The 57671-nt window shown below is 44.9% G+C and carries 52 protein-coding genes (2 of these 52 cut by a window edge); 15 read left to right on the top strand and 37 right to left on the bottom strand.

Annotated features, from left to right (window positions below):
• The 3 genes in view from ACFQ0C_RS35900 to ACFQ0C_RS35910 are tightly spaced (at most 21 nt apart) and all read left to right on the top strand, a layout consistent with a single transcriptional unit that may run on beyond the window.
• Positions 1 to 501, top strand: the 3' portion of a protein-coding gene (locus ACFQ0C_RS35900) for a transporter substrate-binding domain-containing protein (protein ID WP_379374291.1). 294 nt of this gene lie to the left of the window's left edge; 501 of the gene's 795 nt are visible here — the last part of the coding sequence; its start codon lies off the left edge, out of view; it ends in the stop codon at positions 499 to 501.
• 21 nt (positions 502 to 522) lie between these two features.
• Positions 523 to 1182: an amino acid ABC transporter permease gene (locus ACFQ0C_RS35905; RefSeq protein ID WP_379374293.1), complete on the top strand. Its 660-nt coding sequence runs from the start codon at positions 523 to 525 to the stop codon at positions 1180 to 1182.
• Positions 1175 to 1897, top strand: a complete 723-nt coding sequence (locus ACFQ0C_RS35910; protein ID WP_379374295.1) for an amino acid ABC transporter ATP-binding protein — start codon at positions 1175 to 1177, stop codon at positions 1895 to 1897. Before ACFQ0C_RS35905 ends, ACFQ0C_RS35910 begins: the two co-directional genes overlap by 8 nt.
• 67 nt (positions 1898 to 1964) lie before the next feature.
• Here the strand turns inward: ACFQ0C_RS35910 and ACFQ0C_RS35915 are convergent, their stop codons facing one another.
• The 4 genes from ACFQ0C_RS35915 to ACFQ0C_RS35930 form a co-directional block, all read right to left on the bottom strand.
• Positions 1965 to 3470: a tripartite tricarboxylate transporter permease gene (locus ACFQ0C_RS35915; protein WP_379374297.1), complete on the bottom strand. Its 1506-nt coding sequence runs from the start codon at positions 3468 to 3470 to the stop codon at positions 1965 to 1967.
• 6 nt (positions 3471 to 3476) lie between these two features.
• Positions 3477 to 3941, bottom strand: coding sequence for a tripartite tricarboxylate transporter TctB family protein (locus ACFQ0C_RS35920; RefSeq protein WP_379374299.1), 465 nt, complete (start codon positions 3939 to 3941; stop codon positions 3477 to 3479).
• A 57-nt stretch (positions 3942 to 3998) separates the two neighbouring features.
• A complete protein-coding gene (locus ACFQ0C_RS35925; RefSeq protein ID WP_379374301.1) occupies positions 3999 to 5009 on the bottom strand; it encodes a tripartite tricarboxylate transporter substrate binding protein in 1011 nt (336 codons plus the stop codon).
• Positions 5010 to 5222: 213 nt separating this feature from the next.
• Positions 5223 to 7532 carry a helix-turn-helix domain-containing protein gene (locus ACFQ0C_RS35930; protein WP_379374303.1) on the bottom strand — a complete coding sequence of 770 codons (2310 nt, stop codon included), beginning with the start codon at positions 7530 to 7532 and terminating at the stop codon, positions 5223 to 5225.
• A 323-nt stretch (positions 7533 to 7855) separates the two neighbouring features.
• On the opposite strand from ACFQ0C_RS35930, the gene ACFQ0C_RS35935 reads away from it, so the two are divergent.
• Both ACFQ0C_RS35935 and ACFQ0C_RS35940 read left to right on the top strand, forming a co-directional pair.
• Complete coding sequence (locus ACFQ0C_RS35935; protein WP_379374305.1) at positions 7856 to 8575, top strand: 3-ketoacyl-ACP reductase; 720 nt, start codon at positions 7856 to 7858, stop codon at positions 8573 to 8575.
• 26 nt (positions 8576 to 8601) lie between these two features.
• A complete protein-coding gene (locus ACFQ0C_RS35940; protein WP_379374307.1) occupies positions 8602 to 9642 on the top strand; it encodes an LLM class flavin-dependent oxidoreductase in 1041 nt (346 codons plus the stop codon).
• 675 nt (positions 9643 to 10317) lie between these two features.
• Here the strand turns inward: ACFQ0C_RS35940 and ACFQ0C_RS35945 are convergent.
• From ACFQ0C_RS35945 to ACFQ0C_RS35960, 4 genes are read right to left on the bottom strand one after another with little or no spacing between them, the layout of a single operon-like run.
• On the bottom strand, positions 10318 to 10683 hold the full coding sequence (locus tag ACFQ0C_RS35945; RefSeq protein WP_379374309.1) for a response regulator: 366 nt from the start codon (positions 10681 to 10683) through the stop codon (positions 10318 to 10320).
• A gap of 15 nt (positions 10684 to 10698) precedes the next feature.
• Positions 10699 to 12387 (bottom strand): response regulator, encoded by a 1689-nt coding sequence (locus ACFQ0C_RS35950; RefSeq protein WP_379374311.1) that lies wholly within the window; start codon positions 12385 to 12387, stop codon positions 10699 to 10701.
• 5 nt (positions 12388 to 12392) lie between these two features.
• Positions 12393 to 12938 carry a heme NO-binding domain-containing protein gene (locus ACFQ0C_RS35955; RefSeq protein ID WP_379374313.1) on the bottom strand — a complete coding sequence of 182 codons (546 nt, stop codon included), beginning with the start codon at positions 12936 to 12938 and terminating at the stop codon, positions 12393 to 12395.
• A 24-nt stretch (positions 12939 to 12962) separates the two neighbouring features.
• A complete protein-coding gene (locus ACFQ0C_RS35960; protein WP_379374315.1) occupies positions 12963 to 14003 on the bottom strand; it encodes an HD domain-containing phosphohydrolase in 1041 nt (346 codons plus the stop codon).
• 159 nt (positions 14004 to 14162) lie between these two features.
• Between ACFQ0C_RS35960 and ACFQ0C_RS35965 the strand changes: the two genes are divergently transcribed.
• Positions 14163 to 15134 carry an acetylxylan esterase gene (locus ACFQ0C_RS35965; protein ID WP_379374317.1) on the top strand — a complete coding sequence of 324 codons (972 nt, stop codon included), beginning with the start codon at positions 14163 to 14165 and terminating at the stop codon, positions 15132 to 15134.
• Between the two features lie 75 nt (positions 15135 to 15209).
• On the opposite strand, the gene ACFQ0C_RS35970 is transcribed toward ACFQ0C_RS35965, so the two are convergent.
• The gene (locus tag ACFQ0C_RS35970) at positions 15210 to 15470 is read right to left on the bottom strand and encodes a hypothetical protein (RefSeq protein ID WP_379374319.1); all 261 of its coding nucleotides are present in this window, start codon (positions 15468 to 15470) and stop codon (positions 15210 to 15212) included.
• A gap of 27 nt (positions 15471 to 15497) precedes the next feature.
• Positions 15498 to 15776: a hypothetical protein gene (locus ACFQ0C_RS35975; RefSeq protein ID WP_379374321.1), complete on the bottom strand. Its 279-nt coding sequence runs from the start codon at positions 15774 to 15776 to the stop codon at positions 15498 to 15500.
• A gap of 106 nt (positions 15777 to 15882) precedes the next feature.
• On the opposite strand from ACFQ0C_RS35975, the gene ACFQ0C_RS35980 reads away from it, so the two are divergent.
• The 6 genes from ACFQ0C_RS35980 to ACFQ0C_RS36005 all read left to right on the top strand — a co-directional run bounded on the left by ACFQ0C_RS35980 (position 15883) and on the right by ACFQ0C_RS36005 (position 21739).
• Positions 15883 to 16857, top strand: coding sequence for a TRM11 family SAM-dependent methyltransferase (locus ACFQ0C_RS35980; RefSeq protein WP_379374323.1), 975 nt, complete (start codon positions 15883 to 15885; stop codon positions 16855 to 16857).
• A gap of 34 nt (positions 16858 to 16891) precedes the next feature.
• Positions 16892 to 17695, top strand: coding sequence for an AraC family transcriptional regulator (locus ACFQ0C_RS35985; protein WP_379374325.1), 804 nt, complete (start codon positions 16892 to 16894; stop codon positions 17693 to 17695).
• A gap of 100 nt (positions 17696 to 17795) precedes the next feature.
• Positions 17796 to 18773 (top strand): ABC transporter substrate-binding protein, encoded by a 978-nt coding sequence (locus tag ACFQ0C_RS35990; protein WP_379374327.1) that lies wholly within the window; start codon positions 17796 to 17798, stop codon positions 18771 to 18773.
• A 2-nt stretch (positions 18774 to 18775) separates the two neighbouring features.
• A complete protein-coding gene (locus tag ACFQ0C_RS35995; protein ID WP_379374329.1) occupies positions 18776 to 19801 on the top strand; it encodes a FecCD family ABC transporter permease in 1026 nt (341 codons plus the stop codon).
• Positions 19798 to 20781: a FecCD family ABC transporter permease gene (locus ACFQ0C_RS36000; protein ID WP_379374331.1), complete on the top strand. Its 984-nt coding sequence runs from the start codon at positions 19798 to 19800 to the stop codon at positions 20779 to 20781. The genes ACFQ0C_RS35995 and ACFQ0C_RS36000 overlap by 4 nt, the downstream gene beginning before the upstream one ends.
• A gap of 97 nt (positions 20782 to 20878) precedes the next feature.
• The gene (locus tag ACFQ0C_RS36005) at positions 20879 to 21739 is read left to right on the top strand and encodes an AraC family transcriptional regulator (RefSeq protein WP_379374333.1); all 861 of its coding nucleotides are present in this window, start codon (positions 20879 to 20881) and stop codon (positions 21737 to 21739) included.
• A gap of 110 nt (positions 21740 to 21849) precedes the next feature.
• Here the strand turns inward: ACFQ0C_RS36005 and ACFQ0C_RS36010 are convergent, their stop codons facing one another.
• The 6 genes from ACFQ0C_RS36010 to ACFQ0C_RS36035 all read right to left on the bottom strand — a co-directional run bounded on the left by ACFQ0C_RS36010 (position 21850) and on the right by ACFQ0C_RS36035 (position 27685).
• The gene (locus ACFQ0C_RS36010; RefSeq protein ID WP_379374335.1) at positions 21850 to 22689 is read right to left on the bottom strand and encodes a carbohydrate ABC transporter permease; all 840 of its coding nucleotides are present in this window, start codon (positions 22687 to 22689) and stop codon (positions 21850 to 21852) included.
• A gap of 15 nt (positions 22690 to 22704) precedes the next feature.
• Entirely contained in the window at positions 22705 to 23601 is an 897-nt protein-coding gene (locus ACFQ0C_RS36015) for a carbohydrate ABC transporter permease (protein ID WP_379374337.1), read from the bottom strand.
• An 85-nt stretch (positions 23602 to 23686) separates the two neighbouring features.
• On the bottom strand, positions 23687 to 25003 hold the full coding sequence (locus tag ACFQ0C_RS36020) for an ABC transporter substrate-binding protein (RefSeq protein WP_379374339.1): 1317 nt from the start codon (positions 25001 to 25003) through the stop codon (positions 23687 to 23689).
• Entirely contained in the window at positions 25000 to 25947 is a 948-nt protein-coding gene (gene rbsK / locus ACFQ0C_RS36025) for a ribokinase (RefSeq protein WP_379374341.1), read from the bottom strand. Before rbsK ends, ACFQ0C_RS36020 begins: the two co-directional genes overlap by 4 nt.
• A gap of 27 nt (positions 25948 to 25974) precedes the next feature.
• Positions 25975 to 26451 carry an RpiB/LacA/LacB family sugar-phosphate isomerase gene (locus ACFQ0C_RS36030; RefSeq protein ID WP_379374343.1) on the bottom strand — a complete coding sequence of 159 codons (477 nt, stop codon included), beginning with the start codon at positions 26449 to 26451 and terminating at the stop codon, positions 25975 to 25977.
• A 172-nt stretch (positions 26452 to 26623) separates the two neighbouring features.
• A complete protein-coding gene (locus ACFQ0C_RS36035) occupies positions 26624 to 27685 on the bottom strand; it encodes a LacI family DNA-binding transcriptional regulator (protein ID WP_379374345.1) in 1062 nt (353 codons plus the stop codon).
• Positions 27686 to 27919: 234 nt separating this feature from the next.
• Here ACFQ0C_RS36035 and ACFQ0C_RS36040 point away from each other — a divergent pair, with 234 nt between their 5' ends.
• Positions 27920 to 28540, top strand: coding sequence for a TetR/AcrR family transcriptional regulator (locus tag ACFQ0C_RS36040; protein ID WP_379374347.1), 621 nt, complete (start codon positions 27920 to 27922; stop codon positions 28538 to 28540).
• 1 nt (position 28541) lies between these two features.
• The gene (locus ACFQ0C_RS36045) at positions 28542 to 29003 is read left to right on the top strand and encodes a DUF2269 family protein (protein ID WP_379374349.1); all 462 of its coding nucleotides are present in this window, start codon (positions 28542 to 28544) and stop codon (positions 29001 to 29003) included.
• A 750-nt stretch (positions 29004 to 29753) separates the two neighbouring features.
• Here the strand turns inward: ACFQ0C_RS36045 and ACFQ0C_RS36050 are convergent.
• From ACFQ0C_RS36050 to fliB, 15 genes are all read right to left on the bottom strand, one after another.
• Positions 29754 to 31202, bottom strand: a complete 1449-nt coding sequence (locus ACFQ0C_RS36050) for a DEAD/DEAH box helicase (RefSeq protein ID WP_379374351.1) — start codon at positions 31200 to 31202, stop codon at positions 29754 to 29756.
• 144 nt (positions 31203 to 31346) lie between these two features.
• Positions 31347 to 33674 (bottom strand): alpha-xylosidase, encoded by a 2328-nt coding sequence (gene yicI / locus ACFQ0C_RS36055; RefSeq protein ID WP_379374353.1) that lies wholly within the window; start codon positions 33672 to 33674, stop codon positions 31347 to 31349.
• A gap of 108 nt (positions 33675 to 33782) precedes the next feature.
• Positions 33783 to 34616: a carbohydrate ABC transporter permease gene (locus ACFQ0C_RS36060; RefSeq protein ID WP_379374355.1), complete on the bottom strand. Its 834-nt coding sequence runs from the start codon at positions 34614 to 34616 to the stop codon at positions 33783 to 33785.
• A complete protein-coding gene (locus tag ACFQ0C_RS36065) occupies positions 34616 to 35548 on the bottom strand; it encodes a carbohydrate ABC transporter permease (protein ID WP_379374357.1) in 933 nt (310 codons plus the stop codon). The genes ACFQ0C_RS36060 and ACFQ0C_RS36065 overlap by 1 nt, the downstream gene beginning before the upstream one ends.
• A gap of 67 nt (positions 35549 to 35615) precedes the next feature.
• Positions 35616 to 36869, bottom strand: coding sequence for a sugar ABC transporter substrate-binding protein (locus ACFQ0C_RS36070; RefSeq protein ID WP_379374359.1), 1254 nt, complete (start codon positions 36867 to 36869; stop codon positions 35616 to 35618).
• A 165-nt stretch (positions 36870 to 37034) separates the two neighbouring features.
• Positions 37035 to 38069 carry a LacI family DNA-binding transcriptional regulator gene (locus ACFQ0C_RS36075; protein ID WP_258216362.1) on the bottom strand — a complete coding sequence of 345 codons (1035 nt, stop codon included), beginning with the start codon at positions 38067 to 38069 and terminating at the stop codon, positions 37035 to 37037.
• Between the two features lie 268 nt (positions 38070 to 38337).
• Complete coding sequence (locus tag ACFQ0C_RS36080; protein WP_379374362.1) at positions 38338 to 39858, bottom strand: extracellular solute-binding protein; 1521 nt, start codon at positions 39856 to 39858, stop codon at positions 38338 to 38340.
• 46 nt (positions 39859 to 39904) lie between these two features.
• The gene (locus tag ACFQ0C_RS36085) at positions 39905 to 41428 is read right to left on the bottom strand and encodes an extracellular solute-binding protein (RefSeq protein ID WP_379374364.1); all 1524 of its coding nucleotides are present in this window, start codon (positions 41426 to 41428) and stop codon (positions 39905 to 39907) included.
• Positions 41429 to 41624: 196 nt separating this feature from the next.
• Entirely contained in the window at positions 41625 to 42305 is a 681-nt protein-coding gene (locus ACFQ0C_RS36090) for an RraA family protein (RefSeq protein ID WP_379374366.1), read from the bottom strand.
• 22 nt (positions 42306 to 42327) lie between these two features.
• Positions 42328 to 43854, bottom strand: a complete 1527-nt coding sequence (locus ACFQ0C_RS36095; protein WP_379374368.1) for an extracellular solute-binding protein — start codon at positions 43852 to 43854, stop codon at positions 42328 to 42330.
• Between the two features lie 20 nt (positions 43855 to 43874).
• Positions 43875 to 44747, bottom strand: a complete 873-nt coding sequence (locus ACFQ0C_RS36100; RefSeq protein ID WP_379374370.1) for a carbohydrate ABC transporter permease — start codon at positions 44745 to 44747, stop codon at positions 43875 to 43877.
• A gap of 26 nt (positions 44748 to 44773) precedes the next feature.
• The gene (locus tag ACFQ0C_RS36105) at positions 44774 to 45658 is read right to left on the bottom strand and encodes an ABC transporter permease (RefSeq protein ID WP_379374502.1); all 885 of its coding nucleotides are present in this window, start codon (positions 45656 to 45658) and stop codon (positions 44774 to 44776) included.
• Positions 45659 to 45962: 304 nt separating this feature from the next.
• On the bottom strand, positions 45963 to 48260 hold the full coding sequence (locus tag ACFQ0C_RS36110; protein ID WP_379374372.1) for a helix-turn-helix domain-containing protein: 2298 nt from the start codon (positions 48258 to 48260) through the stop codon (positions 45963 to 45965).
• A 182-nt stretch (positions 48261 to 48442) separates the two neighbouring features.
• Positions 48443 to 48634: a hypothetical protein gene (locus ACFQ0C_RS36115; RefSeq protein ID WP_379374374.1), complete on the bottom strand. Its 192-nt coding sequence runs from the start codon at positions 48632 to 48634 to the stop codon at positions 48443 to 48445.
• Positions 48635 to 48777: 143 nt separating this feature from the next.
• A complete protein-coding gene (fliB, locus tag ACFQ0C_RS36120) occupies positions 48778 to 50001 on the bottom strand; it encodes a flagellin lysine-N-methylase (RefSeq protein WP_379374376.1) in 1224 nt (407 codons plus the stop codon).
• Between the two features lie 269 nt (positions 50002 to 50270).
• On the opposite strand from fliB, the gene ACFQ0C_RS36125 reads away from it, so the two are divergent.
• On the top strand, positions 50271 to 51338 hold the full coding sequence (locus ACFQ0C_RS36125) for a copper amine oxidase N-terminal domain-containing protein (RefSeq protein WP_379374378.1): 1068 nt from the start codon (positions 50271 to 50273) through the stop codon (positions 51336 to 51338).
• A gap of 109 nt (positions 51339 to 51447) precedes the next feature.
• Here the strand turns inward: ACFQ0C_RS36125 and rlmN are convergent, their stop codons facing one another.
• From rlmN to ACFQ0C_RS36155, 6 genes are all read right to left on the bottom strand, one after another.
• Positions 51448 to 52509, bottom strand: coding sequence for a dual-specificity RNA methyltransferase RlmN (gene rlmN / locus ACFQ0C_RS36130; RefSeq protein ID WP_379374380.1), 1062 nt, complete (start codon positions 52507 to 52509; stop codon positions 51448 to 51450).
• Between the two features lie 163 nt (positions 52510 to 52672).
• Positions 52673 to 53509, bottom strand: a complete 837-nt coding sequence (locus ACFQ0C_RS36135) for a YitT family protein (RefSeq protein ID WP_258216366.1) — start codon at positions 53507 to 53509, stop codon at positions 52673 to 52675.
• A 199-nt stretch (positions 53510 to 53708) separates the two neighbouring features.
• Entirely contained in the window at positions 53709 to 53939 is a 231-nt protein-coding gene (locus tag ACFQ0C_RS36140) for a TM2 domain-containing protein (RefSeq protein ID WP_258216422.1), read from the bottom strand.
• A 327-nt stretch (positions 53940 to 54266) separates the two neighbouring features.
• Positions 54267 to 54998, bottom strand: a complete 732-nt coding sequence (locus ACFQ0C_RS36145; RefSeq protein WP_379374383.1) for a hypothetical protein — start codon at positions 54996 to 54998, stop codon at positions 54267 to 54269.
• Positions 54999 to 55000: 2 nt separating this feature from the next.
• On the bottom strand, positions 55001 to 56146 hold the full coding sequence (locus ACFQ0C_RS36150) for an SPFH domain-containing protein (protein WP_379374385.1): 1146 nt from the start codon (positions 56144 to 56146) through the stop codon (positions 55001 to 55003).
• Between the two features lie 123 nt (positions 56147 to 56269).
• Positions 56270 to 57671 carry the 3' portion of a YhgE/Pip family protein gene (locus ACFQ0C_RS36155; protein ID WP_379374387.1) on the bottom strand. 1274 nt of this gene lie beyond the right edge of the window, so only the last 1402 of its 2676 coding nucleotides appear in the window; its start codon lies off the right edge, out of view; its stop codon occupies positions 56270 to 56272.

Below are 57671 nucleotides of genomic sequence, written 5' to 3' on the forward strand. Positions count from 1 at the left end.
TTAATTGCCGCTCTTCAATCCAAGCGGGTCGATTTCGTTATGTCGGCTATGTCTATTACCGATGAACGCAAGCAAAATGTAGATTTCTCTGATGTTTATTTTGTTGCGAAGAACACCATCGTTTCAAAGAATTCGGCGCCTTATACAACGTTGGACGAAATCAAGAACAAACGGATCGGCGTTCAACTGGGATCTACGCAAGAACAGGTCGTTAGTGATTTGAAGGAAGCTCAAATTAAGAAGTTAAATCGTATCCCTGAGATCATTCAAGAGCTCAAAGCCAATCGGATCGATGCGGCCATCATTGAAGATGCGGTAGTTCAAGGCTATGTAAAAAACAATCCGGATTTGAAATTTCAAGTCATCCCTGCTGATAAAGAAGAGGGTTATGCCATAGCTTTTCCAAAAGGTTCTGCATTGGTAAGTGATTTTAACAAAGCACTGAAAGAGCTCAGCAGCAACGGTAAAAAAGAAGAGCTGATTAAAAAATGGTTCGATTAAGAAAGTAGGGACGGTTGAGAAATGAGCTTAGATTTTAGTGTTCTTAACGGATATATTCCCTATGTAATGAAAGGGACCGCTATCACTCTTTTGTTTACGTTAGTATCCGCATTATTCGGATTTGTATGGGGCACCGTGCTTTCGCTTTTCAAGCTCTCAAGTGTAGGAGCGCTCCGTTGGTTTGCTACTGTATATACATCGATTTTTCGTGGAACACCGCTGCTGCTTCAGCTTTTTATAATCTACTACGCGACTCCACAGCTGTTTCACTACGATATTTCTCCTCTGATGGCTGCTGGACTTGCTTTTGGACTTAACTCAGCTGCTTATTTGTCAGAAACGATCCGTGGCGGCATACTGTCTGTAGACAAGGGGCAGCGTGAGGCAGCCATGTCTCTCGGAGTTCCTTATAAGACGATGATGATCAGCATCATTCTGCCCCAAGCCGTTAAAAACATTTTGCCGGCACTTGTGAATGAATGTATCGCTCTACTTAAGGAATCATCGCTCGTTTCGGTTATTGGAGTGGAGGATTTAATGCGTCGAGCCAATGTCGTAGGTTCCGATACATTCAAATATTTCGAGCCGCTAGTTTTTGTAGGCGTGATTTATTATACTCTGGTGCTTCTTCTTACTCTTCTTGCCCGACTTCTTGAAAGGAGGCTGCGCCGTAGTGATTAAAGTAGAAGATTTGTCCAAGTCCTTCGGAAAGCATACGGTCCTGCATAATATTTCTACGACTATTAATCAAGGTGAAGTGGTTGCAGTCATCGGTCCATCCGGCTCGGGTAAGTCCACGTTCCTTCGCTGCTTAAATCGGTTAGAAACGCCTTCGAGCGGCCATATCACGATTAACGGTAAGGATATCACCGACCCCAAAACCAATATTGCGCAAGTCCGTCAGCAGATCGGGATGGTCTTTCAACATTTTCATTTGTTCCCGCATATGAGCGTGATAGATAATATAAGCTTTGCCCCAATGAAGGTAAAGGGCTGGACCCAGGAGCAGGCACGCCGTAAAGCTATGGAGCTATTGGAGCGGGTTGGGCTTGCCGATAAAGCGGAAGCTTTCCCAAACAAGCTTTCCGGCGGACAAAAGCAGCGTGTAGCTATTGTAAGAAGCCTTGCCATGGAGCCGGAAATCATGCTGTTCGATGAACCAACCTCAGCCCTCGATCCGGAGATGGTCAAAGAGGTGCTCGATGTCATCCGCGGCCTTGCCCAAACAGGCATAACTATGGTCATCGTTACACATGAAATGAGGTTTGCCCAGGAGGCCGCAGATACGATCTACTTCCTGGATAACGGCCGTCTCGTTGAGAAGGCTTCCCCTCAGCAATTTTTCAATAGCCCTCAGAATGAACGGGCACGACAATTTCTGGAGAAGGTACTTTAAGACAAAAAAGCTGAATGGGTTCTCCCATCCAGCTTTTTTTGTCTTCATTTCTTACCGGCTTTTTCTCTTACATCTCTACATCGGTTGCGAATCCGCTGCGCTTTTTCCTAAGTCCTGAGATCAGACCCAGCACAATAATGACTAGAGCCAGGCTGAGCAAGGTTCCGGCAATCGGACGCTGGAACAAGCCCAGAAACGATCCATCCATCAATTTGAGAGACTGCAGCAAAGAGCTTTCCATCATCTTGCCCAACACGAACGTTAACACAATTGGCGCCATAGGAATGTCCGCCTTTTTCATGACATACCCAAGCACTCCAAAAACGAACATGATTCCGACATCGAACAAATTGTTATTAGCCGTGTAAGCACCAAGCGCTGAAATGATCAGAATGACAGGATACAGCAGCTTAGGAGGTATCACGGCTATTTTGGCCCACCAGCCCGCCAAAGGCAGGTTCATAAATAAGAGCAATAAATTTCCGATAAACATGCTGGCGATAACGCCCCATACAAAAACCGGATTTTGCTGAAACAGCATGGGACCCGGGGTTAAGCCATGCATCATGAAGGCCCCGAGAATAATCGCTATTGTCGGTGAGCTTGGAATGCCTAACGTAAAGAGTGGTATTAAAGCCCCTCCACAATAAGCATTGTTAGCCGTCTCCGGTCCTGCAACACCCTCAATCGCTCCCTTGCCGAAGCGCGAAGGGTCCTTGGCCAGCTTCTTCTCCATCGAATAGGAAAGCATTGCCGGAATAACCGAATTAGTGCCGGGAATCAAACCGATAATGAACCCAAGCACAGTACCCCTTCCTATTGATTTCATGCTCGGTGCCCATTCATCTCTGCGCGGCAGCAAGCCTTTAACCTTAGGCGGCTTCTCGGATGTCCCCATATTCTCGATGCCAAGCAATATTTCGGATAATCCGAATAACCCCATCGCTACAATGACGAAATCAATACCGTTCATCATATTCATCTGACCGAATGTGAAACGAACTGCACCCGACACCGGGTCCATGCCAATCATAGCCAAATTCAAGCCCAGAAAAGCGGAGATCAGACCTTTAATAACGGATTTGCCCATCAAACCGATTACGGTTGATAAGCCCAGTACCATTAACGCAAAAAATTCAGGCGGTCCAAAACGCAGAGCCCATTCAGCCAGAGGCGGCCCTACAAAGATAAGACCGAGAATAGAAAACGTCCCTCCGATGAAAGAACCGATACCCGCAATCCCCAGTGCGACCCCAGCTCTTCCCTGCTTCGCCATTGGACTTCCATCCAGGCATGTAATTACAGAGGCAGCTTCTCCCGGCGTATTAATCAGAACAGAGGTAATGGTTCCTCCGTACATAGCGCCGTAATAAATACCGCACAGCATAATGATAGCGGAAACCGGCTCCATCCCGAACGTAATCGGAAGAAGAACCGCTACTCCGGTTGTCGGTCCCAATCCCGGCAATACACCAACGAGCATACCGATGGATACGCCGAGCAAACAATACAATAAGTTGTACCAAGTGAACGCCGTTTCAAACCCTTGTGCAATTACATCAAACGCCGGCATATGAAGTCATCCCCCCATCCAATCCCATAAATCACCCGTCGGCAGCGGAACATCCAACCCCATACTAAACGCCACATATAGAAGTGCGCTCGTTCCGACAGCTATAGCGGCCGCCCTGTACCAAGCATATGAACGCATCAGCAGCACTAGCAGCATCACAGAGCCAGCCGCTATGAACCCTGCTGAATCCAACAGCAGCATGAATAACAGTACCGAAACCAGAACCATTATCACGTTCAACAGGTCTCTGCCTTTAGGCAGCACTTCGCCCCAACGCACCTGCATGCCTCGCAATGAACCTGCTATATAGAGCACAGACAGCAGTATAAGCGCTGCGCTAAGCCACCGTGGGAACAAGCCCGGCCCTGGCCCAAGGTCGCTATAATAATCAAATGAGAACGATTGCCAGAATAAGACGCTGGAGAAAATTAAGAAAATGCCTCCCAAACCTACGCCTATCTTGTTAAACATATAAATCCTCCCCGTGTGAAAAGAAAGGCTGGGGAGCAAGCCCAGCCCTTAATGCCCTTATTTTTTACCAAGTCCAAGCTCTGGAATCAGCTTTCCGAATTGCTCATGGTTTTCCTTCAAGTGCTGTGTGAACGCTTTGGAATCCTTAACCTCAATGCCCAGACCATTCTTTTTCATATAATCCTTAAAGTCCTGCTCTCCCGCTCCTTTGGTAAAGGCATCCGTCAATACTTTTACGATATCATCCGGCGTATCTTTAGGAACTGCAAGCCCTCTCCAGGTTCCGGGTACGCTTACGGTCAATCCTGTTTCCTCTTTGAGCGTCTTGACTCCTGGCAAAGCATCGGAAGGCTTGCTGTCATTAATGGCGAGTGTCCGCAGCTTACCAGACTCCACCTGTGATTTAACCTCCGCCGCGCTAACCGGTACAGCATCCACGTGTCCCCCAAGCAATGCCGTTACAGCTGGGCCCGCTCCTTCAAAAGGAATATGGTTGAACTTTACGCCAGCGCCTTTTTCCAACGTAACGGCACCCAAATGCCAAATCGCTCCAGTACCTGAGTTGCCCAGCTTAAGCTCACCGGGATGCGCCTTGGCATAGTCCAGAAACTCCTTCATCGTTTTCCACTGGCTTTCGGCCCGTACTGTAATAGCGGCTGGATCATAATTGATAAGCGCTACCGCTTTAAAATTCTCATACGTAACCGGAGACAATCCCAGATGCGGTAAAGTAGTTAATTCTACTGTAGCCATCGTGACCGTGTATCCGTCGCTTTTGGCATTGGCTCCTTCTGTTGTTCCTACAACTCCGCCTCCGCCTGTTTTATTAACCACCGTAATCGGCTGCCCTAAATGCTTCTCAGCTGATTTAGCAAGAGCACGAGCTGTCGCATCTGTACCTCCGCCCGCTGCATAAGGAACTATCAACGTAACCGCTTTCTTTGGAAAGTCCACTTTCTTCTCTCCTGGTGATGCGGCTTTATCTGTTTTGCCCCCACAGGCTGTTAATGCTGCAACGCTAACGATCATAGAAACCGCCAATAATGTACGCCATCCCCGCTGTTTCAAAGCTTATTCCCCATTTCATATAAAGTTATATTTTGCTGTCGACTTGTTTAAGTTTGTTCGTTGTGTGCCGACTTCCCAAAGTATAGGCTGCCCTTGAGACACAGGCAATCATCCGTTCTTCTAAAAAATCCACACATCGGCCAAAATCAAGGTTTTTGGCCGATCTGCATACCTCTTGTCCGATTAGTAGATGAACAAAAAAAAGAAGTTCCCCTAATCGGAGAAACTCCCTGCTCCGTATTGCTTATTGGCCTCTCTGTATTTCCCCGGTGTCACAGATTTAAGCTTGCGGAAGCTGCGAATAAAGCTGTTTTCATTCTGATAGCCTACTTGTTGGGCAATATCAGCGATTTTCCGATCCGTTGTGGCGAGCAGCTTGCAGGCTTGATCGATTCTCATCTTGGTCAAGCTTTCGTACACCGTACTGCCTGTTTCCATTTTGAACACGCTGCTGACGGATGATGTGCTAAGATTCATAAAATCAGCCACTTCCTGCAGGCCTATCTGCTCATGCAAATGCTCTTCCATAAATCGAGTGATGCGTTGGGCCAGATGATATTCTTTCGTCGACTTGTGGAGCTGGATTCCGCTAACAACAGCTTCCGCCACATGGAGCAGCAGCTGATGCAGATCATCCAGATCCATCATTCTTAATTGATGCTCCGTATAGTTATCCAGCCTATCAGGCTTGCTTATTCCGCGAAGGGCGATTATGCGAGAGAAATCTCCAATCCGCTCATTCGCGAAGGTATAGATAGACTCCGGGGCAAACTGCTGCTCGCGAACCCACACAGCCCAGCGCTCGAGCACTTGATTGCTCATGCTAACATCCTTGCTCTCCAGGCTCTCCATAATTTCTGCTTTCCAGGCATCTGCATCTGTATCGAGAAGCCGCTCTCTCCTCGTTGCTTCAGTGAAGCGAAAGGTTCTGCCATACCCTTCATACAACCGGCTTGCCAAAGCTGCTTTCGCTTCCTCAAACGAATCATGTAGTCCTGATACCGATTCGCAGGGCTGTCCGATTCCAACTGAAAGACTCATCTTCAAATATTTCATAGCCGTTTTCGTCATTGCGCTCAGATCTTCCTGCAAAAGCTCCTCTGAAGCAGGCCACCCGCTTTCCTTGGATTGAATCACAAGCATCAGATTTTCTTTATCCAGCTGCACGCAATGCATACGCCACTTCGCTTCCAGCAGCTCCGACATAATATTGACCAAGGCGTATTTCAAGAGCAGTTGGTCTTCTTCACTATAGCCCGAAGTCGAGAACCATTCCGAATAGCGGTTAATGGAGACAGCTACTGCTATCAATTGATCCTTAGTCCATTGAGCGAAATACGTTTCCCATTTGTCACGAAGCTCCTTGGAGCCTATACGGCTCATAAGCACATCCTGAATGTACTTCGATCGAAGCTCCGGCAAGCTTCGCTCTGCAACTGAGGAGGTGGAATCGAACTCTTTGAGCAGGTTCTTCACCACAGCCTCCAGGTCATACAGATCAGAGTCAGAGCCTGATGAAACGGAATTGTTCGTGGCAAGCAGCTGCCAAATACGTTTGATCGGTTTAAATGCAGCAAAGTTATAGAAGAAAATCGCCGCACAACCGACAACAATCGAAGCCAGAGACAGCATAAATACAAGATCACGGACCAATTTCACATTTTTCAACAGCTCATCCAATGGAATTAATGAAACCCAGCGCCACCCTGTCATATCAGAGAAAGCTTGGTTCCCCAGATACGACTGTCCCCCCAGCTTTACCTCGCCGAAAGGCCTTACCCCCAGCATTTCAACAGCTTTATAAAGCTCTTCAAGGGGCAATTCAGTTCGCAGCTTGGGGTATATAACTTCACCCTCCAAACTGAAGATATACTGGGGCGCCTCAGTTTGAGGATATATTTTGGAGAAAAAGCGGTCGTAATCCACGTTCACAATAACGATACCTATAAGCTCATGATCGGCTAAGATCGGTCTATATAGGGAAATCAACTCTACCGATTCAGGATTGTTAATGTTCCCTAAGCTTCGTCTCTTTATGAGCAGCGGCTTCGTCTTCATAGTTTCCACCCATGCCGCCCAAGACTGATCAGGGTAGCTCGCCCAATCCAAGCTTTGTGCCAATTTGTCAGAAACGATCAGCTTGTTCTTCAAATCCAGTACATAGACGGAATGGATATCTTCATTTAAAGCAATTGTATTCAAATAGGAGGACAGAACAGCTGCATCCTTCTGTTTGGCTGGAAGCTCTCCGTGAATGTAATTAAGGGCGCTAGAGTGGAAGGAGACCTTAACCGCCTGATCATCCGCTTCGCGAAAAGCCCGGTTCGTCACGCCGAGATTAATTTGCAGCAGCTCTGTGTAGGGCTGATTCAGGTCTTTATCCAGAATGCTTTTATAATTTTCATATAGAAATATACCTACAGACGTTATAAATAACGATACAAAAAACGTCAGATAGATTATTAATTTGGTCTGCTTATTCGAAAATAATATTTTAGCTTTAACCCAAAACAAATTATTCATTATGTCACCCGGTCTATTAGTAGCTCTTGATTTGCAATAGAAGAATACCATAAAACGGCTATAAACGAAAAAAATGTTTCAAAAAAAAACCTCCTGATCATTATTCATACATAAATATACTAACTTACTAAAAGGTTAGGACTTGTTTTTAATCATAAAATAACTAATAATAACTTATAGTGGGTCTTCAAAAAAGTAGACCTAAGAGAGCTTTCTGAACAGCCCTCTTGTATACTGGAAGCATATACAGCGCTAATAAATGGGTAACATGATAAATAGCGTGCCTGTTTTATGAGATTATAATTCAGATTGGAGAAATGACTATGGATTTGCAACATAAAACGGCCATCATCACCGGAGCTGGAAAAGGTATCGGAAAAGCCGCTGCCATCGCTCTGGCCAAAGAAGGCGTACACCTTGGATTAGTGGCAAGAAGCAGTGCCGATTTGGAATCCCTTCAAGCATCGTTGACGGACAGTTATGGAATCAAGGTTTATTATGCATCAGCTGATATCTCGAATAAAACGGAGGTAGACCAAGCGATCCAAACTCTAATTGAAAAGCTTGGATCCGTCGATATCCTGCTTAATAATGCCGGAACCGCACAGTTCGGCTTACTCGTAGACATGGAACCGGAGCAATGGGAGCGTATTATCCAAACCAATCTTATGGGGACCTATTATGTGACCCGGGCCGCACTCCCTACCATGCTGAAGCAAAATGGTGGAAGCATCATTAATATTGCATCAACCGCTGGAGAGCGAGGTTTCGCTACCGGCTCCGCCTACTGCGCTTCCAAATTCGCTGTTCTAGGTTTAACGGAAGCCCTCATGCAGGAGGTTAGGAAATCCAATATCCGCGTAACGGCTCTCACACCAAGCACCGTTAATACCGAGCTGGCTGTTAATGCCGGCTTGAAAATAGGTGATGAGGATCGGATGATGCAATCGGAGGATGTAGCGGAATTGATTCTCGCTACGCTCAAGCTGCCTCAGCGCGTCTTCATTAAAACAGCTGGAATATGGACGACAAATCCCCAATAACCATTATTTTAGGAGGCTGATCTAAGATGTCGGAAACCAATAGCGCCAATAAGCCAAGTAAAGGATTGCATGAGATTCTTCTATCCGTGCTGGATCTCGCCCCTATAGTAGTGGGCGCTACAGCCGCAGACTCCTTCCGCAATACACTGGACCTTGCACGCCATGCCGAGAAGTGGGGGTACCACCGGTATTGGCTCGCTGAGCATCACAATATGCCTGGGATCGCCAGCTCCGCCACGTCTCTCATTATTGGGCATGTAGCAGCAGGCACCGAGAAAATCCGTGTAGGCTCCGGCGGCATCATGCTGCCCAATCACGCTCCTCTCGTCATTGCCGAGCAATTCGGTACGCTGGAGACGTTATACCCGGGCCGCATTGATCTGGGGCTCGGCCGTGCCCCAGGCTCCGACCAGCCTGCCATGCGTGCTCTGCGGCGCGGCTTGGGAAGCGACGGCAATGATTTCCCGGAGATGCTAAGCGAGCTGCGCGGCTACCTGAATCCCTCGTTGGGCGGCCGTCCACTAGGAGTGCGGGCAGTTCCAGGCGAAGGACTGAATATTCCAATCTGGCTGCTGGGCTCGAGCGGCTTTAGCGCTCAATTAGCCGGCCAGCTCGGGCTCCCGTTTGCCTTCGCCAGCCATTTCGCTCCAGACTATTTGCTTCCGGCTCTGGAATTGTATCGCAGCAACTTCCGTCCTTCGGACGCACTGGAGAAGCCTTACGTTATGGTAGGCCTGAATGTAGTGATAGCTGACACGGACGAAGAGGGTCGCAAGCTAGCTACCTCGATGGAGCAGGCTTTTCTTAATATTATCCGCGGCCGTACCGGTCTTCTGAATCCTCCAGTAGATAACATGGATTCTTTGTGGACCCTGCAGGAGCAAGCTGTAGTCCGCAAGCAATTAAGCTATGGCATTGCCGGAAACAAAGCTACCGTTCGCGAGAAGCTGCAGAAAGTTCTGGCTGAAACCGGAGCAGACGAACTAATAGTTACTTCTCAAATTTATGATCATCAAGCTCGCTTGCGATCTTATGAGCTGCTGGCTGAGATTGTAAAAGACAGCTGAGAAATACACTGATAATCGAAGTGGGAAAAACCATCAGAAAATTTGAACTGCACCCCAATTGTTAGACACAACTAGCAATTGAGGTGCAGTTTTTCTATGAGCAAAATCAGTACATACCAAAAAGAGAAGCAGTCACGCTTTTCCAACCCACACCGATTCCCTTTCTTGTTCTACGCGGTGCGACCTGCACCTTTTTTCTAACCTAATCGATCTTCGATGCCATACTCCCCATTGTTGTATTCCATATGTACCTTCACAGCTAAAGAGATGGCGTGACTTCATCCCCTTTAGCGCTGCGAACTGCCAATCACTCGCTTAGACGGAAGTGAGGTGCGCTATTTCATTGTTTTAACGTTAGTATTCGAGTGAAACGGAACTAGGATCACTTATTTGTTAAAAAACAGGGCATTTCGGTCTATAAGAGTCGGAATAGAGCTTCGTAGTTCCGCAACTTCATGAAATGGGATGAGTTTTCAAACAATAGAGTATTGACGTTCCGTTAATCAGAGGAATTCATGTTAGACGATCCAAGGACATAGCATACGATGGATGAAAATGTTCATCATGAATTGAAATAAGGGGTAAGCTTCGCTCACCCCTAAACATATGCATCCTTTTATTTTACCCACTTGCCATATAAGCGCAGGTCCTGCGACAAATGAACGAGAATAGGTGTTACTTCAGAAATGCCTGTATTTTCCCCAGCAGCCGGTCCAGATCAACGGGCTTCGTATCGAAGTCATCGCATCCCGCCTGATACGCCAGCTCCTGGTCACTTGCCATCGCATGGGCAGTCAAAGCAATGACAGGGATCGCTTGTGTCCCCGGTTGTGCCTTGAGCTGTCGAATCGCTTCCCAGCCATCAAGCACAGGCAAGCTCAAGTCCATCAGGATAATATCTGGATTTGCCGATTTTGCCATAGCAATGCCTTGCTCGCCATCGACAGCCATAATAACTTCGAAGCCCTTGCGAATCAAACGCCGGGAGAGCATGTCTCGGTTCATCTCATTATCTTCCACCAAAAGTATTTTGGGCATCATCGTGCTCCTTTCTTGTTAATGGATAGAATCAGCAACCAGACTGCTAACTTCCTTGAGCAGCTCCGCGCGATCCAGCGCGCCTTTCTGAATAATTTTCTTAACATAACCATTCAGCCTTGCGCGATCCTCTGCTGTAATCGTTTTTGCCGTTACGACGACAATTGGAATAGTGCGCCACTCTTCTTTCTTCCGCAGCTCGGAGACGAACTGAAAGCCATCCATTTCAGGCATCATCAAATCAAGCAGAATCAGCTTCGGCACTGACTTCTCAACGCTTTTCAAAGCAATGCGCCCATTGCCTGCCTGAGTTGCCGTGTAGCCTTCCTTCTCCAGCAATTTCGTCATCATTGAGCTAGTCGTTGCATCGTCCTCGATAACAAGCACTGCATTCGTACTTCCCTTGGGGATGTACTTGCCCAAGACAGCGACCAATTGCTCACGATGAACGGGCTTCGTCATAAACTCGGAGGCGCCTAGTGCATACCCCATCTTTTTATCATTAGTCAACGATAGGATGATAACTGGAATATCCGACAGCTCCGGATCATTCTTAAGCTCGGTTAATACAGACCATCCATCCATGCTTGGCATTAAAATATCCAGGCATATGACGTTCGGACGCAGCTTCTTGGCTAATTTAAGCCCTTCCTCGCCGCTGCCTGCAACCGCCACCGCCCATCCTTCTTTGCCCAGATAACGTTCGATCAGCTGCTGATTGGCCGGCTCGTCGTCAATTACGAGAATGGTTGCTTTACCTTCCAGCACATCCTTCGGCCGTTCCTGCGATTCCTCTTGAGGCCCATTCTCCTTATCTACATGAACAGGAAGCCAACAAGTAAAGGTACTGCCTTGATCGTATACGCTGTCCACTTCGATTTTCCCGCCTAATATCGTGCAGAAATGCTGACTTATTGTAAGTCCGAGGCCCGTGCCTCCATATTTGCGTGTCGTCGACGAATCTGCTTGAGTAAATGGCAGGAATAGCTTATCGATTTGCTCCGGCGTCATTCCAATCCCTGTATCGGTAACATGGAATGCGAACCCCTGCTGACCTCCCCGTTCTTCCCGAACAACGCTTAACCCAATCGTTCCTTCTTTGGTAAACTTGCTGGCGTTACTCAATAAATTGAATAAGATTTGCCTTAGCTTCGTTACATCCGTATGCATTTCACCTTCGATGTATGTAACCTCAATCCGGTTTTTGTTCGCTTCGACAAGCGGCTGCACCGTTGTGAGCACATCCTGAATTAACTCCGGCACATCGCAAGCCTCGAGGTAAAGATCCATTTTACCGGCCTCAATTTTGGAAATATCCAAGATGTCATTAATGAGTGCAAGTAAATGCTTACCGGCTTTATTAATTTTTTGCAGATCATCTACAAACACTTGCTCGCCCATTTCTTCGGCTTCTTCTTTGAGCATTTCACTGTACCCGATAATCGCGCTCAGCGGTGTTCTCAGCTCGTGGCTCATGTTGGCCAGAAACTGGCTTTTGATCATACTCGCTTCGATTGCTTCATCGCGAGCCTTCGCAAGCTCCGCAGTCCGATCCTTGACCATTTCCTCCAGGTGATCGTTCAATTGCACCAATTCCCGGTTGATATAGAAAATTTCCCGTGTCTTCACCTCGGCAATTTTCTCTGCTTCTTTGCGTGCTGCCTTTTCTCTTTCCAGATGCCTTCGGAGGATGTCCAGTTCAGTCATTACATTCACTCCTGCTTCGTCAGAATAAAGAGTGTAGCTGCGCCGGTACCGTCCGTAAAGTCTTCCCGTTCAATAGCAATATTTTCGTTGTAATGGCTAATAGCTCCGAGAATCAAGCCTTCCGCCAAGTCGGCAAAAGGACGCGAGGAGCGGTATGTCATTTTCAACGTTCCCGGTATCGACGTATCACATTCGAATCCAGGCAGCTCTGCATCCGGATACAATTTGCGTACTTCCACGTGAATATAACCGTCAATTTTTTGTAAAAACTCAAATATCGTAAGCTCCGAATCCACAAATTGCGGGTATAGCTCAACAAGCTGCCCGAACAAATATTCCCCAAAGGTCCGCACCAAATCAGCGACCGGAATGCCTGTCTGTCCGCTCAACTGCACAACCAGTCGAATAATTTCGTTATGATCGTACGTTCCAACCGCTGTGTAGCTGCCACCCGATGGCAAATCAGAGGCTCGGATAATTTGATCCGCAATTTGCAATGAAAACTTGCTTTCCACCATTTCGACAAACGTCGTAAAAACGATCCCCTTCATTAAAAAGCACCATCCCTCGCTTATTTAGGAAACACCCATCTTTTGTACAATGCTTTTGAATGCGTCGACAATCTGTGGATCAAAATGCAAACCTCGCTGTTTATCAATTTCAGAGAGCGCTTCGCTTATAGTCCAAGCTCTTTTATACGGACGTTCATGTGTCAATGCATCGAAGAAATCAGCAAGGGCAACGATACGCGCAACAAAAGGAATTTCATCCCCCTTCAGCCCTTTCGGGTAACCGGTACCGTCCCACTTCTCGTGATGAGACATTGCAATTTCTTCTGCCACCTTCAACACCGGAAACAAGCTTCCTTCCAAAATGCTGGCGCCAATCGAGGTATGTGATTTCATATATTCAAATTCCTCCGGGGTAAACCGGCCTGGCTTCAATAAAATTTCATCGGGTATACCGATCTTGCCCAGGTCATGCAACGGTGCGGCGAGCCGAATCAATTCGACCTCCTGCTTGGAAAGGGCCATGGTTTGAGCAATCATTCCGGCCATTTCTCCAACCCTGTTCGTATGCTGCCCTGTCATATCATCACGGAATTCTGAGGTACGCGCCAGCAGATGCAAAATTTCAAATTGCGCCTTTTCCAGATCGGCCGTTCGTTCCCGTACTCTTTCTTCCAAATGCTCATTTTGGTGCTGAAGCTGCAAATAAAGGTAGCGCGTTTTCAACAAATTATTAATACGCAGAATGACTTCTGCTTTATCAAACGGCTTTGTTAGAAAATCGTTGGCTCCCTCCTGAAGCGCTTTCTTCTTAGCCTCCGGCGTCACATCTGCTGTAAGAACAAGAATCGGCAAATAGCTTCCCTCTTTGTCCAGCTCTCTCAATTGCTTTAACGCCTCGAACCCATCTATGCCCGGCATATGTAAATCTAGCAAAACTATATCTGGAGCAATCTCTTGAAAAAGCGGCACAATTTCCTGTGAATTCATAGTGCTATGTAGGTTAGAAAATCCTGCGCGACGCAAAATTCTATCCAATAAAGTGATGTTATATTCCTGATCGTCTACAATCAGAAATTTGGCGAGTTTTGACCAAGTTCCATCCATATCTCAGTCTCCAATCTATTAAATCATAACTGATAGTTAAATTTTGCTATAGGTTAAGTCCATTGTCAATTATTATCAAAAAAGAGCTTTATCTGCTACAATTATGGAAGTAATAGGCGTATCGGTGAATAAATCGACACAGATAAAGGAGCATTATGAATGAAAACTACTTATCCAAATGCTATTGAGAAAAAAATCAAGGAGCTGGAACAATTAAATCCTCCCTTGACGGCAAGGGAGGATTTATCGAACTATTGGGAGCAAACTCTAAAGCAATTCAGCTCTAAACCATTGAATGATTCCAGAGAGAGGGTTCTTGGACCGCAAGCTTTTGTTGACGCTTACAAAGTGAGCTATGAGGGCTTCGACGATACTCCGATCAAAGGCTGGTTCCTGCTGCCCAAGTTTGTTCCTCAACAGAACTTGCCTTGTGTAGTCATATACCACGGATATACCGGAGGCAGCGGATACCCGGAGGACTACAGCCAATGGCTGCTGATGGGCATGGCCGTATTTGCAGTCGATGTTCGGGGTCAAGGCGGGGAAACAGGCAATCTGCTGCCGCAAAACTACGGTATGACAAAAGGTTGGATGACACAGGGGATTCTGGATAAGGACACCTGCTACTATAAAGCCATTACGATTGACAGCATAAAAGCTGTAGATTGGGTGCATGCTCAGCCGGAGATCGACAGCTCCCGGATTGCCATTGTCGGTGGCAGTCAAGGCGGCGGGTTGGTTCTGATCACAGCCGCTCTGAGTGATAAGCCAGCTCTCGCCATAGCCAATATCCCAAACATGTGCCATATGGATCACGGTTTATTGAATTCCACGGGTTCTCTAACAGAGGCGGCTGCCTTCGTTGCACGTTACCCCGACAAGCTTGAGCAGGTTTTGGAGACACTTAGCTACTTTGACATCCTGAATCTGGGGGAGCGAATCCGCATTCCCGCTATGCTATCTGTCGGTTTGAAGGATACCGTATGTTTGCCCGAAACCGTATTCGCCGCTTACAACCGAATTACCAGTGAGAAAGCTATTCATACCTATCCTTTTACCGGTCATGAGGTTGTTGCTTACCACAATCGACTTATGTTGGACTTTGTATCCGAACGTTTTTCCCTGTCCTAGACAGGCAGCTTCAGCGAAAAATAAATATGCGCTCTATCCAACAGCAAGCTTAAGCACCGGCAGGTCGGGTATCTATCAAGAACCGCTGTGAATCTCCGACTTCGTGTAATAGAGCGCATTGAATATGAAAAATAATATGAAGACTATGCCATTAGGATATACAGCGTGAAGAACCTCCATATTCACATTGGATTTGATACTATCCAGTAAATGTATGATCATAGAACCAACGATCCCTACTATCATCGTAATCGGGATTGGCAGAGCATGTCCAGATAGGAAAGGAAATAGCCCCTTTTTCACATAAAAAAACGCATAACCCTTTAGCAGGATCATGCGCCGCCTCATCATTATGGTACCCAATTAATCTATATAACCTGCGAGTCCCTTTTCCATCAAATAATCCATTTCTGCATCGAGAATCAATTCAACTGTCAGCTCGTCCAATTTGACATCGGACCGGCTCACCACATAATCGACCAGCTCGTCGCTATCGATATCTACCTCGCCTTTGGCATCCGCTTTTGCATTGTTGATAAATGACTCTTCATGCTTTAAAACAAGCAAAATGCTCTTGGCCTCAACATTTGTTCGAGTTGCTATGTATTGGACAAGCTCCTGCTCATTGATTTGTTCACTCATTCGTATTCATCTCCTAGTTGTGATCATACTGCCATTGTAACATAACTTACCGTTAACGTTTCTTTTGCTTTTTTACACTTTTACGGATATGGTTGATAGATCTGATATGATAAAGGATGAGACAGGATTGGAAAATGATAATCAACTGCCCGCATTTATATATACGTATGCATGTCGTGAGGACGAGCTCTCCTTATGTGAATTAGAGACGCGCTCTTTTTTTGGAAAGCAAGCTCAATCCAATCTCTTGAAAAGCACCGTTGAAATAGAGCCTGACCGCAGTCCCTTTATTAAAGAACGGATAGAGGTTCTATACCATGGAGACACCCTGCCGCATATTTTGGAACAAGTATCGCATATACAGCTGCTGGAAGCAACGTTTAAAGTGATTTTCGTCAAAATTAATGATCTAGCTTCGGCTGATAAAATAGAGTATGATGAGCGGCGCGCAATTGAGCGAGAGATTGGCAATTATATTGAAGGGGAAGCCGATATTCATACGCCGGATCAAGTGTTTGGCATAGTCGCTTTGGGTGGGCGCTGGTATTTTGGTAACTATGTGAGAAACAAGGCTGTTTGGCTTCATCACATGAAAAAGCCCCGTAATTACTCCATTGCACTTAGTACGCGTGTCGCCAGAGCCGCTGCCAATATTGCCGTGCCCGATCCATTAGGAATCAAAGCGATTGATCCGTGCTGCGGAATAGGAACCGTGCTGGTAGAGGCACTTTCCATGGGGATTGACATCGTAGGTCGCGATATTAACCCTTTTATAGCCAGCGGGGCGCGGGAGAACATCGCTCATTTCGGATTTGAAGGCAATGTCACTTTGGGCGCCATCTCCGATATTACGGCAAGCTACGATGTAGCCATTGTCGATATGCCCTACAATTTATTTTCTACAACTACTCCCGAGGAGCAATTCTCCATACTTCAGCATGCCCGCCGCATTGCAAGCAAAGTCATCGTTATCACCATTGAATCGATTGATGGAATGATCGCTAACGCCGGACTTACAATTGCAGACCGCTGTGTTGCGAAAAAAGGGGGATTCTCCAGACAAATTCTCGTTTGTACATGATTACGAAATTTAAGCATAAGAGGGCTGCGCGATTATGAACTTTCAACAACTCGTTGCGATGATTCCAATCCTGGAGCAGGTTGATTCCAGCTGTGTGTCTCAAACCATTGAATGTCCCGCTGACTGCCACGTCCTGATCGTTGTCCTACGCGGGCATATTACCATTTCGGCGAAGGAGCAAGCGCCTCTTGTTTTTACACAGGGCTTTGCCTGCCACCCCCAGTATGGTCCCTTCGTCATCCAGGTACCCCGAACGAAAGAAGCCGAGTATGTCGTCATCTCCTATCGTATTCTTCCTGAGGATAGCATCTGGACGCTGCATGGCCCGCTCCGTACCGTCAGCGAAGTAAAGATTAAATACATGCTGGACGAGCTCATCCGTACCATTCATGAAATCCATACCCATTCACCGGAGGAAGAAGCAGCCCAGCAATTCAGAAAACGTTTGATATTGGAAAGAATCCTGTTTATTTATATATATGAAACGCACATGAGACAAGAGGATAAATCCTCTGCCGTCTCCTTGGAAGAATCCCTATCTTATATCAATGAGCATTATATGCTGAAGCTCACTCTCCCTATGCTCGCAGAGCGGGCTGGCATGAGTGTGGGGCATTACACAGTACTGTTCAAAAAACATACCGGCAAAACAATGACCGGTTATTTACGCAGTCTTCGAATTGATAAAGCGAAGGAGATGTTCCTGCAAACCCGCTTGCCTGCCAAGGAAATTGCGCAGAGAGTCGGTTTCGTGGATTATTTTCATTTTAGCCGGATATTTAAACAGGAGGTAGGATCTTCACCCACTGCATTTCATAAAAACTTGCCAAAAATCTAAAAATATAACATGCCTGATCATAAAATTAGATATGGTCTAATGGGACATTTACGTCTAATATCTAATTGAGAATAATTATTATTATCAGGAGGAAACAATAATGCATCAATGGATCAACCGTACACTATGCTTCTCGCTGCTGCTCGTAATTGCTATAAGCCTTGCCGCATGCGGTCAAACGGCCAATAATCAAGCTCCAGCCAACAACGCTTCGGGTCAACAACAGCCTGCAGCTCCTTCACCAAGCGATGGAAAAATCACCGTTGAAGACGCGATGGGGACCGTAACACTGGCTAAAAAGCCGGAACGGGTCGTCACGATGGATTTCAGCTTCACCGATATGCTTGTAACGCTTGGCGTTCAGCCGATTGGGATTGCGGATGACAGCAGCCCTGATCTATTCATGGATTCTGTAAAAAGTCAGTTGAAGGCTTATACTTCCGTCGGGTCCCGCTACGAGCCCAGCATTGAATTAATCAGTTCGTTGAAGCCTGATTTAATTATCGTAGATATTAATAAACATAAAAATGCTTTACCCCAATTGAAGGCTATTGCTCCAATTCTCGTCTTGGATGACTTCCAGGCGGATTACAATCAAATGCTAAAAAATTATATGATCACAGCCAAAGCGGTTGGCAAGGAAGAGGAAGGCAAGAAACGCCTTCAAGAGCATCAAACCAAGATGGATGCGGCCAAGCAGAAAATTAAAAGTGCCAATCTGACCGTTCTGCCGGCGGTAGTTAATCCTAAGGGCTTCTTCGGTCACTCCGACCATTCCTACAGCGGCTCTATGCTGAAAATGCTCGGCTTCACAGACCCTTTGAAAAATGATGCGGCCTATCCGCAGCTGACGCTGGAGCAGCTTGTGGAAACCAATCCGCAGGCACTGTTCCTCATGCCGACGGATAAGGTTACGATTGTGAATCAATGGGAAACCAACCCATTATGGAATAAAATCGATGCGGTAGCTAATAAAAAAGTATATACCGTAGAAAGACGCGATTGGTCGCTTTCCCGTGGAATGCTCGGCTCTGAGAAAATCGCCGATGATATTGTGAAGCAGCTGGGAGAAAAGTAATAATGGATAAGAGCGTTCGACTGGAGAAGCAGAACCGTACCTGGTTTCTGCTCTTCCTTTTTTGTCTTTCATCTCTTTTATTAGCCGTCGGTATCCTCTTCAGCCTAAAGTGGGGGCAGGCTCAGGTTTCCTGGCATACCTTGTTCGAGGCTTTAACCTATCAGGCGCAAGATAAGGTTCATTTGTATATCCAGACGCTGCGTTTGCCGCGCACTTTGGCGGCATGCATCGTTGGGATTCATCTCGCCTTAGCCGGGCTTCTCACACAGCTGACGACGAAGAACCCACTCTCTTCCCCGCATGTTTTCGGGATTAACGCAGGGGCTTCCTTAGCCGTAGTGTTCGGGCTAGTTGCCATAACCGGGCTATCGCTTCTATCGACGATGCTGTTCGCCTTTGTCGGGGCGGCGGCAGGCGCCCTGCTTGTCTGGTCATTAGCCGGATCAGGAGGGGGAAAGCAGTATGTCCGGCTGGCTTTAGCCGGGATAACGGTCCACTTTCTGCTATCCTCCTTAACGGAAGGACTCATTATACTAAATCAGTATTCGACGGACAGCATGATCTTCTGGCTGGTCGGCTCCGTTAATCAGGCGGGATGGCCGGAAGTTCGGATGATATTGCCCTTCTTTATAGGCGGGCTGCTGCTTCTCGGGTTCATGCTCCCATCGTTCAGGCTGCTTCTGATCGATGATGAGATTGCGGCCGGATTAGGCCAACGAGTAGTGCTTGTCAGAGCTGTAGGCATGCTGCTCGTCATCGTTCTGGCCGGCTCCGCAGTTGCCATATGCGGCCCTATCGCCTTCATCTGCTTGATTGTCCCGCATATCGCCCGAGCACTGGTCGGCAATAGGCTGACAATCCTGGCTCCGCTAACTGCGCTGCTTGGCGGTATATTGCTCGTATATGCCGACCTGCTCAGCCGAGTGATCGCCTTTCCCTTCGAATCACCGGTAGGTATCGTGACTTCAGTTATCGGCGGTCCGTTCTTCATTTATTTGGCCCGCAGAAAAGGAGGGGCAAATCGATGAGAAAAGGCATAGCGCTCGGCGCTGCATTGCTTGTTATGATTGTATTAGCCGCTGTATCGGTAAGTGTAGGAACCGTATCCGTCCCGTTCCGGGATATCGGGGTGAGCTTGCTGGATGAAAATAGCCCCGCCTATTTCATTGTCCATCAAATTCGTCTGCCGCGAGTTCTCGTTGGGATATTGGCGGGGTTCGGTTTAGCCGTTGCCGGTGTCATTCTGCAAAGTATCGTGCGCAACCCGTTGGCAAGCCCTGATGTTATTGGCATCACCAAAGGAGCCGGGTTAGCCGCGGCTGCCGTTATCTTCTTATTTCCCAAAGCTCCCGGCTACATAATTCCAGCCGCCGCTTTCGCAGGCGCCGTTGGAGCCTTCTTTATATTAATGCTGCTCAGCCGGAGGCTGACCTTAAGCCCTGCATCCCTTGCTCTGGTCGGCGTTGCGATGGGGGCGGTTCTGCAAGCCGGCACCCAATACCTGATTGTTACGCATCCGACCAATATTAACATGGCGCTGCTGTGGCTCGCGGGCAGCTTGTGGAGCAGAGGCTGGAATGAGGTGATCTCCCTCCTGCCATGGATTGTCCTGCTCCTTCCACTCGCTTGGGGGAGCTATGCGAAGCTGAATGTTTTCCAGCTCGGGGATGAGTCGAGCATCTCACTTGGGCTGAACCTCCTGCGCGAGCGCTTCTGGCTGCTCCTGCTGGCTGTAGCTCTTGCCGGCATCTCCGTGTCGGCGGTCGGAGCCATCGGCTTCATCGGGCTAATCGCGCCTCACATGGCTCGGAGCATCGTTGGCGGTAGGCACCAGTGGCTGATTCCACTGGCCGCGCTCATCGGAGCTGACCTCATGCTTCTTGGCGATTGCCTTGGCCGCATCATTATTATCCCGCGAGAGGTGCCTGTAGGCATTATGACGGCCATCATCGGCGCTCCCTACTTCGTCTATTTATTGCGCAAGGAGCATGCTCGTAAACTCCGATGATCCTGCTATCCGTTAAACCTGTCATAACATAGCACAGATTGACAGGCTTTCACGACAATAAAGTGATAAGATCATCTTAACAAAGGAGGTGACGAGGTTGGAATGGCTTTTGAGGATGAAGGATGCTCTTGAACTGATCGAGCGGAACATGGAAGAACAGCTGGGTATCGAAGAAATAGCCAAAGCAGCGTGTTCATCCCCGTTTCATTTTCAACGAATGTTCCATATGTTGACCGGCATCACAGTAGCTGAGTATATTCGAAAACGCAAATTAACACTGGCAGCTCAGGAATTGGCCATATCTTCTACAAAAGTGCTTGATGTAGCGCTTAAGTATGGCTATGACTCCCCTGAATCCTTCTCCAAAGCCTTCCGTAAAGCGCATGGGATTACACCTTCGGCTGCGCGCGAGCCCGGGGTTAAGCTCAAAGCCTTCCCTCGCATCTCCTTCCATCTATCACTGAAGGGAGATAAGGAAATGGATTACACAATCATAGAGAAAGCTTCTTTCTCAATTATCGGCAAGTCTATTCAAGTATCTACCAGAGACGGAGAAAACCTTCGGAGGATTCCAAAATTTTGGCAAGAGTGCTTCGAGGATGGTACCTTTGCTAAGCTAAGCTCTATTGGGATTAACGGAAATCTGCTTGGAATCTGCCTGGATATGGAGCATGACAAGGAGCAATTTAGCTATATCATCGCCGTGGAGGGAAAAGCCGGGGCTGAGGCGGACGAGTTCACAACCAGACACATTTCTGACGCTACTTGGGCGGTGTTTAACTCGAATGGAGCATTACCTGGGGCTATTCAGAAAGTTTGGAAGAAGGTTTTCCAAGAATGGTTCCCCTCAACAGGCTACGAGCATGCGGGTGGACCGGAGCTGGAGGTATATCCGGCAGGAGACACGACTTCAGAGGATTACCAGTGTGAAGTATGGGTTCCCATTGTAAAGAAATAGAAAGACCACGGCCGACTGCAATCAGTCGGTCTAATTGTTTAACAATGTGGAGCAGAGAAGGCAACAAGTGCAGCCTCTACTGCCCATAAGATGTTCTGGAGCTAACGAATTTATTTAATACCCGACGTTGCGATACCCTCAACAATATACCTTTGGAAAAATAAAAAGATAAAGAAAACCGGTATAATGGACAGCACGGACATGGCAAAAAGCGAACCTAGCGCCGCCTCTCCACCTGCATCGGTAAACATCCGAAGCGCAAGCGTAACCGTGTAATTTTTGACGCTGCTGAGGTAAAGCAATTGGCTGAAGAAGTCGTTCCAAGTCCAAATAAATGTAAAAATGGTTGTGGTAACGATGGAAGGCGTTGTCAGCGGCAAAATAATCCGCGTATAAATACTAATCGGCCCGCATCCGTCCACGGTTGCCGCTTTATCCAGCTCTCGAGGCAGAGAACGGATAAATTGGATGGTCAGATATACGAAGAAGCCTTCAACAGCAAAAAATTTCGGCACTACAATGGGCAGTATAGTATTAACCCACTCCAATTTATTGAAGATAATGTATTGCGGAACAATCAGCACATGCATCGGAATCATCATCGTCATCAGCATCAGGGCGAACATCAGCTTTTTCCCCTTAAACTCCAGACGTGCAAAAGCATATGCGGCAAGTGAGCAGGACACGATATTGCCAATAACGGCCAGCGCCACCATAAGCAAAGAATTTGCATAGAAGGTACTGAACGTTGTACCCGATGTACCGGCCCATCCTTTTATATAATTAGAGAATGTAAGGTTCCTCGGCCAAAGGCTGTTATCTGTAAGTATAGTTTCCGTAGGTTTAAATGAACTGATGATCATCCATAGTACCGGGTACAGCATAATGATAAACCCTGCGATGATGAGTATGTGAAGCAGCGATTTTTGAACACTAGCCTTCATTGCCATTTTTATGTGTCACCCCTAATCCCCGTAATGAACCCATTTTTTCGAAGTCATAAAGATCAGTCCTGTAAAACAAGCGATGATGACGAGAAGTGCCCATGCCATGGCGGAGGCATAACCCATCTGAAAATTACCGAAGCCATTCTGGTACAAGTAGAGTGTATAGAACAAGGTAGAATTAACAGGGCCGCCCGTACCGTTACTAATAATGTAGGCCGGCGTAAACGCTTGAAATGAACTGATGATCTGCATGATCGCATTAAACAATACAATTGGGGACAAGATCGGCAATGTAACATGAAAGAATTGTTTCCACTTGCCTGCGCCGTCCAGCGAAGATGCTTCATAGTAATCGGGAGGAATTTGCTTAAGCCCGGCTAGAAAGATGACCATCGGCGAACCAAACTGCCAAACCTTCAGAAAAATAATGGACCAGATTGCGTAATCAGGGTTGCCTACCCAGCTCGGCATATCAATACCGACCAAGCCCAAAACTTGATTGACAATGCCGTGCTCCCCGAATACTTGCTGCCATAAAATAGCAATAGCCACACTTCCCCCGATCAGAGAAGGGACATAATAAACAGCCCGGTAGAACCCTAATGCCCGTATCCCCTTGTTCAACAGCAGCGCCAAAAATAGAGCAAAAGCTAACTCCAGCGGTACTGCGACAAGAACGTAAGTTATCGTTACCTTCAGTGCCTGCAAATATTGCGGATCGCTGCCAAACATCGTTACATAGTTTTTTAAGCCAATCCACTTGGGTGAAGATACGAAGTTATAGTTCGTAAACGAAAGATACAACGAGCTGAAAATTGGGATGGTATTGAACACCAAAAGTCCGATCAACCAAGGCGCGAGAAAGAGGTATGGGATGAGCCATAACCATCGTTTGCGGTTAGAAAATATCGACATGGCCTGAAATCTCCTCTGTGTAGGGACAAGAGCTCAAGTGTACCTGTTACCTCTCGAACTCTTGTCCTATTAAATAATAAATGACTTATCGACTCAAAATTTGATTCGCCTGTGCAAAAAACTCGTCAACCGCTTGGGGAATAGTCTTCTTGCCGAACGCTATAGCTTCGTTATTAGAAAGCAGCAGCTTCTGAACCGATGTGCTGCCTCCCGGCATGGTTGGATACGGCTTTGTGGAAGGCATCATTTCATTTACGAATGCGTATTCCTTCTCTTCCGGCTTGCCCAGCAATGGTTTGATCACCTCTTGCATTTTTTTCGAAGCCTGCGGGCCATGCTCTCCTAAAAAGATTTTGGCTGCATCCGGATCGTTAACGACAAAGTTAATCAGCATGGCCGCTTCCTTCGGATGTGCTGTTTTTTCATACATACCCAGTGAAGCTACGATCAGAGGGATTTTCTTATCGCCCTTCGGATCCATGGGATAGCTAACGATGCCCAGCTCGTCTTTGGCGCTGCCTTGATAGATTTTTAACTGATTGGAGCTTTTGGTAATCATCGCTACCTTGCCACGCGCAAGCATCGACTGCTCCTGCGTTTTATCTCCTTGCTCGGACTGGATTGCCGGAGGTGGAGTCAGCCCGTCTTTACGCATTTGATCCCAAAACGCAAACCAGTCTGTCAAATCCTTCTTATCCATACCAAGACCATTCTCTGTAAATACCGACTTGCCTCTCTGCTGTACGAACAGCTCCAGAACTCGGTATACGCCGCCCTCATCCTCGCTTGCCCAAGCCTCTTTGCCTAGCGATTTCTGGAGTGCTTTCGCTGCAGCAACGTATTCGTCCCAATTCCAATTATTCTTAGGAAGCTCCAGGCCCGCTTTTTTGAACATAGCTGTATTATAGATAACTCCATTAATGTTGTGCCCGAGACTGATCGCATACAGCTTATCGTTTACCTTACCCCCGCCTACATCAATTGGATCGAAATCCTTCACATTTAAATCTCCAGATGCCACTAATGGGTCCATATTGAACATCATATTCCGTTTTACAAAGTCAAATTGAAAAAAGCTGCTCGTCTGCATCACATCAGGGGCATTGCCTCCCGCCGCTTGCGTCGTAAATTTCTCCGCGTACTGATTCTCCGTCGTAAATTCACGGGAGACTTTGATGTTCGGATTTTTTTGCTCAAACAAGTCGAACAGCTTATTCATCTTGTCATGGCGTGCCTGACCGCCCCACCAAGCTACACGCAGCTCCACCTTCTTGCCGTTAACTGCCTTGTCCGTGCCCTTGTTCGCATCAGTCCCGCTCTTCGTATCGTTGGCACTGCAAGCAGTTAACCCCAAAGCCAGCATCATGGAAATGACCGGAAAAACGATTTTTTTAGAATTCAATTGACTTCCCCTCCTATGAGTAGATGATCTTGAAAACGGTCTACTTGCGATCTGTAAGGAAACGATGGCTGGGCACCGAACTTGGTAACGGATAATGCTGCTACTTTTTGAGCAAAGGATATGGCTGCCTCCAGCGAGCCACCTTCGGCAAGATAGACGCCGAGCCCTGCGTTGAAGGAATCTCCGGCTCCAGTAGTGTCTACGACTTTGACTGTATGCGCTTTCAGTCGTCCTGCAGATCCCCCGTCCGAGTATGCAACCCCTTCGCCCCCAAGCGTCATAACGACGTTTTGGACGCCTTTATTTCGGAGAAAAGAAATAATGTCCTCTTCACGGATATCTCCTTCCGCCTGCCCTGTGACAATAATCCTTCCTTCCGTTTCATTCGGTGTCAAGATATCGATTTGACTAAGAAGAGTCTCTGATAACTGCCTTGCCGGGGCGGGATTCAAAATAACGGTAACCTGATGCTTCTTTGCCATTGCAACAGCCTCCTCGACTACCTCCAATGGAATTTCCAGTTGGATTAAGACCAGGTCTGCTTCACGAATGATCATCTCAGCTTGCTTAATATGGGCAATTGTCATTGTATCGTTGGCTCCAGGGGAAACTACGATGCTGTTCTCACCCCTTTCACTAACTGTAATCATAGCCACTCCACTGGAAGCATCCGGTACTGTTGTTACATAATCGGTATTAATATTTCCGACACGCAAATGTTCTCGAAGCTCTCGGCCAAACCCATCATCACCGATACAGCCAACCATGTGTACCTGTGCCCCAAGCCGGCTTGCAGCCACAGCCTGGTTTGCTCCTTTACCGCCGGGCATTGCAGTAAACTTACCGCCTATTATCGTCTCCCCTTCAAGCACAACTCTCGGAGCCACGACGACAAGATCCATATTCAGACTTCCGATCACCACAATTTTCACTTTTTGTACCAAGTTAACCCTCCCATGAAACCGAACATCTTATTCGGATGCCGCGGCCTGATTCAGTAATACACTCTGACGTTCCATCTCATGCAGCTTTTCAACTCTACGCCGGAATTCCTCTTCCGTACTGAATTCAGCCTTCAAGAAGCTTTCGAGCAACTCTACTACTAATACAGGACCTATAATTTGAGCGCCAACGCACATCACATTGACATCATCATGCTCCACACATTGATGAGCGGTATAAATATCATGACATACGGAAGCGCGAATCCCCGGAATTTTGTTAGCAGCAATACACGCCCCCACACCGGTTCCGCATACCATAACGGCACGCTCCACCTGGCCCGACAACACAGCTGCACTTACTGTACGGGTAATATCAGGGAAATCGACAGGGCTGTCGTCATACGAACCAAAATCTATTACTTCATGACCCATTTTCTCTAAAGCCGCTATAACTGTTCCCTTCAATGGAAAACCAGCATGATCTCCTCCAACTGCAATTCTCATTCTTTGTTCCTCCCATTTATCTGCATCTATTTTCTATCTAAGCTGTAATACCCAATTCGGTTAACACTTTACTGAACAACCAATTTATGTATCTATTTTTGGTTAATCGATTAAATGAAAGAGCGAAGTAAGGAGACTCCTATACTTCCAACTTTCTGTTGTCATCACGAAGTTATAAGCTGGATAGGACGTCTCTCAATTGGTTAGTTTCACCGCTGATTTGCTCTTCACCCACACAGCCGCACGAGCGCCGTATAATCAATGCCGGGTCCATATACATGATTTCCCGCTTTACTTGGCTATCCTTGATCCTGGCCAGCATTAAGCTTGCCGCTTGCACGCCCAGCTGATAAGCAGGCTGCCTTATTGTCGTAATCGGCGGGTCTACAATCTCCGCCCAATCAGGATCGTCATATCCAAGCACGGCAACCTGATCAGGAATGCGAAGGCCCGCTTCCTTCAAATATTTGTACGCCCCTAATGTCATCGAGTTGTTGGAAATAAATACGGCATCCGGCTTGATATCCTGCTCCATCAGTTCTTTCATCTTATCATAGCCGCTCTGGGTGTTGAAAAAACCTTCCTTCACCAACTGATCTGATTCATTGATCCCATAGTCTTCAAGCGCTCTCTTGTATCCAATCAGACGATCTTTACCGGTACTAATCGAAGAAGGTCCTGCAATGATCGCGATTTTAGTGTAGCCGTGTCGAACAAGATGCTCTGTGGCGCAATAAGCTCCTTGTATATTGTTAGTCATGATGACATCGGAGTTCATAAATTCCGGGCACCGATTAAGGAATACCATCGGCACTCCCGTCTTGTCTAGCGAACGGAAGTAGTCCCCTGTGTTCCCGGCCGATGAGATAATCAAGCCGTCTACTCTTTTGCCGATTAGCACCTCGAGATACTTACGTTCCTTCTCCACGGAGGAATCCGTATTGCACAGCAGGATGTTGTAGTTGCTTTTCGCAAGCTCTTCTTCAATTCCGCGTACTACAATAGTTAAGAAGGGATTGGCAATATCCGAGATCAGAAGCCCGATGATTCTAGACTCCTGCACTCGCAAGCTCTTGGCCACAATGTTAGGCTGATAATTCAACTCCTGTATCGCTGAATGGATCTTGTCCATCACTTCTTCGCTTACATATTTGGTTCGGTTCAGTGCATTAGATACGGTAGCCGTGGAAACTCCAGCCAGCTTAGCTACCTCCTTGAGAGTTGCCCTCTTCAAATTATCGGTTTCACCTCCCTTTAATCGATTAACCAGATTATATATCTAATTTATTAAAGCTGTCAATAACATTGTATCCTCTCGCATCATTATTATTTATCAATTCATTCCAGTCTGTTAAAAATTTAAAGTGAAAATAATATCAATTCACTTATTTACAAACCGATGGTCGGTTTATATAATGGAATTACTGGAAGACATCAAATACAAACAGAGACGAAAGAGGACCTCCTTATGAAACGAGAACTAAAAAGAGAGCAAACAACCAAGCTTTTACTGGATACAACTAGAGCGTTAATTAGTGAAAAAGGGTGCAGCAAAACAACCTTAAGCGACATTATGGAACGTTCAGGACTATCGAAGGGAGCTATATTTCATTATGTTCAGGGAAAGGATGAGCTGCTCGCACTGGTTTTAGAGTCAAGACTCGAGGAGATTAATCATCGTTTTTTCGATGCTGTAGCTCAGGGGGTTCCACAATTTAAGGGGCCTATGCAAAAAATTACAGAGAGCCTGTCGATACTGGACGATCCCAGCGATGTTACGAATCAAATCCTGATGTACTTGCTCAGTAAAAGTGATCAACCCGCTGTCAGCGAAGTGATTCAACGTTTCTACGAGCAGGCGGTTAATGCTTCGAAGCAATGGATCAAGGCAGGACAGCAGCATGACGTGATACCTGCATCCATAAATGCCGACAAAACAGCCGAATTATTCGTTCTGCTTTCTTATGGGTTTCGCATGCGTGCGGCTACAGCCCCCCAAACAATCTCGTTTGGCATTTCCGACTTCTCCGAATTTATAGTCAACATTTTACAGCCTAACTCTAATTCTAAAAGGGAAAGTGGGGATTAAAATGAAGTTCCTGTTATTCTTGCACGTGTTGGGAGCGATCCTCTTAGTGGGCAATATTTTCACAGCCGCTTTTTGGAAAGTAAAAGCCGATTTGAAAGGGGACTTGGCCGCCATCCACAGCGCAACAAAAAATGTAATGCTGGCCGACTATTTTTTTACAATCCCTGGATTGGTATTAATCATAGTCACAGGCATTATGATGGCGCTTAAAGCCGGATATTCGATGTCTGGCTTCAATTGGCTCACGTTATCCCTAACGTTATTTTCCTTGACCGGTCTAATCTGGTTGGCCCTTCTGCTGCCTTTGCAGCGAAGCATGATCCGCCACAGCGCACAATCTCTAAGTGCAGGTAATCTCTCCCAAGCATATCGAAAGGCTAGTTTATACTGGGCGATATTCGGAACGATTGGAACGTTAATTCCAGTTGTTGTTTTGTACCTTATGATTTCCAAACCGATGTAACAAGGCATAATATTGCTTAGCTAACATGAACAAAGAGACTGTCCCGAAAGGGTATCAGTAAATGAATCAGTCCCAAACTATGTACAAAGACGCCTCCAAAACCACCATGTAAGCGGAAATGGAAGCGTCTTTTTTGTAGGGAAATTCCCATCAGAGTGGGGGTTCGAACATCGAAAAATGAGTCCGGCCGCTTTTTGGATGTTGCTTAAGGGATGGGGCGAGAAGCGATGTTCAAAGGCTGCTTTCAATCTGGAGGAGACCTTGATTTGTCGGGGCCGCTGCGGAAGGAAAGGTAATAGATGAAAATTGTAACGCTAATCCAGTGTGGATATCGCCTAAAATCAATCTAACTGGAAAAACTAACTCTAATATAGGTGAAATGGTCGGTATCAACCAAAATACGTAGAATTAGCATGAGGAATTCCAGCTATAAGGCTTGAAACACTATTTTCGGAGTAACTAACTTGACATTTTCCTGATAATTGCACTGAGTGCGCCAAACTGCCATGTAATGCCGTAGCCGAACCATGAACCACGAGCCATGAACCAAGAACCCGATTACCCGCGATGAGTACGCACTGGAAAGCGACCTCATCTTATTCATCACTAAGAACACATAAGAATATGCAAAGAAGCCTTCAACTATTAAAGTGGAATTGAGGGCTCTTTTGCTACCATCTATTCAGGATAAAATGGAGGGGTTGTCTCAAAATGTCTTTTGGGACAGCCCCTAGTCATCCGTTTATTGTACTACTGAGAGTTAGCCGCATAAACCTTTAACAGCTTTCCTTTAATGGTCGTATTTTTCATGACCTGCAGGACAAGAGGACCCTTGCCGTTCAAAATATCCACATACGAAACATTGTCCTGTATCGTAATAATGCCAATATCATCGGCCGTAACACCTTCAATTTTGGCAATAGTACCTACAAAATCTACAGCCCTCAGTTTCTTTTTCTTGCCGCCGTTAAAGTACAGCTTCAAAATTTCTTTGTTTAATTGCTCACTCTTATCTTTCTTGATGACAGGTTGAGCGCTCATTCTCTCTTCGAAAGCAGCCCTGGCAGCTGTAATTTCTTCCTTGGAAGGAGCTTCTCTTCGGGTAATTTCAAACCCCAGATAGCTCTCAATATTAGCCAAAAACTTATCCTCATTAGGTGTAACAAAGCTGATCGCTTTTCCTGTCTTGCCAGCACGTCCGGTTCTTCCTATCCGATGTACATAGCTCTCTTTTTCAACTGGAAGGTCATAGTTAATTACGTGGGTAATATTACTAATATCGATACCTCTCGCTGCTACATCGGTTGCTATCAAATAGCGGAAGGCCCCTCGTCTGAACTCATTCATGACACTAAAACGATCATCCTGCTCCATTCCCCCATGGATTTTGTCACAAGGATAGTCCAGCTCGGTTAACTGCTTACATACTTTCTCCACTTGTTCTTGTGTGCGGCAGAAAATAATACAGCTATCTGGATTCTCGGCAATGGTTACGTCCTTAAGCAGATTGAATTTAGAAGCTTCTCTCACTACAAATAAGGAGTGTTCAATCTGGGTTGTCGCTTTTTCGGCTGCGATAATTTCGATATCCAATGGATTTTTCATATATTGATGACAGAGCTTTTCTACATCTTGGGGTAAAGTGGCAGAGAATAGCAGCGTCATTCTGTCTTCGGGCAGCTCCTCGATAATCGCTCCCACTTGTTCGATAAAGCCCATATTAAGCATTTCATCGGCTTCATCAATAACAAGATATTTCATCCGCTCCAGGTCGAGCGTTCCCCTTTGAATATGATCCCATACGCGTCCCGGCGTACCGACAACGACATGGCATTTTTGATTCAACTCTTCTTTTTGCTTAGCAAAAGGCTGCTTGCCATAGACGGCAGTTGCTTTGATTCTTTTAAATCTTCCGATATTTTTGATATCGTCCTTCACTTGATCCGCCAGCTCACGCGTTGGTGTTAATATTAAAGCTTGCGGCTTATTCTCTTCCCAATCCACCATTTCACAGATCGGAATCCCGAAGGCTGCCGTTTTACCGCTTCCTGTCTGTGACTTGACGGTAAGATCCTTCTTCTCCAGCGCAATGGGTATGACTTCACTTTGAACATCCGTTGGCTGCTCGTACCCCAAGCTCCCCAACGCTCTTAGTATATCTTCACTTAGTTTATAATCATTAAAGCTCTTGCTGCTCATAATAGAACCCCTTTTAGTGTTTATACCTTTAATTCTAACATACTTCGTCCTTCCCCACAGACCTTCTTAACTTTGGCGTTCGTATTAGAGGAAAAAGAGGACAGCTGTGATAGCCATCCTCCATTTTTATACTTTATGCCACCATTATAGTTTTAACTGTATACCAAGCTTACATACACTAGCTTTTGGAATCAAACGCAGACCTGCTTCCTCAGCTGTCCAGCTTGCTCCTTCTATTGATTCAACTTCGTGAATGCCCCGCAAAATCAATTCCCACGGCTTATCTGCACCAACCGCGTTAACAGCAATGCCAAGACCGCTGCGCTCGGCGGTTACTTCCAGCTCCGACTCCCCCTTCGTGTTATAGATGGTAGCTGATGCTGTGCTCCCATCCCCAAGCTCAAACACGTGCAGGACAACGCCATCAGCGTAATCGTAATCCGGTCGCTGGTCGTTAGTGCCTACAGCAATAATGCTGTTCGGTCTAACCATAAGAGGCAAATTGAAATAATCGTGTTTCTCAAGCAGCCAGCGACCGCCTTCTACGACTACTCCACTCAAGAAGTTCGTCCAGCGTCCTTCCGGCAAATAATATTTCGCCGTTCCCTGATCATTGAATATCGGCGCCACTAACAGAGAATCGCCGAGCATATATTGACGATCCAATTGATCGCAAGCGGCATCATTCATAAACTCCAGTACCATAGCCCGCATGACAGGCAGACCTGTTTGCGTTGCTTCTACTGAGGTGCTGAACAAATATGGCATCAAGGTCGATTTCAGCTTGGTAAAATAGCGCAGAACATCGCATGCTTCCTCATCGAACAACCATGGCACCCGATAGGATTGGCTTCCATGCAAGCGGCTATGGGATGATAGCAGACCAAACGCAGTCCACCGCTTGTAAAGATCCGGTGTAGCCGTATTCTCGAAGCCCCCGATATCATGGCTCCAGAACCCGAAGCCCGATAGGCCTAGAGACAAGCCTCCACGCAGCGTTTCGGCCATGGAGTTATAATTGGCTGAGCAGTCCCCTCCCCAGTGTACTGGGAACTGCTGTCCGCCTGCAGTGGCCGAACGGGCAAACAGCATGGCTTCGTTCTTGCCTTTTGTTTCTTCCAGCACTTCAAATACTGCTTTATTATACAAATGCGTGTAATAGTTGTGCATTTTAACTGGATCGGACCCGTCAAAGTAGACAACATCGGTAGGAATACGTTCGCCGAAATCTGTTTTGAAGCTGTCCACACCCATTTCCACCAGCACCTTAAGCTTATCCTTGTACCAGCGCACGGCAGCAGGATTAGTGAAATCAACAAGTCCCATTCCGCCCTGCCATCTATCCCATTGCCATACGTCGCCTTCTCTTGTTTTAACAAGGTAACCATTTGCCTTACCTTCATCGAACAAATAAGACTGCTGAGCGATATAAGAGTTGATCCAAACGCAGATGTTTAAGCCTTTGCTTTTCAGGCGCTGCAGCATACCTTGAGGGTCCGGGAACACATCCTGATCCCACTGGAAATCGCACCACTGAAATTCCTTCATCCAGAAGCAATCGAAGTGGAAGACATGAAGCGGCAGCTCACGCTCTATCATGCCATATATGAAGCTATTTACCGTAGTTTCGTCGTAGCTGGTAGTGAAAGATGTCGTCAACCACAGACCAAATGACCACGCCGGAGGCAGCGCAGGCTTGCCTGTAAGCTTCGTATAGTTTTGCAGAACTTCCTTCATGGAGGCTCCACCTATAATATAATATTTTAAAGATTCGCCGGGCACACTGAACTGAACCTTAGACACTTGCTCTGAAGCCACTTCATAGGAAACACGCTCAGGATGATCAACGAATACGCCATAGCCAAAGTTGGAGATATAGAAAGGAACATTTTTATAAGCCTGCTCGCTGCAGGTACCGCCATCTTCATTCCAGAGATCAACGACTTGCCCATTTTTCACAAATGGAGTGAACCGTTCGCCTAGGCCATAGATGTATTCTCCTACACCCAAGTCGAGCTGCTCTCTCATGTAAGTGCTTTGATCCTGCATTTTGACGTGTCCAGGGCTCTTGTAGCCACTCCCGGTCAATCGTTTGCCGTCATAAATGAAGTGAGTGCTCCAGCCCTCGTTTTTGTGAAGCTGGACGCTTAGTTTGCCGCTCGTGAAGCTAGCAATCTCGTCGCCATTGGCCACTTGAACTTCGACAGCCTCGGCTTCATTTTTTTGAAACTCAGGACCCTTCTGCTGTTTGCCGTTATGATGTACAAGCTCCACACAAATTACATCTGGCATGGGTGAGGTATAATTAACTGTTAAAATGGCTGTGTTTAGTGTGTCGCCACGGGTCACTATTTTTTTGCATGAAGCAAGAACGGTCAGAGCGTCCGGTTTGGTGCGAATATTGCGGATTTCTACCGGATAATTGAGCGTTACGCCTTGCCTGATATGCCAATACCCATCAGTAAATTTCATCTCTATTTCCTCCACCTATCATTTGATACTTCTATCTATAATTTTTCTATGTTTACTATTGCAATCCAGGAATGATGTTTATCAGTAAGCGGCCGTTTAGAGCATGACTTAGTCCTTCATAGAACCTGCCGTAATGCCTCCTACCACGTACTTTTGCATCGATACGAAAATAACGATAATGGGAAGGGCGGCCAAAGTAGCTACTGCCATGAGATTATTCCATTCGGTGCCATATTGTCCGATAAAGCGATAAAGGCCCAAGGTCAACGGACGAACGGCATTGCCTGAGGTTAAAGTTAGTGCAAAGATAAAGTCGCCCCATCCAAACAAGAAACAAAATACTCCCACTGTCATCAAGCCCGGACTCACCAACGGCAATATAATTTTCGTAAACGAAGTGAATTTATTGCAGCCATCGATCATCGCCGCTTCTTCCAATCCGCCCGGCAAGCTTAAGAAGAAGGGACGAAGTGTAATGATAGCGAAAGGCAGGGAATGGATTAAATCGGCGAAAATAAGTCCTGCGAAATTATCAGTCAAGCCCACCTTGGAAAACATTATGAACAAAGGCATAGCCATCATAATACCAGGCAGCATCTGAATGGAAAGCAGCAAAATCATCATTACGGCTTTGCCTTTTATGGAAAGACGCGCAAGCGCGTAAGCGGCAGGCACCGCCAGAACGAGTGATAAAAGCATCGTCCCGACTGCTATAATGACACTGTTGCCGATATAGCCAATCATATCTTTGTTGCGAATAAAGTTATTGATATACGAGTCGAATGTTGGCTTCACGGGAAAGATATGCGGCGGATTGTGATACAGCTCCGTAATGGGTGTTACCGAGGTTTTGATCATCCAGTACACCGGAAACAGAAATACGATCATAATCAATATACCGATAAAGGTTGCACTAGATGCTTTCCATCTTGAATAAACCATTAGTGAACCTCCTCTTTACTAGACATTCTCATGTAAACAACAGCAATTGCAATTAAGATAACAAACATTATCATAGATACAGCGGCCCCTTGACTGAACTCAAACGTCGTAAATGAGAGCTGGTACGCGTAGATAGGCAGCACTGTTGAGGATGTTACCGGTCCTCCTGCTGTCATAATGAAAACTAGATCAAACACCTTGAATGTATAAATAATACCGAGCATGAACAGGACAAGGATCGTAGGTCTAAGTAACGGCAGCGTTATATGCTTAAACTGCAAATAGCGATTGGCACCGTCCAGCTTGGCTGCTTCATATAATTGAACTGGTAATGTCTGAAGCCCTGAGAGAAGGATTATCATATTAAACGGAATGCCCGTCCATATATTGGCTACGATAGTCCCGAGCAGCGCCGTACTGCCTTCACTAAGCCAATTCACAGGCTTGCTTATTAGTCCTAACGACTGCAAGAAATAATTGAACACTCCATAGTCGCCGGATAGCATCCATTGAAAGACCGTGCCTGTAATTACAACTGGAAGCATCCAGGAAAGCAGCATCAGTGAACGAAACAAGCTCCGTCCCGGAAATTTCATGTTGAAAAAAATGGCCAAGCCAAAGCCGATGGTAAACTGAAAGAAAATACTCACTACAGTAAATATCACCGAGTTTTTCAGCGAGATATAAAACACGGGATCTTGCAGCGACTTCATATAATTGGTGAAGCCGATAAAGTGATGCTCGCCTTTCAAATTGTAAACATTCACATCTTGAAAGCTAAGTGCAACGTTATAGGCGATAGGGTAAATAATAAACACGGCCATAAATAAAAGCGCTGGCAAAACAAATAAATAGCTATTCCATGAGGAAAACCATTTAGAGCTCCGAGATAATTTATAACTTCCACCCGTTCCATGCTGATGGGACATCATTTCTCCCCCTATTCACATAAGTAAAGGGGATGCGGTGCCTGCTGCATCCCCCATGTATCTCATCCATTTACTGCTGCAGCAATGGTTTTATTTTGGCATCGGCATCTTTAACTGCGACATCCGGAGCTTTAGCCCCCGTAATAACCTCTTGCATCATGATCTGAATGGCATCTGAAATCTTTGGATAATTCGGGCCATAAGCTCTTGCCTTAGCTACCTTCATTGCGTCAGCAAACACTTTCAGCTGCTTGTCATCTTGCCAGAACGGGTCCATTAAATAGTCTTCACGGCTTGGGAGACGCCCCGCAGCTTTCAGAAACTCCTTCAAACGGTCCGGCTCATTAGCAAACTTAATAATGTCGAACGCTATATCTTTATGCTTCGAGGCATCAGTAATCGCCCAGTTTTCCCCACCAAGTATAGTTCCACCTTGTTTATTGGTTGGCAGCTGCACGACATCCCAATTAACTTTTCCTTCTTTTCTTAAAAGAGGAATCTGCCAGGTTCCATTCACCATCATTGCAACTTTGCCTGTAGAGAACTGTACAACCGTGTCGGATTGCTTTTGGTTAATCACTTCTTTAGACATATAACCCTTGGAGACCATGTCCTTCAACAACGTAGCTGCCTCAACCGTACCCGCACTGTTGAAATTCGAAATGTCTGAACCCGATTGGTACATTAATGGTAGGAATTGAAAAGTGCCCTCTTCGGTTTTTACAGCCGTCATCGAAAATCCGTACACATCTGGTTTAGTTAGCTTCTGGGCTGCGTCCTTTAACTCATCCCAAGTTTTCGGAGGATTAATTCCGGCTGCTTTCAGCATGTCAACGTTGTAATATAGCGCCAAATCATTACTCCCGATCGGCACGCCGTAGTTCTTGCCTTTATACATTGTGGATGACCAAGGTCCGGAGAAATATTTATCGGCTTGACCCCATTGTTGAATTTCCTTTGTGATATCTGCAAGGATACCCGCAGCGGCAAACGCCTGGTGATCCGGATTGTCTATCCAAACAATGTCGGGTACTTGATTGCCCGCTGCCCCGAGCAGCAGCTTGTTTTTGATGTCAGCAAAAGAGACAAAGGTGCGCTCGATTTTCACATTAGGATGAGCAGTCTCATACTCTGCAATTGTTTTCTTTAATGCACCTTGAGTAGCTTCGCTAGTCATGGAATCCCACCATTGAATTGTAACCTTGTCACCTGAAGTGGTAGAGCCTTGAGCTGATTTGGGTGCCTCACCAGATGGTGCGCATGCAGTTAACAGAACGGGTACGGTAACCATTGCCATCATGAGAGCCCTTACATTCTTAAACATCTTTTTCTTCCCCCTTAACATACTTAGTAATAATATGCAGTGCTACAAACGATTTCATACATTTTATCGGATGCGGCATTGGCATCGCCTCAATAATTCATTCACCAAATGATGTACGTACATCATTTGGTGTTAAAAAAATACGCTGTTTCCTGATGGAATGTCTTAAATATAGTAACGCGCATTTTCTTTGGTAGCTAATTCCAGCTTGGTGATGTTTTCCTTCTCATTCACCTTATCGCCAGATACCAAATAATCAAACATTGATTTGACCGTAAGATACCCTTGGTTAATAGGGTCTTGACAAATCGTTGCTGTGACAACACCTTTTCTCATGTATTGATAAATTTCTTCCGTCATATCATGGCCTACTAAAGCAATAGGCTTCGATAAATTGGCATCGGCCAAATGCTTGGCGATAATATGCAGCCTGGCACTCGAAACATAAATGCCGTCTACCTGATGGAAATAATCCATAAATGTGTCAATAGAATCGTAATCTTCCTGCTGCAGCTTGAGTGGACCCACCAATTCAATATGATCGTAATCGGCAACAACCTCACGGAAACCGGTTATTTTCTGCTGCATTTGAAAGTTGGTGTAGGACATAATCATCCCTAGCTTCGTCTTCGTTCCGATAAACTTGCATAATACATCCGCCGCTAACCTCCCGGCAATCCGGTAATCGCAACCGACATAAAAAAGCCGTTTACTTAATGGGGAATCGCTGTTAAAGGTGCAAATGGCCAGCCCTTGATCTACACCATAGTCAATGATATCAGCCATTTCTTGAGGATCATTCGGTGACAATGCAATAGCATCGAATTTTCCGGAATCAATGAGCTCTAATACTGTTTTCTTTTGCTGCTCCAAGTCATACTTCTCGGAACGAATAATGCGTACGTGCAGACCATAATCACGAAATTCATCAATGGCAATTAAAATTCCCTTCTCTACCTGCTTCCAAAAATACTCAGGAAGCTCCGGAAATACGATAGCCATGGAAAACTCATTCTTACGTGATAAAAAGCTAGCGGACTTGTTGGGTGTGTAGTTCATTTCTTTAATCTTGTCCATTACCTTTTGATAGGTTTGAGGTTTGACATTTCCCCTGTTATTCAATACACGGTCTAATGTGGCTACGGAAATTCCGATTTGCTTTGCCATTTCCTTGACAGTTAACCGTTTGCTTTGATCCATGTCACACCCACTGCCTAACTTAAAGATTTTGTACTTCACTTCGTCCTTATCATAACAACCAACAAATAATCTGTCAACGCTTCCAAGATGTTTTTCTCATTTTTTTGATTTACGCACATCAACATTTCGGTTCTCACTCCCGTTCCTTACAGGAAAGGCGGATTACCCTAAAGCAGACTCAGCCGCAGAGGGGGGGGAATGCCAGTGTATCCCCTCCTGCGGCTTGGCAGATTTAAACAAACAACAAACTAAGCATGGACATAATAGTTTACTTTTTCATCCTCGCGTAGTCCTGTTCATATTCCTGGGCCATTTTGTCACCGCCGCTTTTCCGCCATTTTTCAATCTCCGCTTGCCAGCCGGCTTCATCGATTTTACCCATTATAAACTTCGTTTGCGCATCCTGAATCATTTGTTCCAATTCTTTGCCACGTTCCACGTAAGTTGTGGAGTTCAATGTTAACGCAGGATTATGAACCATATATTTTGCATTCTCACGTTCCAGCTTCACACTTTTTTCACCAATGGGCGTGTCTAATAAATCAGGTACATTATAGCCTTCGAATGCAGTCAAGTTATCCTTATAAGGCTTAACCTCTTTAATAAATAAGGAATAATCCTTCCATTCCGTCTTGTTATCCGCGGTCTTTACGAAGTGCTTGCCTTCCACACCCCTTAATATCAGCTTAGACATCTCCGGATCCATTAATTTGTCTAAAAACGCTAGCAGCTGCTTTAATTCAGCTTCCGTTTTTACAGCGGATTTAGGGATAAGAAAGAAACCGTCACTACCCGTTTCTCCTGGCAGCTTAATTCCCTGTGGCCCTGTTAGTGCCGCCATATCAAAAACAGCTTTGGGATCCGTATTGGACAACAATTGTTGAAAGGATTTGCCATTTGCTCCTGCATTGATATTAAAGGCGCTCCTCCCCTGGAAGAACAGTTTTTTGGCATCCTCATATTCGAGCACAGCAAAATCTTGATTGAGCAGCTTCTCCGTATACAGCCTTCGGAACAATTTCAAAACATCCGTGAATTCTTTAGTTGAATACGCAGGTATAAACTTCCCGTTCTCCACTGCCCATCTGTTCGGGGCCCCCTGGTTAACGGACAATCGGTTTAATACACTATTTTCGCCATCATTATATGTTTTCCATAAAACCATGCCAATGGTATCATTCTTGCCATTTTTATCGGGATCATTCTGAGCCAATGCTTTCAACACAGTATACCAATCATCTAGGTTAACGGGCAGCTTCAAACCCAAAGCATCCATATAATCCTTCCGGTAGAAAAGGGTAGCCCTACCCATATCCCGGAAAGCCGGGACTCCGTAAAGCTTCCCGTCAACGGCAAGATTACTAAAATGCATAGGATTTTGAGCGGATAAATTTTTATACTCCTTCAACAAGGGACCAATTTCCCAAAACAGCCCGGATTGGATCGAGGTTTTGACGGTTGGATTGTATTTAACTCTTAACAGCTTGGGCAATTCGTTCGACGCAATCATGACATTGATTTTATCATTGAAGGTCGATAGAGGAATCCATTGAATATTCAGCTTTGTATTCGTGTAGGCCTCAATGGACTTCTCTATCTCATTTCCTTTACTCGGTATATCTCCCACCTGTTCAATGGCCATACTGATTTCAAAGGGCGCTTGATTTGATTCCGCTGTTTTTCCATCATTTTCGCCTTGTTTTGGAATACTCCCACCACTACAACCAACGATTGATCCTACGGTTAAAATAAATGTACATAATGCCATAATCGAACGCTTGCTTAACATTTCTATGACCTCCCGCATCATCGCTGAATTAATGTTCATTTTTCTCTTACTTTTTATTGTTTAACTTAGCGAATGCCTCCTCATAGTCTTTGATAACCTTGTCACCGCCCGCTTTTCTCCATCTTTCGATCTCCGATTGCCACCCTGCCTCATCTATTTTGCCCATGATAAATTTGGTTTGGGCATCCTGAATCATGTTGTCCAGCTCCTTCCCCCGCTCCGTATACATGGCTGAGACTAGCGATAAGGCGGGGTTCGGCACTGCATACTTGTGACCTTCCATCTCAATTTTAGTAGCTTTTTCACCGAGGGGGATATCCTTTAATGGCGCTACATTATAGCCTTCCAATACCGGAAGATTGTCAGCATATGTTCTTACATCCTTGGCCCACAAAGTAAAATCCTTATACTCGGTCTTGTTATCGGCTGTCTTAACATAGTGCTTGCCTTCAATCCCTCTTAGCAGAAGTGTAGATATTTCCGGGTCCATCAGTTTATCCATAAAGGATAATACCTGCTTCAACTCAGCTTCGGTCTTTACTGATGATTTGGGTACCAGATAAAAACCTGAGGTTCCATCTGGAAATCCGCCTACTCGAATTCCCTTAGGTCCACTTGTGGGCTCTACATCCAAAATTGCGTTTGGCTCTACCTTTAGAAGCGGATCATTGAACTTTTTGGCATTATCAGAAACATTAACTATGATGCCTGCACGTCCGGATTGGAACAGCTTACGGGAGTCCTGCTCATCGAATACGGCAAAATCTTGATTGATTAATTTTTCATCATACAGCCGTTTGAATAGCCTTAAAACATCTTGGTATTCCTTGGTCATAAAGTCAGGAGTGAACTTGCCGTTCTCCTGTCCCCATTTAGTTGGTGCTCCCAAACTGACGGCCAAGCGAACCATCATGCTGGATAAACCGTCATTGTAATTTTTGTACAAAAGCATTCCGTACGTATCATTTTTGCCATTCTTGTCAGGATCGTTCAAAGTCATTGCTTTCAGAACGTTATACCATTCGTCTACTGTAGTCGGAAGCTTCATGCCTAAAGCATCCAACCAATCCTTTCGGTATATGACGGAGGATCGGCCTACATTTCGAAAGAGGGGAATGCCGTATCTCTTCCCATCAAAAGTACTGAGCTCATAATTCACGGGCTGCTGAGCAGATAAATTTTTATACTCTTTTAGATACGGACCTATTTCCCAAAACAATCCGGATTTGATCGAATCCCTGATGCTCGGGTCGTTTCTTACTCTCAGAAGCTTGGGAAGCTCGTTAGATGCAATCATTACATTAATTTTCTCGTCAAACGCTGCGAGCGGAATCCATTGGATGGATAGCTTCGTATTGGTATAGGCTTCGATGGCCTTCTCAATTTCATTGCCTTTGACAGGCGTCTCAGCCCCTTGATACGAAGCGAGAGTAATCTCGAATGGACTATTAGCCGCTGGTGTCGCCTTTTCATCCACTGTCGGTTTACCTCCGCTATCACTGCAGCCGGCAACGGCCCCTACCGTTAAAATAACAGCACATCCTAAAGCAATTCTTGATTTGGTTTTCATTAGATTAAACCTCCACAGTGTCGTATAGAATTTATAAAGCGCTTACATTAAGCCGTTAATATTAATCCCTCACCGCATTAACTGACTAGAAATCCTATTGCTCTCCCAGCTTGTAATCTAACCCGCATGCGTTTTCTTCCACACGGACACGGGTCTAGACTCAAGTTGCTGCCATACACTTTACTTTACGGTTTAACTATTGATCAATGATTTCACAACCTAACGCTGCAAGCTCTCTATCGACCCAGCTTTTGTCGGCGTTTCCTTCAGCAATTTTCTTGATGCTGGCAGCTTCCTTAGCTGCCTTCTCCTTAGCTTTCTCTGCTATTTCAGCAGCATCATTAGGACTAATTACTACAACCCCGTCTTCATCCCCGACTATGATATCCCCGGGATTGATCACGACTCCCCCGCATGAAACCGGGACATTTATTTCTCCTGGTCCATTCTTGTACGGTCCCTTCGGCGTAGCGCCTTTCGCATAGACAGGAAAGTCAATCTGTCTTAAAACGCCCACATCTCTTACCGCGCCATCAATTAAAAAGCCGGCTATCCCTCTGCTCATCGCATAACGCACCATCATCTCTCCAGTTACCGCGTTAACCAAGTCCCCCTGAACATCGACTACAATAATGTCACCTAGCTGAGCCATATCCAATGCTTTATGAAAAAGTAAGTTATCCGCGATTCTGGCCTTCACTGTAAATGCGGTACCTAACAACGGACTGCTGTTGTAAGGCTTAATTTGTGCATCAACGCATCCGAATCTGTTCATGCTGTCTGCAATGTTCGCAACGGGCAGCCCTTTGAACGATTGGACTAAATCGGAAGACGGGCGGTTAATTTTTGTATAAATTCTGAAGCCTGCATTAGACATAGGAATCATCCCTTTCATATTTTTACTTCATCGCAGCTGTTTTGGCATAAGAATCCTCATATTCCTTGATTAATTTATCGCCACCGGCTTTACGCCACTTATCTACTTCTGCCTGCCATCCAGCTTCATCGATTTTGCCCATAATAAATTTCGTTTGCGCATCTTGGATCATTTGCTCCAATTCTCTACCCCGCTCCGTATACGTCACGGATGTCAGCGTCAGCGCAGGATTCGGCACAGCGTACTTCATATTTTCCTTTTCAATCGTAAAGCCCTTTTCACCAATCGGCGAATCCTTCAAGGGCGCTACATTATATCCCTCAAAAGAGATGAAATTATCATTGTAGGGCTTAATTTCCCGCTGGTACAAAGCAAAATCCTTGTATTCCGTACGATTATCCGCTGTCTTTACATAATGCTTGCCTTCAATTCCTCTTAGTAAAAGCGTAGACATCTGAGGCTCCATCAGTCGATCCAGAAAAGTCAGCACTTTCTTCAATTCAGCTTCAGTCCGGACCGCGGATTTCGGTATCAAATAGAACCCTGCATTTCCCGGCTCCCCTGCTACACGGATCCCCTTAGGTCCAACCATTGGTTCCACATCCAACACAGCATTCGGGTTATTTTTACTAATCCGTTCCTGCATGGCTTTACCGTTTTTTGCAACATTAATCATGAATCCAGCACGGCCTGAATCCAGCAGTTTGCGGGATTCTTCTTCATCAAACACAGCAAAATCCTGATTAATCAGCTTCTCGGCAAACAGCTTTCGGAACATAATTAATACATCGTTGTATTCTTTTGTTGTAAAATCCGGTGTAAATTTACCGTTATCCACTCCCCATTTGTTAGGAGCACCTTGATTAACCGCAAGTCTTGTAAACAAATTATTAGGGCCTTCACTATAATTTTTATAAAGAACAATCCCGAACGTATCGTTCTTGCCATTTTTGTCCGGATCGTTCAAGGTCATAGCTTTAAGAACCTCATACCATTGCTCCATATTCGTTGGTAATTTCATGCCTAATGCATCCAGCCAATCCTTACGGTAAATGATCCCCGCTCGCCCGATATCCCTGAATATAGGAACTCCGTACTTCTTTCCGTTTACTGCCAGATTATCAAAGTGGAGTGGATTCTGGGCCGATAAATTTTTATAATCCTTCAACAGCGGACCTATCTCCCAAAACAATCCGGTTTCAATAGCTTTGGTGATAGTGGGAGTAACTCTCGCCTTTAACAACTTGGGCAGCTCATTGGAGGCGATCATAACATTCACCTTATCGTTGTAGGCGGACAAAGGTATCCACTGAATATTCAGCTTTGTGTTCGTATATTTCTCTATGGCCTGCTCGACTTCATTGCCTTTCTTCGGTATCTCGCCAACCTGCTCCCCGGCTATACTGATCTCGAATGGGGAATTGTCCTCCGTACTCTTTTTGTTTGCAGCATCTACAGGTTTATCTTCTTTACCACTGCTGCAGCCAGCCAGCGTTCCTGCCACCAGAAGTGCAGCACAGCTTAATGCAATCCATTGTTTGTTCTTCATCTTGTCATCCCCCTAAACGATTAGCCTTTAACGGAGCCCAGCATGACACCCTTGGCAAAATGCTTTTGTAAAAACGGATAAATCAATAAAATAGGCACGGTTGCAAATACGATAACTGCCATCCTTATCGTTAATGGTTGAATCATGGCCTCCTCGAAGCCCGTATCTCCGATTCTGCTTTGAGCAAGAATGACAATTTCTCTAAGTAACACCTGTACCGGCCACATCTGATTATCATTAATGTAAATAATAGCGTTAAAAAACGTGTTCCAGTGGCTTACCGCATAAAAGAGAGCGAAAGTCGCCATTGCAGGCATCGACAAAGGCAGTACAATCCGGAACAAGATTCCTACATCGTTACAACCATCAATCTTAGCCGAATCCTCCAGCCCATCCGGAATCTGTTGGAAGAAGTTTTTCAATACGATAAGATTGAAGGCGCTTATTGCATTAGGAATCATTAAGGACCATAGCGAATTGGTTAACCCCATAGCTTTTACGACAAAATAAGTAGGAATCATTCCGCCGCTAAAGAGCATTGTGAACAACACACCCATCAGAATGACATTGCGCCCACGCATAGTGGATCGTGAAATAGGATAGGCCAACAGCGAAGTAAATAACAGATTAATGAGGGTTCCAACGGTTGTAATGTAAATGGAGATCATCAGGCTCCGCAGCAGCGTGTTTGTAGAAAAAATATACTCATAGGCAGCCAGTGAAAACTTCTTGGGAAACAGAATGATACCGCCTTTTGCGACCTCGGATGGATCGGTGAAGGATACCGCCAATATATAAATGAATGGAAGCACCGTTACCAATGCGATAACCGTTAACAATATATAATTGATGCCGTCGAATATCTTATTGCCTATGGATTTGTCTTGAACCATATCAGTTTACCTCATCTCACAAGTTTTCAATAAACACCCTCTTGCCCGAACCGTTTAGCTAGCCAATTGGAGCCAAATACAAGCAGAAGCCCCACTGCCGATTTAAACAAGCCTACTGCCGCACTGTAGCTGTACTGGGCTTGAGTTAACCCTTTCATATACACATACGTATCAAATACTTCTCCAACCTCGCGGTTCGTCGGTGCCAGCATAATGAAAATATGCTCAAAGCCATTATCCATAAAGCTTCCCAAGCGTAAGATCAATAGAATAATAATCGTGCTCCGAATAGCAGGAAGTGTGATATGCCAGAGCTGTCTCATCCGGTTAGCCCCATCCATGCGTGCTGCCTCGTACAGCTGAAGATCAACACCGGCCAAAGCAGCTAAGAAAATAATCGTTCCCCATCCGACTTCCTTCCAAATAGACTGTGTAACGATCATGCTTCTAAACCATTCCGGCTCCAGCAAGAAGGCGATTTTTTCACCTGTCAAAGCAAAGATAAGCTCGTTAACGATCCCCCCCTCGGTAGTGAACAGTAAATAAAATACGCCGACCACAACCACCCAAGAAACAAAGTGAGGAATGTAAATCATCGTTTGCACAAACCTTTTGAATTTTTCCCTCCTTACCTCATTCATCATTAAGGCCAGTAAAATAGGCAACGGAAAGAAAAATAGGATATTGTACAAAGCCAATAAGGTTGTATTTCGGAATAGCCCCCAAAATTGCGGTTCATTGAAAAAGCGTTCAAAATGTCTGAGCCCGACCCAAGGACTATTGAATATTCCTAAATGTGGCTTATAATCCTGAAACGCCATTATCAGTCCATACATGGGTACATATTTGAAAATAATGAAGTACAACACACCCGGTACAGCCATTAGATATAACCACCGGTCCCTGATCATTTCTTTTAACCAAATGCTTTTGGGCCTTGTTTTCTTGCTGACTAACGCAGCTTGCAGTTCCATTTGCTCTTTCCCCCTACCTTCCTTCACATGTGTTTGTTTTCGTTCCACACTTCGGATTATGCTACGATTCCCTATTACAAAACAGATACAGAATCGAACTTCTGCAAGAAATCCTGCTTTAGAGCCTGTAACCGCACCGTTTATCATCTTACTTAACTTTTAATGAACCTTTTTTTAACCACTTTTAGAACAACAAAAAACCCTAATGGATACATCCACTAGAGTTATTGGAGGACTGCATTTATTCTTTGGTGAATTGCTCCCTATATTGCTTGGGCGTTAGACCGACCAGTTTACGAAACATCCGAATGAACGCCGTTGTATTCGAATAATTCAATCTCTCCGAAATTTCTGCTATTTTCATATCCGAGCTTTCCAACCAAGACTTCGCCATATTAATGCGATATTCGCTCAAATAGTCACTAAAATTAGTCCCTATTTTTTTCTTAAACACCCGGCTTAAATATACCGGATGAAAATTCAAGATAGCCGCACATGATTCAAGTGTCAAACCTTTATCAAACCGATCATGTATAATTTTTACCGCTTCATCTGCGATGTTTACGTATTGGGATTCAGCTTGCTGCCGTACATGCCGGGCTACAGGACCAATGAGATGATTCCTAAACCAATATATAATCTCGTCCAATGTATTCAGCTTCATGAACTTATCGACTAGCACATGCTCGCCTAATAATTGGCCTCCGGTAATTCCTTGAGCTCTAACCTGAAGAACTATGCGGGAAATTAATTGAAGCATCAGCATTTGATATTCGGTAAAGCTTACATTCTGATCCACAATAGCTGTAATATAGCTCTGAAAAACCTCATAGCCTTTTTCTTCATCCCCTGTTTTTATCGCTTGGACCAATTGATCCTCGAAAAATGTGAAATGCGAATATACATTAGCTGGTACATCCCCGTCCGTTGAAATATCTTCGAAATGAACAATAATTTCATTCCCGAGACTAATTCTGCATTTTAAAGCTTCCAGACTCTCCTCATAAGCTTGAATTGCATTCGTATATTTTACGAAAGGACTGCTGATACCGATACTTACTTGCAGCTGCAAAAACTCATTTACCTTACTTTGAATCAGCTCAGCTGTTTGATGGTAGTAATCCTTCAGTTCATCTGAATTTTCAAGCTCACTCGTTAGAAGTGTTATCTGAGACTGGTCCAGGATAATCGGGCTGAACCGCTGATTTTGAGGAATCAGATCCCCAACAATGTTATGAATGGCGAACAATAGCAACTCTCTGTCATGCTCAGGGTAACGCGTTCCCTGAAGGGTATCGATCTGTAAGGTGAGAACCCCTAGTGTCTTCCAATCTACAGGGAATCCATATATTCGGCATCGGTAAGCAAAGTCACTTTCCGAGATTTGACCCGTAAACAGCTTAATAACAAAAAATTCCTTTAATTGGGTAAACTGCCCCTTCATTTGCTGCTGCAGTTGTTTTCCCGTATTGGACAAGGAGCGAAACCGTTCTTCCATAAGCACGAACTCGTCCTTCTTTTCCTCCCCAGCCGTTCTTTCCCCATCCTCTATATCTTTCATCGACTGAAATAACCTTCGTATAGGAGAGTACATTCGACGGCTTCCATAAAAGGCTAAAATAATAACGATGCCAAAAATAATAATGCAGGTGCTCAGCGTTATTAGGGCAATCTTCCTGGATTCTTTCGTAATCTCCTCGATAGATACTACCGACACATAAATCCACCCATTATATGGGGAAACTCTATAGGTAACGCCCACTTTATTATTGGTGGAATGTGAATTAAAAAAACCACTGGCTTGGTTTGTCGCGCTCACTATATTCACAATCTGACTGTTTATATCCTGATACTTATTGGCATTTTCCTCGACAAGAAAATTATTGCCCCTGCCGTCCAGAACATAAATTTCACCTAATTTCGTGTTTTGGGTCAATAATTCTTGCAGCTCACTCTTCATGATTTCAATAACGAGCATTGTATTGGACACTAATGGGAATCTCAAAACCATGCCGATTGAGGATGAAGTCGCCGTTCCTAAAGCAGCCGGATCAGTATCAACAAGAGCAGCTGGGGAATTCAGATTATCTGTAATCCAACGTATAAAATCAGGATGGTTCATATAGCTCAAAAACAAATCCCGATAAGGAAAGCTGCTAAAGCTGCGAAAACCACGGTAGTTGATCATCCAGTCTTTATCTATATTGATTAAATGAGCATCTCTGATTCCTGAAGATTGAAGATTATAAAGTCCACGGGAAAGCTCATTGATTCTCGGAAAGTCATCGGGAGTTAAGCCATCTTTGACAGATTGGGTAACCAGAGCTGAATTACTATACTGTACCACTGATAACTCAATTGCTTTTAGCACCTGCTCAACCCGCATTTGGGTTTGCAGCATAATTTGCATATTGCCTTCTTTAACTTTGTTCTCAATATCTTTAGAAGAAATAAAGTAAGAAATAAATCCTATACCTATGACAGGAATTAACCCGAGGATGAGACTGAAGCTGAGCAAGCGAAATAAATATTTAGACACCCAGATGTTCTCTCCTTCGCTCGTAAAAAGTAGGATAATAATTTTTTCGTCAAAATTCCCTGAGTGGCATGAGATTCCTGTGCATTCGTCCGCATGTTCCTCAAATCCCTAACTTTCTTTTTTCCATTGTATAACAACTACTGTATCAAAGTATCCCGATTTTAAACAGTACTACTAAAATATCACAACATTGAAGCACGCACCAAAAGACTTGCCATATACCTATCTAAACGCTCCACCATCAGCTTATCGGTTAACCCTGTAACGCCAAACAACATGGCCGGATTCAAACGGCAATGGCCTATGTCAATCCCGGCAGGGCCGCGGCAAGCGTTCACCCAAGGCTTAATCTGCGGCGAGCTTATGCCATTCACATAGGCCCATCGAAGGCTCTCCGCCTCACTGAATAAACAACCCACTTCAGCACGCGATCAGGGGGTGTATGTTCAGATACGGGTATCATAAATCTTCATCTTTTATCTGTTTTCTACTCCTATTTTATCATAATCCTGTTGGATTAATTTTTAACCAGAATCGCTAGAGAAGATAAATTATACCTTCCATTTTCCCTCAACCAGCTTAAAAATTGACGCGAATGCTTGAACGCATGCTCGAACGTCCTCGAATAGGATTGTATCAACATAATGACGTGGTTCATATCAAAATCTTTTTTGTGGTAACCCATCAATCCAATTAAATGGAATTTAATTAGCGCATAGTGCATAATGAACGTCATGTATTCTTCAAATATATCCGTTCCAACAGGAAATGATTTTTTAAACATATTGTTAACCAGGTAATTCTCCAAAATGTACTCATGCTCCTTCATAAAAGGCAAGTAATGGCTTTGGTACGCGTTTTTATACGCTTCTAAGCTATCCTTGTCTACTCTATCCCTCATAAATTTAATCCCTCTCAAGCTTTCCATTATACATTGGAGGTACCTCTTATGGTTGACTCCGTTAAATAAATGCATATCTATCGATTTCCTCAACAGCTCCATCTGATCAGCGATAGACGTAGGGAGGCTGGTTGATCTTTCCTTTATCAATCCTTGCTCAATCTGGTTCCTATAAGAGGAAATCATGCTTGGGACCTCTTCTGCTTCACCTGACGATAGTCGGTCTTGCAGCTCCTCAAAAAACATGCCCAAAATAAGCAGCCTTTCCGATAAAGGGTACTTCCGGTTTTGCAGCACTTCAAACGTAAACTTCCGAAGCTCCAGGAAATATCGACGTACTGGCTTAGGATCGTTGGTATCTATACGAATAGCTTCCCACCGGCTCTCATCAACAACTTCCTGAATCTCTTCAAACACGATTCCATTAGGATTAAGCAATGCCAATCGAGCCACTTCAGGACAGGACATTGTAGCTGATCTCTGGTGGATTCCGTCCACTACATTAGAAACGCGGGGATACGTCACACAAAGATTAGAAAGATACGATTCGCCTAGCTGCGAATGGATGCTGCATAATTTCTCCTGATTAAGAAAGGGGCATACGGATCCCGAGGTTAATTGAATTTCTGCAAAATGCCGACTGCCAAGAGATGCTTCAATCTTCTTTAGATGCTGCAAAAGCGGAGGGGTGGACTCGAGGCCCTGAACCTTCTCATATCGCTTGTACGTTTTTTGGTCGACTGTAATTTTCCAGCCCGCGCAGCATGTATCCTCACACGCGGGACCGATACATGAAAACTCGCGCATATATTGTGGCAGGAGTACGGTTTGTTTTTCCAATAGAATACCTCCCTTTGAGTTACCGTTCTTTATTGAGAACATAATCTTACAGTATCACTCGTTCCCACTAGCGTCAATGAATAATGCGATTATTCCATTAGATTAATCCCAAGTTAGCGCCTTAACCATTCGCAATTCAAGAAGATTAACGACAGATCGACAGTGCTGTATTCTGCGAACAATTACCTCAAGTGCAACATAATCCAAACCCGTCTCGTCAAAGATCATTGACAGCAACATTAAATTACTCGCAGAAGGGAATTACAACAATGAAACCTTTAATGAAAAAAAGTCTGGTCGTTCTAACCCTATCCACTATGATGTCAACTGGGGCAGCTTATGCTTCAACTGATAATGTACAGCCTATCAATGCCTTAGCACCCATTACCATTCAAGCTGCTACGTCTCCCGTTACTATTAATCTAAATGGCGAACCGCTATCAGAATATGGCTACCAAGCACCTAATGCTGCAGAATCTATGCTGCCTCTCCGGGCTGTTGCAGAGAAATTAGGCTATACTTTAGTCTGGAACCCTGAGACTCTATCCGTCGATTTGAATAAAGGCCCGATTTTTACAACTGTAAAAACAGGCGAAGATAGTTATTCTATCAACAAAATGCTTACAACTCTTGGCACAGCGCCTGAGTTGGTCGACAGCAAGCTGTATGTGCCTTCATCCTTTGTAAGCAAGATCTTGCATGCTTCCGTAGCTGCACAAGGAAATTCAGTGTCCATAACACTCGCCGAGCAGCAAAAAAAGGTTCAAGCGACAGGAGTTATTACCGCTATCAGAAATGAAGGGAATCACTCATCCGTTCAAATCCAGGGTGTGGGCATGAATGGACTCGTGCTTAATGTAGGGGACGAAACGGAGTATCAAATGCTTGACGAGACCAAGCTAAGCCTTTCTGATCTTCATATTGGTCTGACTGTAGTAGCTGAGCATTCGCTTGCCGCCACACTCAGCCTGCCGCCACAAACTCCTACAACCAAAATTACGGTTCTGGATCCAAAGAGACAAGCAGATTTGCTTGGCACTGCAGGCCAGATTGAAGAAGTGCGCAGCAATGATGCCGGGAAAACAAGCTTTTTGATTAAAGGCACAAAACTAAGCGACCAGTCACAAAGCGAAATCGTTCTTCAGATATCTGATGAAACCACTCTTATCAACAAAGATGGAGATCTTATTGATAAATCTCTGCTCGTTAAGGGTACCCAAGTAATAGGCTTTTACGGGCCGACAATGACACGAAGCTTACCTCCTATCGGAAATGCTTGGAAAATTGTTGTGGATTTGAAGGAAGAACAAGAACAGGATCAAGCCGTACAGCATTAATTTTATATACAAACAAAGAAGACTCCAGCCTACTTTAACAGTGGTCTGGAGTCTTTTTTATTGGGGGACAGGCTCATTTGGTACTACCCTAAAGGGACAAGTCCCTTCATTATGTCGTTTGTTTGATCTGTTTGCTTCTTAACTGACCACAAGCAGCATCAATATCTGTCCCGTGTTCAAGCCGAACACTACAGCTAATGCCTTGCTTCTTTAACGTATCGTAGAACGCTCGCACTGATTCATGCTCGCTTCTCTTGTATTGATCAAGCTCATCCACTGGATTGTATGGAATCAAGTTAACATTTATCAGCTGCCGCTTATCCCGAATCAAGTCAGCAAGCTCCAACGCATGCTCCCTGCCATCATTTACATCCTTCAGTAAAATATAGCTGAGCGTGATCCGCCGATTCGTTTTTAGCAAATAATAATCAATAGCCTGCATTAGCTTTTCGATGGAATAGGCACGGTTGATTTTCATAATCTGTGTTCGCAGTTCATTGTTTGGCGCATGTAAGGAAACAGCCAGGTTCACAGGCATATGGATATCGGCAAATTCAATTATTTTATCAGGAAGTCCACTGGTCGATACCGTGATATGTCTTGCCCCAATAGCTAATCCTTTGTGATCTATAATAACCTGCAAAAAGTCTACCGTGTTTTTAAAATTATCAAAAGGCTCGCCAATTCCCATAACTACAACATGGCTCACTTTTTCATTTTGCTGCGCTTGATCCAGGTGAAGCTGAACCTTCATAATTTGCTCGACAATCTCCCCGCTGGATAAATCACGGCTTTTGGTTAATAATCCGCTCGCACAAAAGCTGCATCCAATGTTACAGCCTACTTGAGTTGTTACACATACGGACAGCCCATATTTATGTCTCATCAATACCGTTTCAATGAGATTGCCATCCTTTAGCTTGAACAGAAACTTAATCGTTCCATCCGCCGATTCCTGTTTCAAGTGTTCGTTTAAGGTTTGGATCGCAAAATGATCGGCCAATAATTGAATGCACTCTTTATTAACATCAATCATATCTGAGAAATCCGTTACGCGCTTCCTATACAGCCAATCCCACACCTGTAAGGCCCGCGACTTTTTATGCCCATTTTCCATGAGCCATGCTATCAACTGTTCCAACGTCAGTCCATAAATGGAGTCTTTATTCATTCTTATCCTCTTTTCAAAACGATAATTCGAGACTTATTCTAGTTACAGCCGAAGCTAATCATTCTTTCTATGATTGTCCCAAAATTCTTCTATTAAAGCAAGGGGACTTGGACTTTCAAGGCTTGTAAATCTTGGCTTGCCAGAACCACCCGCCACAGGTCCATTACTTTGTAATATCAATGAATCCCTCTCCAAACACATCCCGTACATCATGAATCGTTATAAACGCATTTTTATCGGTTGCTCTAACAATTTTTTTGAGCAGGCTTACTTCCTGTTTACTAATGACGATATACAGTATCTCTTTAGCCGTTTTTGTATAATAGCCATGGCCATAAATAACAGTAACGCCTCTGTCCATTAGCACATTCACTTGTTCGGCAATTTTACTCTGCTCATTCGATATTATGGTGACAGCCTTTTTGGGGTTAACCCCTTCTATGATGAAATCCATAACTTTGGTCGCTACATACAGCATCACGATAGTAAGCATTACACTTTGAGCCCCAATAATAAAATACGAGGAAAAAACAACAATCAAATCAAACAATAACAGCGCATAGCTAATATTCCAGTCGAGATATTTGTTCGCTATTCTGGCCAGAATGGTCGTGCCCGCTGTTGTGCCTCCGACTCTAATAATTAAGCCTAAGCCAATCCCCGCAAATACTCCTCCGAACAAAGCATTTACGATTAATTCATCTGAAGAAATACGCCAACCCTCTGTTAAAAATAAAAAAAGAGAATTGAAGGAAACCGCAATAATCGTATAGAGTGTCGTTGTTTTATCCAGAAACTTAAAGCCTACTAGCAGTAAGCAAGAGTTTAATATCAGGCTGACCAATCCGGGGGACCATTGAAATACGTAATAGAGAATAATGCTTGTCCCTATAACCCCGCCCTCACCAAATTCATTAGGAATAACAAAAAGATTTACAGCCAAAGCAAACATCAAAGAACCCACAATAAGAATAAAAATATCCGCCGCTCTTTTTTTCATATCGATGTACCTTCTTAACTATTAAAGTTAAACCTCTCCTAAGTAATACGATTCAGTATAACACCTATTGAACGAAAATACAGGGCATCCCTATGGATACCCTGCGCAGTTAGAAGGGGCTGTCTCTTAAGTCTGGATAAGACTAGAAACAACCCCGTAATCAAGCTAATATTTCCTTGGAGACGTTCATCGAAATAACTTAGCTTCTTCCATATTTCATATTGAACGATTCGTCACTCGATGCGAGGTAAATAATGCCTTCGATGAAACCAATAAGCGCCGGGATATAAGTCCAGCAAAAAAGTAAGTAAACAATTCCCCATCCCACTTTTCCAAGATAAAACTTGTGCACCCCTAATCCACCAAGCAAAATTGCGAGTATACCTGCAGTAGTCTTGCTTTTTCTGGGGACATACACATTGCTATTCATGGTATTCATATGGTTCATGTTATTATTGTTCATGTTGCTGTTCATATTGTTGGCGTTATTCGCGTTCATGCCAGCCATCATTTCATTCATATCTTTCATCATTTCATTGACCTTGTTTATAGATTCCGGGGAATTCACATTCGATGTGGTAATAGTCTGCGCATAGGAATTAAATCCGGATGTATTTTGCTGGGCCTGCATTTGCGGCTGATTAACAGCGATACTTTCCCCACAATATTTACATTCCGTTACATTCAGTGCGACTGGTGCCCCGCAGGCTGGACAGTTACTTGTACTCATAAGATGTCTCTCCCTTACTTTAAATATTTATCTAACGTTTAATGCTTCTCTATTAACAATAAGATGTCGAGTTTCATCAATTAAACTCTGAATATCTGCGATATTTTTGTCGATGGCATTCGATCGAATATGTAATTGTATAAACTCCAAATTATCCCGTATAGTGTTTTCCAACTCATAGACCGCACTGTTGCCAGTAATTCTGCCAAAAGGAGTTGAAGCATTGATTCGCTCTTTTAGCACCTTGAAGGATTGGATGATGGGCAATATCCCCTCATTATTTTTCTTGGCATTGAGCGAGGCTTCAATGATCATGAGCTGCATGTTAATGTTGGTCTTTTCGGATTTCTCCAGCTGGGTGGAGTCCTCAGATTCACGATTGGAGAAATAAGTGATAGTTGACAATACGCCAATCAGGATCGCAAAGATAAACAATTCCCAGCATATATACCAAACTATATTTCCCATAATAAAAGCAACCGAGATAAGATTAGATACAGCTAAATATAGGATAGATACAACAATAATCGATATCGGATAAGGGATACTGCCTCTTCCAAACAGGTTGGGAAATACAACAGCCCCGCTGAAAAACAATAGTCCTGCAAACAAAACCAGGGACATGATTACTAGCTTCATAGGCGCCAGAATAAACAAGGCGGAAAAAATGGAATAGAAGCCTACAATAATCGCAATGTCAAAAACCAGAACTGCCAGCAGCCTATAAAGTCCGAAATTGGAAAAATTGAAGTATCTCATATTCACTCCTCCTGCTTGGTGCCGCAGTCCGCACAGAACTTGGTTCCAGGCTTATTCTCTTTTTGACATCCAGGGCATATTTTTTTCATCATGGAGCTGCCGCAATTCGAACAAAACTTCACATTCTCATCTACCATCGTTTTGCAAGAGTAGCATTCGATTTGGGCAATGATAAGTTTATCGCCGCAGTTACTACAGAACTTGGCCCCTGCCTCATTCAATTCTCCGCATTTTTTGCAAGGCTGTCCTTTGGGATGGGCATGGACGTCATTGGCTGACATATTGCCAAATAGGTTTCCCATAGCTGTACCCGCTCCAGCACCAAACCCTAAGCCCATACCAGCCGCCGCTATACTTCCTGCACCCTCATTGCTGGCCGCTGTTTCCATAACATCAAATTTACGTTTAACGGTATAGCGATTATCGCCTATGATATCGAAGGCTGCTTTTTCGCCTAGTAATCTATTGATAGTTTCGAAATCTTCATCTGGAAAGTTAATGGAAGACAAATAAAAGTTAACAATTTCTATCCCGAACCGCTCAAATTCATCCGAAAGGCTTCTTTGGGAACTCTCTGATATTTCCTCCAGTTTAGGAGCTATTTCAAGCACAGAAATTTTTTGGTTAATAATGATATTGGCGATAATAGTTTTAACCTTGGTAACCGTAACACCTTTGAAATAACCAATTACGGTATCATATTTAACAATCTGATCATCGCCCACAGCACCTATGAGTTCAGTCAAGAATACACGGTAATCTGAAATCCTAATTCCAAATTGACCGAATGCGCGTACTCTTAATCTGACTGCATATTTAGGGTCAATTAAACTGATCGGATCGCTGGTTCCCCATAAAATATCCAGCTTTACTGTTTTGTTTATAAAAAATACTTCTGCGGTAAAAGGCGTCCTTCCACCAAAAGGAATATTGATTAACCCTTGCAAAATAGGAATGTTCTTAGCATTGAGGGTATGGGTTCCTGCTGAGAAATAGTCGAGAGCCTTGCCTCCTTTAACAAAAACAGCTATCTGACCCTCGCCAACGATAAGTTGTGTACCAAAGACAAAGCTCTCTCCTGGATACCGATAAACCAACCAATTGCGATTGGCTATCCCATTAAACTTTATAACATCAATAATAGCCAAGACTATCCCTCTCTCATTTTACCATTTCCAAACATTGTCTCTTAATTGTATTACACCTTCTCTCTTTTAATCAATTATTATTTCAAGTTTTGGCAAATTCTGCGAGATTGAATGCGGTTGTAATCATGCAATAATCTTCGTTTTCTTGGCATTTTCTGTCGATTTTTTAATAATACCGCTAAGCGGACGTTTAAGAGCAAGCGAGATGAACAAGCTAAGGCCGATAAATCCGAACAGGTATAAAATATCTCTAATCGCCGTTTCCCATAGAATACCCCCGACCCCTTCTCTCAGCAGGCTGATCGCATAGGTGAAGGGCATAAACGGATTCAAGGCTTGGAAAAATGGCGAAGTCATACTAATCGGGAACGTACCGCCCGAGCTGGAAAATTGGAACACCATGAAAATAATGGCGATTCCTTTGCCCACATTGCCGAAAACAGACAGAAGCGTATAGGTAATCGTAACGAACACCGCACTGACCAGCATGGCGAATAAAACAAACGCTATTTTGTCTGCTACAAAGGCGTTCAGGATAAAGAAATCTCCCAGCGTAATACATAGAGCCTGAAGTAGCCCAATGGTCATGAACGTGCCCAAGCGGCCCAAGTAAAGCTGATAGGGCTTGAAGCGCCCTTCCGGATTGCCGGCTTCCGCTTTCAATAAGGAAATCAACAGCGTGGCTCCTACCCATAGGGATAGTACACAATAAAACGGAGACATCGCCGAGCCGTAATTCGGAATCGGGTATTTTCGGTTCTCTATGATCTGCACAGGACTGGCCAGAAACTCGCTCTCCTTCTGAATGTCGCCGCGCAAAAGCTTGGCAAGATCAGCGAAGTGGTTGTTCTCTTCAATTTTTCTGAGCTTATCCGCTGTTTGGCGAACGGCATGCTCAAGCTGAGGCAGGTCATCGCGAACAAGCCCTGCGATTTTGTGGACGCCGGACTCCACTTCCGGAAGCTTCTCGCGTACGAAATCGGCTAGCTTGGAGAGCTCCTTCTCCGCATGAGGCAAGTCGTTCTCAACGAATGAGGCCGCCTCGTCCAGCTTCTTGCCGATTGACGAGAGATTGTCCTGAACGAAAGGCGCCGCGATATCAATCGCTTTGGTGAAAGCATCCGCTTTGCTCTGGAGCGTTTGCGCCAGCTCATGAATTTTTGCACGAATCTGCGGCATCTGTTCTTGAATTTGAGTCAGCTCAGCTTGCCCGAATTCCAGCCCCGCCTTCGCATCCTTAAGGATCGCTTCAATATCCGGAAGCTTGTTTTTAGCAATCTGCAGCTTGTCGGAAGATGCACTAGCGATCGTCTGCAGCTTTTCGATACCTTGGGAAATTAAAGGGACAATCTCGCTATCATATTTGGAGAGAATACTTCCTAATCCGGCACTCGTATTTTTGGACAGCTCATTTAAGCGTTCAACCAAATCCTTGGCGGGGGTATTTCCGTTGGCCAGAGAGGTCGCAATCATGCCCAAAATGGAGATTTGCCGATTCAAGTTATTCTCTATAGTTTGCAGCCGT

Source organism: Paenibacillus sp. GCM10027630 (genome assembly GCF_042676305.1).
Lineage (GTDB): Bacteria > Bacillota > Bacilli > Paenibacillales > NBRC-103111 > Paenibacillus_S.

What these genes read in the sequence shown, in the direction of transcription:
- ACFQ0C_RS35905 (WP_379374293.1), top strand. Translation starts at nt 523, where the DNA reads ATGAGCTTAGATTTTAGTGTTCTTAACGGATATATTCCCTATGTAATG.
- ACFQ0C_RS35915 (WP_379374297.1), bottom strand. Translation starts at nt 3,470, where the DNA reads ATGCCGGCGTTTGATGTAATTGCACAAGGGTTTGAAACGGCGTTCACT.
- ACFQ0C_RS35920 (WP_379374299.1), bottom strand. Translation starts at nt 3,941, where the DNA reads ATGTTTAACAAGATAGGCGTAGGTTTGGGAGGCATTTTCTTAATTTTC.
- ACFQ0C_RS35930 (WP_379374303.1), bottom strand. Translation starts at nt 7,532, where the DNA reads ATGAATAATTTGTTTTGGGTTAAAGCTAAAATATTATTTTCGAATAAG.
- ACFQ0C_RS35935 (WP_379374305.1), top strand. Translation starts at nt 7,856, where the DNA reads ATGGATTTGCAACATAAAACGGCCATCATCACCGGAGCTGGAAAAGGT.
- ACFQ0C_RS35940 (WP_379374307.1), top strand. Translation starts at nt 8,602, where the DNA reads ATGTCGGAAACCAATAGCGCCAATAAGCCAAGTAAAGGATTGCATGAG.
- ACFQ0C_RS35945 (WP_379374309.1), bottom strand. Translation starts at nt 10,683, where the DNA reads ATGATGCCCAAAATACTTTTGGTGGAAGATAATGAGATGAACCGAGAC.
- ACFQ0C_RS35950 (WP_379374311.1), bottom strand. Translation starts at nt 12,387, where the DNA reads ATGACTGAACTGGACATCCTCCGAAGGCATCTGGAAAGAGAAAAGGCA.
- ACFQ0C_RS35955 (WP_379374313.1), bottom strand. Translation starts at nt 12,938, where the DNA reads ATGAAGGGGATCGTTTTTACGACGTTTGTCGAAATGGTGGAAAGCAAG.
- ACFQ0C_RS35960 (WP_379374315.1), bottom strand. Translation starts at nt 14,003, where the DNA reads ATGGATGGAACTTGGTCAAAACTCGCCAAATTTCTGATTGTAGACGAT.
- ACFQ0C_RS35965 (WP_379374317.1), top strand. Translation starts at nt 14,163, where the DNA reads ATGAAAACTACTTATCCAAATGCTATTGAGAAAAAAATCAAGGAGCTG.
- ACFQ0C_RS35970 (WP_379374319.1), bottom strand. Translation starts at nt 15,470, where the DNA reads ATGATCCTGCTAAAGGGTTATGCGTTTTTTTATGTGAAAAAGGGGCTA.
- ACFQ0C_RS35975 (WP_379374321.1), bottom strand. Translation starts at nt 15,776, where the DNA reads ATGAGTGAACAAATCAATGAGCAGGAGCTTGTCCAATACATAGCAACT.
- ACFQ0C_RS35980 (WP_379374323.1), top strand. Translation starts at nt 15,883, where the DNA reads ATGATAAAGGATGAGACAGGATTGGAAAATGATAATCAACTGCCCGCA.
- ACFQ0C_RS35985 (WP_379374325.1), top strand. Translation starts at nt 16,892, where the DNA reads ATGAACTTTCAACAACTCGTTGCGATGATTCCAATCCTGGAGCAGGTT.
- ACFQ0C_RS35990 (WP_379374327.1), top strand. Translation starts at nt 17,796, where the DNA reads ATGCATCAATGGATCAACCGTACACTATGCTTCTCGCTGCTGCTCGTA.
- ACFQ0C_RS35995 (WP_379374329.1), top strand. Translation starts at nt 18,776, where the DNA reads ATGGATAAGAGCGTTCGACTGGAGAAGCAGAACCGTACCTGGTTTCTG.
- ACFQ0C_RS36000 (WP_379374331.1), top strand. Translation starts at nt 19,798, where the DNA reads ATGAGAAAAGGCATAGCGCTCGGCGCTGCATTGCTTGTTATGATTGTA.
- ACFQ0C_RS36010 (WP_379374335.1), bottom strand. Translation starts at nt 22,689, where the DNA reads ATGGCAATGAAGGCTAGTGTTCAAAAATCGCTGCTTCACATACTCATC.
- ACFQ0C_RS36015 (WP_379374337.1), bottom strand. Translation starts at nt 23,601, where the DNA reads ATGTCGATATTTTCTAACCGCAAACGATGGTTATGGCTCATCCCATAC.
- ACFQ0C_RS36030 (WP_379374343.1), bottom strand. Translation starts at nt 26,451, where the DNA reads ATGAGAATTGCAGTTGGAGGAGATCATGCTGGTTTTCCATTGAAGGGA.
- ACFQ0C_RS36040 (WP_379374347.1), top strand. Translation starts at nt 27,920, where the DNA reads ATGAAACGAGAACTAAAAAGAGAGCAAACAACCAAGCTTTTACTGGAT.
- ACFQ0C_RS36045 (WP_379374349.1), top strand. Translation starts at nt 28,542, where the DNA reads ATGAAGTTCCTGTTATTCTTGCACGTGTTGGGAGCGATCCTCTTAGTG.
- ACFQ0C_RS36050 (WP_379374351.1), bottom strand. Translation starts at nt 31,202, where the DNA reads ATGAGCAGCAAGAGCTTTAATGATTATAAACTAAGTGAAGATATACTA.
- yicI (WP_379374353.1), bottom strand. Translation starts at nt 33,674, where the DNA reads ATGAAATTTACTGATGGGTATTGGCATATCAGGCAAGGCGTAACGCTC.
- ACFQ0C_RS36060 (WP_379374355.1), bottom strand. Translation starts at nt 34,616, where the DNA reads ATGGTTTATTCAAGATGGAAAGCATCTAGTGCAACCTTTATCGGTATA.
- ACFQ0C_RS36065 (WP_379374357.1), bottom strand. Translation starts at nt 35,548, where the DNA reads ATGATGTCCCATCAGCATGGAACGGGTGGAAGTTATAAATTATCTCGG.
- ACFQ0C_RS36070 (WP_379374359.1), bottom strand. Translation starts at nt 36,869, where the DNA reads ATGTTTAAGAATGTAAGGGCTCTCATGATGGCAATGGTTACCGTACCC.
- ACFQ0C_RS36075 (WP_258216362.1), bottom strand. Translation starts at nt 38,069, where the DNA reads ATGGATCAAAGCAAACGGTTAACTGTCAAGGAAATGGCAAAGCAAATC.
- ACFQ0C_RS36080 (WP_379374362.1), bottom strand. Translation starts at nt 39,858, where the DNA reads ATGTTAAGCAAGCGTTCGATTATGGCATTATGTACATTTATTTTAACC.
- ACFQ0C_RS36085 (WP_379374364.1), bottom strand. Translation starts at nt 41,428, where the DNA reads ATGAAAACCAAATCAAGAATTGCTTTAGGATGTGCTGTTATTTTAACG.
- ACFQ0C_RS36090 (WP_379374366.1), bottom strand. Translation starts at nt 42,305, where the DNA reads ATGTCTAATGCAGGCTTCAGAATTTATACAAAAATTAACCGCCCGTCT.
- ACFQ0C_RS36095 (WP_379374368.1), bottom strand. Translation starts at nt 43,854, where the DNA reads ATGAAGAACAAACAATGGATTGCATTAAGCTGTGCTGCACTTCTGGTG.
- ACFQ0C_RS36100 (WP_379374370.1), bottom strand. Translation starts at nt 44,747, where the DNA reads ATGGTTCAAGACAAATCCATAGGCAATAAGATATTCGACGGCATCAAT.
- ACFQ0C_RS36105 (WP_379374502.1), bottom strand. Translation starts at nt 45,658, where the DNA reads ATGATCAGGGACCGGTGGTTATATCTAATGGCTGTACCGGGTGTGTTG.
- ACFQ0C_RS36125 (WP_379374378.1), top strand. Translation starts at nt 50,271, where the DNA reads ATGAAACCTTTAATGAAAAAAAGTCTGGTCGTTCTAACCCTATCCACT.
- rlmN (WP_379374380.1), bottom strand. Translation starts at nt 52,509, where the DNA reads ATGAATAAAGACTCCATTTATGGACTGACGTTGGAACAGTTGATAGCA.
- ACFQ0C_RS36135 (WP_258216366.1), bottom strand. Translation starts at nt 53,509, where the DNA reads ATGAAAAAAAGAGCGGCGGATATTTTTATTCTTATTGTGGGTTCTTTG.
- ACFQ0C_RS36140 (WP_258216422.1), bottom strand. Translation starts at nt 53,939, where the DNA reads ATGAATAGCAATGTGTATGTCCCCAGAAAAAGCAAGACTACTGCAGGT.
- ACFQ0C_RS36145 (WP_379374383.1), bottom strand. Translation starts at nt 54,998, where the DNA reads ATGAGATACTTCAATTTTTCCAATTTCGGACTTTATAGGCTGCTGGCA.